This window comes from Deinococcus soli (ex Cha et al. 2016), from assembly GCF_001007995.1.
In the GTDB taxonomy this organism is placed as follows: Bacteria; Deinococcota; Deinococci; order Deinococcales; family Deinococcaceae; genus Deinococcus; species Deinococcus soli.
In genome coordinates, this window is sequence record NZ_CP011389.1 from 57,672 (window position 1) to 113,660 (window position 55,989).

At 70.8% G+C, this 55,989-nt stretch carries 54 protein-coding genes and 1 riboswitch (2 of these 55 running past the window's edge); of the genes, 27 read left to right on the forward strand and 27 right to left on the reverse strand.

Annotated features, from left to right (window positions below; translation table 11 throughout):
* The 3 genes in view from mreC to deoC are tightly spaced (at most 36 nt apart) and all read right to left on the reverse strand, a layout consistent with a single transcriptional unit that may run on beyond the window.
* Window positions 1–535 carry the 5' portion of a rod shape-determining protein MreC gene (gene mreC, locus SY84_RS00275; RefSeq protein WP_052750981.1) on the reverse strand. It extends 248 nt beyond the left edge of the window, so only the first 535 of its 783 coding nucleotides appear in the window; the start codon lies at window positions 533–535; its stop codon lies off the left edge, out of view.
* Window positions 532–1,113: a Maf family nucleotide pyrophosphatase gene (locus SY84_RS00280; protein WP_046844802.1), complete on the reverse strand. Its 582-nt coding sequence runs from the start codon at window positions 1,111–1,113 to the stop codon at window positions 532–534. The genes mreC and SY84_RS00280 overlap by 4 nt, the downstream gene beginning before the upstream one ends.
* 36 nt (window positions 1,114–1,149) lie before the next feature.
* Window positions 1,150–1,827: a deoxyribose-phosphate aldolase gene (gene deoC, locus SY84_RS00285; RefSeq protein WP_046842314.1), complete on the reverse strand. Its 678-nt coding sequence runs from the start codon at window positions 1,825–1,827 to the stop codon at window positions 1,150–1,152.
* Window positions 1,828–2,051: 224 nt separating this feature from the next.
* Here deoC and SY84_RS00290 point away from each other — a divergent pair, with 224 nt between their 5' ends.
* From SY84_RS00290 to SY84_RS00330, 9 genes are read left to right on the forward strand one after another with little or no spacing between them, the layout of a single operon-like run.
* Window positions 2,052–2,537, forward strand: a complete 486-nt coding sequence (locus SY84_RS00290; protein WP_046842315.1) for a PaaI family thioesterase — start codon at window positions 2,052–2,054, stop codon at window positions 2,535–2,537.
* Window positions 2,538–2,541: 4 nt separating this feature from the next.
* On the forward strand, window positions 2,542–3,036 hold the full coding sequence (locus SY84_RS00295; RefSeq protein ID WP_211117120.1) for an AAA family ATPase: 495 nt from the start codon (window positions 2,542–2,544) through the stop codon (window positions 3,034–3,036).
* Between the two features lie 39 nt (window positions 3,037–3,075).
* On the forward strand, window positions 3,076–3,495 hold the full coding sequence (mce, locus tag SY84_RS00300) for a methylmalonyl-CoA epimerase (protein WP_046842317.1): 420 nt from the start codon (window positions 3,076–3,078) through the stop codon (window positions 3,493–3,495).
* Window positions 3,492–3,869, forward strand: a complete 378-nt coding sequence (locus tag SY84_RS00305; protein ID WP_052750982.1) for a VanZ family protein — start codon at window positions 3,492–3,494, stop codon at window positions 3,867–3,869. The genes mce and SY84_RS00305 overlap by 4 nt, the downstream gene beginning before the upstream one ends.
* Window positions 3,870–3,923: 54 nt before the next feature.
* Window positions 3,924–4,868 carry an AAA family ATPase gene (locus SY84_RS00310; protein WP_046842318.1) on the forward strand — a complete coding sequence of 315 codons (945 nt, stop codon included), beginning with the start codon at window positions 3,924–3,926 and terminating at the stop codon, window positions 4,866–4,868.
* Window positions 4,868–7,762 (forward strand): transglutaminaseTgpA domain-containing protein, encoded by a 2,895-nt coding sequence (locus SY84_RS00315; RefSeq protein WP_046842319.1) that lies wholly within the window; start codon window positions 4,868–4,870, stop codon window positions 7,760–7,762. Before SY84_RS00310 ends, SY84_RS00315 begins: the two co-directional genes overlap by 1 nt.
* A 19-nt stretch (window positions 7,763–7,781) precedes the next feature.
* Window positions 7,782–8,276, forward strand: coding sequence for a hypothetical protein (locus SY84_RS00320; RefSeq protein ID WP_046842320.1), 495 nt, complete (start codon window positions 7,782–7,784; stop codon window positions 8,274–8,276).
* Between the two features lie 4 nt (window positions 8,277–8,280).
* Window positions 8,281–8,694: a hypothetical protein gene (locus tag SY84_RS00325; protein ID WP_046842321.1), complete on the forward strand. Its 414-nt coding sequence runs from the start codon at window positions 8,281–8,283 to the stop codon at window positions 8,692–8,694.
* 7 nt (window positions 8,695–8,701) lie between these two features.
* Complete coding sequence (locus tag SY84_RS00330) at window positions 8,702–9,001, forward strand: hypothetical protein (RefSeq protein ID WP_046842322.1); 300 nt, start codon at window positions 8,702–8,704, stop codon at window positions 8,999–9,001.
* Between the two features lie 193 nt (window positions 9,002–9,194).
* On the opposite strand, the gene SY84_RS00335 is transcribed toward SY84_RS00330, so the two are convergent.
* Window positions 9,195–9,809 carry a pyroglutamyl-peptidase I gene (locus SY84_RS00335; protein ID WP_046842323.1) on the reverse strand — a complete coding sequence of 205 codons (615 nt, stop codon included), beginning with the start codon at window positions 9,807–9,809 and terminating at the stop codon, window positions 9,195–9,197.
* A 42-nt stretch (window positions 9,810–9,851) separates the two neighbouring features.
* Between SY84_RS00335 and SY84_RS00340 the strand changes: the two genes are divergently transcribed.
* The 3 genes from SY84_RS00340 to pdxH all read left to right on the forward strand — a co-directional run bounded on the left by SY84_RS00340 (window position 9,852) and on the right by pdxH (window position 11,863).
* On the forward strand, window positions 9,852–10,310 hold the full coding sequence (locus tag SY84_RS00340) for a hypothetical protein (RefSeq protein ID WP_046842324.1): 459 nt from the start codon (window positions 9,852–9,854) through the stop codon (window positions 10,308–10,310).
* A gap of 63 nt (window positions 10,311–10,373) precedes the next feature.
* The gene (locus SY84_RS00345; RefSeq protein ID WP_046842325.1) at window positions 10,374–11,222 is read left to right on the forward strand and encodes a DNA-formamidopyrimidine glycosylase; all 849 of its coding nucleotides are present in this window, start codon (window positions 10,374–10,376) and stop codon (window positions 11,220–11,222) included.
* A complete protein-coding gene (pdxH, locus tag SY84_RS00350; RefSeq protein ID WP_046842326.1) occupies window positions 11,219–11,863 on the forward strand; it encodes a pyridoxamine 5'-phosphate oxidase in 645 nt (214 codons plus the stop codon). The genes SY84_RS00345 and pdxH overlap by 4 nt, the downstream gene beginning before the upstream one ends.
* 37 nt (window positions 11,864–11,900) lie before the next feature.
* Here pdxH and SY84_RS00355 read toward each other — a convergent pair whose 3' ends face one another.
* Window positions 11,901–13,388 (reverse strand): ATP cone domain-containing protein, encoded by a 1,488-nt coding sequence (locus tag SY84_RS00355; protein WP_046842327.1) that lies wholly within the window; start codon window positions 13,386–13,388, stop codon window positions 11,901–11,903.
* A 128-nt stretch (window positions 13,389–13,516) separates the two neighbouring features.
* Window positions 13,517–14,128: a TetR/AcrR family transcriptional regulator gene (locus tag SY84_RS00360; RefSeq protein ID WP_046842328.1), complete on the reverse strand. Its 612-nt coding sequence runs from the start codon at window positions 14,126–14,128 to the stop codon at window positions 13,517–13,519.
* A gap of 161 nt (window positions 14,129–14,289) precedes the next feature.
* On the opposite strand from SY84_RS00360, the gene ppgK reads away from it, so the two are divergent.
* Genes ppgK through SY84_RS00375 form a run of 3 tightly spaced genes read left to right on the forward strand, consistent with a single transcriptional unit; the run spans window position 14,290 to window position 16,665 of the window.
* Window positions 14,290–15,099, forward strand: coding sequence for a polyphosphate--glucose phosphotransferase (ppgK, locus tag SY84_RS00365; protein ID WP_046842329.1), 810 nt, complete (start codon window positions 14,290–14,292; stop codon window positions 15,097–15,099).
* 44 nt (window positions 15,100–15,143) lie between these two features.
* Window positions 15,144–15,878: a sporulation protein gene (locus tag SY84_RS00370; protein ID WP_046842330.1), complete on the forward strand. Its 735-nt coding sequence runs from the start codon at window positions 15,144–15,146 to the stop codon at window positions 15,876–15,878.
* A gap of 55 nt (window positions 15,879–15,933) precedes the next feature.
* A complete protein-coding gene (locus SY84_RS00375) occupies window positions 15,934–16,665 on the forward strand; it encodes a hypothetical protein (RefSeq protein WP_046842331.1) in 732 nt (243 codons plus the stop codon).
* Here the strand turns inward: SY84_RS00375 and SY84_RS00380 are convergent, their stop codons facing one another.
* From SY84_RS00380 to SY84_RS00390, 3 genes are all read right to left on the reverse strand, one after another.
* Window positions 16,666–17,337: a hypothetical protein gene (locus SY84_RS00380; RefSeq protein ID WP_046842332.1), complete on the reverse strand. Its 672-nt coding sequence runs from the start codon at window positions 17,335–17,337 to the stop codon at window positions 16,666–16,668.
* A 40-nt stretch (window positions 17,338–17,377) separates the two neighbouring features.
* Window positions 17,378–18,679, reverse strand: coding sequence for an RsmB/NOP family class I SAM-dependent RNA methyltransferase (locus SY84_RS00385; protein ID WP_081424463.1), 1,302 nt, complete (start codon window positions 18,677–18,679; stop codon window positions 17,378–17,380).
* Window positions 18,680–18,769: 90 nt separating this feature from the next.
* Entirely contained in the window at window positions 18,770–20,011 is a 1,242-nt protein-coding gene (locus SY84_RS00390; protein ID WP_046842333.1) for an MFS transporter, read from the reverse strand.
* 576 nt (window positions 20,012–20,587) lie between these two features.
* On the opposite strand from SY84_RS00390, the gene SY84_RS00395 reads away from it, so the two are divergent.
* The 4 genes from SY84_RS00395 to SY84_RS00410 all read left to right on the forward strand — a co-directional run bounded on the left by SY84_RS00395 (window position 20,588) and on the right by SY84_RS00410 (window position 25,547).
* On the forward strand, window positions 20,588–21,769 hold the full coding sequence (locus tag SY84_RS00395; protein ID WP_046842334.1) for a maltose ABC transporter substrate-binding protein: 1,182 nt from the start codon (window positions 20,588–20,590) through the stop codon (window positions 21,767–21,769).
* Window positions 21,770–22,048: 279 nt separating this feature from the next.
* Window positions 22,049–23,446 carry an ABC transporter permease subunit gene (locus tag SY84_RS00400; RefSeq protein WP_046842335.1) on the forward strand — a complete coding sequence of 466 codons (1,398 nt, stop codon included), beginning with the start codon at window positions 22,049–22,051 and terminating at the stop codon, window positions 23,444–23,446.
* Window positions 23,443–24,813 (forward strand): sugar ABC transporter permease, encoded by a 1,371-nt coding sequence (locus tag SY84_RS00405; protein ID WP_046842336.1) that lies wholly within the window; start codon window positions 23,443–23,445, stop codon window positions 24,811–24,813. Before SY84_RS00400 ends, SY84_RS00405 begins: the two co-directional genes overlap by 4 nt.
* Window positions 24,814–24,854: 41 nt before the next feature.
* Window positions 24,855–25,547, forward strand: coding sequence for a DUF2259 domain-containing protein (locus tag SY84_RS00410; protein WP_046842337.1), 693 nt, complete (start codon window positions 24,855–24,857; stop codon window positions 25,545–25,547).
* Between the two features lie 61 nt (window positions 25,548–25,608).
* On the opposite strand, the gene SY84_RS00415 is transcribed toward SY84_RS00410, so the two are convergent.
* The 5 genes from SY84_RS00415 to SY84_RS00435 all read right to left on the reverse strand — a co-directional run bounded on the left by SY84_RS00415 (window position 25,609) and on the right by SY84_RS00435 (window position 32,033).
* Complete coding sequence (locus tag SY84_RS00415; RefSeq protein WP_046842338.1) at window positions 25,609–27,267, reverse strand: VOC family protein; 1,659 nt, start codon at window positions 27,265–27,267, stop codon at window positions 25,609–25,611.
* Between the two features lie 100 nt (window positions 27,268–27,367).
* Entirely contained in the window at window positions 27,368–28,903 is a 1,536-nt protein-coding gene (locus tag SY84_RS00420; RefSeq protein ID WP_245621362.1) for a hypothetical protein, read from the reverse strand.
* Complete coding sequence (locus tag SY84_RS00425; protein ID WP_046844806.1) at window positions 28,900–29,598, reverse strand: VWA domain-containing protein; 699 nt, start codon at window positions 29,596–29,598, stop codon at window positions 28,900–28,902. Before SY84_RS00425 ends, SY84_RS00420 begins: the two co-directional genes overlap by 4 nt.
* Before the next feature lie 35 nt (window positions 29,599–29,633).
* Entirely contained in the window at window positions 29,634–31,760 is a 2,127-nt protein-coding gene (locus tag SY84_RS00430; protein ID WP_245621363.1) for a transglycosylase domain-containing protein, read from the reverse strand.
* Complete coding sequence (locus SY84_RS00435; protein ID WP_046842340.1) at window positions 31,761–32,033, reverse strand: hypothetical protein; 273 nt, start codon at window positions 32,031–32,033, stop codon at window positions 31,761–31,763.
* A 249-nt stretch (window positions 32,034–32,282) separates the two neighbouring features.
* Between SY84_RS00435 and SY84_RS00440 the strand changes: the two genes are divergently transcribed.
* Window positions 32,283–33,488 carry a cysteine desulfurase-like protein gene (locus SY84_RS00440; protein ID WP_046842341.1) on the forward strand — a complete coding sequence of 402 codons (1,206 nt, stop codon included), beginning with the start codon at window positions 32,283–32,285 and terminating at the stop codon, window positions 33,486–33,488.
* A 58-nt stretch (window positions 33,489–33,546) separates the two neighbouring features.
* Here the strand turns inward: SY84_RS00440 and pyrF are convergent, their stop codons facing one another.
* The gene (pyrF, locus tag SY84_RS00445; RefSeq protein WP_046842342.1) at window positions 33,547–34,347 is read right to left on the reverse strand and encodes an orotidine-5'-phosphate decarboxylase; all 801 of its coding nucleotides are present in this window, start codon (window positions 34,345–34,347) and stop codon (window positions 33,547–33,549) included.
* Between the two features lie 204 nt (window positions 34,348–34,551).
* Here pyrF and secG point away from each other — a divergent pair, with 204 nt between their 5' ends.
* Window positions 34,552–34,776, forward strand: coding sequence for a preprotein translocase subunit SecG (secG, locus tag SY84_RS00450; RefSeq protein WP_046842343.1), 225 nt, complete (start codon window positions 34,552–34,554; stop codon window positions 34,774–34,776).
* A 131-nt stretch (window positions 34,777–34,907) separates the two neighbouring features.
* Here secG and wecB read toward each other — a convergent pair whose 3' ends face one another.
* From wecB to miaA, 5 genes are all read right to left on the reverse strand, one after another.
* The gene (gene wecB / locus SY84_RS00455) at window positions 34,908–36,038 is read right to left on the reverse strand and encodes a non-hydrolyzing UDP-N-acetylglucosamine 2-epimerase (RefSeq protein WP_046842344.1); all 1,131 of its coding nucleotides are present in this window, start codon (window positions 36,036–36,038) and stop codon (window positions 34,908–34,910) included.
* Window positions 36,035–37,180: an MraY family glycosyltransferase gene (locus SY84_RS00460; RefSeq protein WP_046842345.1), complete on the reverse strand. Its 1,146-nt coding sequence runs from the start codon at window positions 37,178–37,180 to the stop codon at window positions 36,035–36,037. The genes wecB and SY84_RS00460 overlap by 4 nt, the downstream gene beginning before the upstream one ends.
* A 123-nt stretch (window positions 37,181–37,303) precedes the next feature.
* Window positions 37,304–39,055, reverse strand: a complete 1,752-nt coding sequence (locus SY84_RS15690; protein ID WP_157882831.1) for a hypothetical protein — start codon at window positions 39,053–39,055, stop codon at window positions 37,304–37,306.
* A 149-nt stretch (window positions 39,056–39,204) separates the two neighbouring features.
* A complete protein-coding gene (gene glgC / locus SY84_RS00470) occupies window positions 39,205–40,446 on the reverse strand; it encodes a glucose-1-phosphate adenylyltransferase (protein ID WP_046842346.1) in 1,242 nt (413 codons plus the stop codon).
* Window positions 40,447–40,578: 132 nt separating this feature from the next.
* Window positions 40,579–41,487, reverse strand: a complete 909-nt coding sequence (gene miaA, locus SY84_RS00475) for a tRNA (adenosine(37)-N6)-dimethylallyltransferase MiaA (RefSeq protein ID WP_046842347.1) — start codon at window positions 41,485–41,487, stop codon at window positions 40,579–40,581.
* 70 nt (window positions 41,488–41,557) lie between these two features.
* Between miaA and SY84_RS00480 the strand changes: the two genes are divergently transcribed.
* Window positions 41,558–41,947, forward strand: a complete 390-nt coding sequence (locus tag SY84_RS00480) for an Hsp20/alpha crystallin family protein (RefSeq protein WP_046842348.1) — start codon at window positions 41,558–41,560, stop codon at window positions 41,945–41,947.
* Between the two features lie 59 nt (window positions 41,948–42,006).
* On the opposite strand, the gene SY84_RS00485 is transcribed toward SY84_RS00480, so the two are convergent.
* The gene (locus SY84_RS00485) at window positions 42,007–42,813 is read right to left on the reverse strand and encodes a TerC family protein (protein WP_046844808.1); all 807 of its coding nucleotides are present in this window, start codon (window positions 42,811–42,813) and stop codon (window positions 42,007–42,009) included.
* A gap of 126 nt (window positions 42,814–42,939) precedes the next feature.
* Here SY84_RS00485 and SY84_RS00490 point away from each other — a divergent pair, with 126 nt between their 5' ends.
* The 3 genes from SY84_RS00490 to SY84_RS00500 all read left to right on the forward strand — a co-directional run bounded on the left by SY84_RS00490 (window position 42,940) and on the right by SY84_RS00500 (window position 46,798).
* On the forward strand, window positions 42,940–44,229 hold the full coding sequence (locus tag SY84_RS00490; RefSeq protein WP_046842349.1) for an AI-2E family transporter: 1,290 nt from the start codon (window positions 42,940–42,942) through the stop codon (window positions 44,227–44,229).
* Between the two features lie 137 nt (window positions 44,230–44,366).
* On the forward strand, window positions 44,367–46,148 hold the full coding sequence (typA, locus tag SY84_RS00495; protein WP_046842350.1) for a translational GTPase TypA: 1,782 nt from the start codon (window positions 44,367–44,369) through the stop codon (window positions 46,146–46,148).
* A gap of 131 nt (window positions 46,149–46,279) precedes the next feature.
* The gene (locus tag SY84_RS00500; protein WP_157882832.1) at window positions 46,280–46,798 is read left to right on the forward strand and encodes a hypothetical protein; all 519 of its coding nucleotides are present in this window, start codon (window positions 46,280–46,282) and stop codon (window positions 46,796–46,798) included.
* 2 nt (window positions 46,799–46,800) lie between these two features.
* On the opposite strand, the gene SY84_RS00505 is transcribed toward SY84_RS00500, so the two are convergent.
* A complete protein-coding gene (locus SY84_RS00505) occupies window positions 46,801–47,562 on the reverse strand; it encodes a class I SAM-dependent methyltransferase (RefSeq protein ID WP_046842352.1) in 762 nt (253 codons plus the stop codon).
* 167 nt (window positions 47,563–47,729) lie between these two features.
* Between SY84_RS00505 and SY84_RS00510 the strand changes: the two genes are divergently transcribed.
* On the forward strand, window positions 47,730–48,242 hold the full coding sequence (locus SY84_RS00510; RefSeq protein WP_046842353.1) for a hypothetical protein: 513 nt from the start codon (window positions 47,730–47,732) through the stop codon (window positions 48,240–48,242).
* Window positions 48,243–48,273: 31 nt separating this feature from the next.
* Here the strand turns inward: SY84_RS00510 and SY84_RS00515 are convergent, their stop codons facing one another.
* From SY84_RS00515 to SY84_RS00525, 3 genes are all read right to left on the reverse strand, one after another.
* Window positions 48,274–50,307 carry a beta-N-acetylhexosaminidase gene (locus SY84_RS00515; protein ID WP_046842354.1) on the reverse strand — a complete coding sequence of 678 codons (2,034 nt, stop codon included), beginning with the start codon at window positions 50,305–50,307 and terminating at the stop codon, window positions 48,274–48,276.
* Between the two features lie 70 nt (window positions 50,308–50,377).
* A complete protein-coding gene (locus SY84_RS00520) occupies window positions 50,378–51,616 on the reverse strand; it encodes an ABC transporter substrate-binding protein (RefSeq protein ID WP_046842355.1) in 1,239 nt (412 codons plus the stop codon).
* A gap of 139 nt (window positions 51,617–51,755) precedes the next feature.
* Window positions 51,756–52,442, reverse strand: coding sequence for an N-acetylmannosamine-6-phosphate 2-epimerase (locus tag SY84_RS00525; protein ID WP_046842356.1), 687 nt, complete (start codon window positions 52,440–52,442; stop codon window positions 51,756–51,758).
* 264 nt (window positions 52,443–52,706) lie between these two features.
* Between SY84_RS00525 and nagZ the strand changes: the two genes are divergently transcribed.
* Window positions 52,707–54,185: a beta-N-acetylhexosaminidase gene (gene nagZ / locus SY84_RS00530; protein ID WP_328512060.1), complete on the forward strand. Its 1,479-nt coding sequence runs from the start codon at window positions 52,707–52,709 to the stop codon at window positions 54,183–54,185.
* Window positions 54,186–54,349: 164 nt separating this feature from the next.
* On the opposite strand, the gene SY84_RS00535 is transcribed toward nagZ, so the two are convergent.
* Window positions 54,350–55,120: a glycoside hydrolase family 16 protein gene (locus tag SY84_RS00535; protein ID WP_046842357.1), complete on the reverse strand. Its 771-nt coding sequence runs from the start codon at window positions 55,118–55,120 to the stop codon at window positions 54,350–54,352.
* A 12-nt stretch (window positions 55,121–55,132) separates the two neighbouring features.
* Window positions 55,133–55,207, reverse strand: a riboswitch (cyclic di-GMP riboswitch).
* Between the two features lie 219 nt (window positions 55,208–55,426).
* Window positions 55,427–55,989, reverse strand: the 3' portion of a protein-coding gene (locus SY84_RS00540; protein WP_157882833.1) for a glycoside hydrolase family 26 protein. The gene runs 412 nt beyond the window's last position; 563 of the gene's 975 nt are visible here — the last part of the coding sequence; the start codon falls outside the window, past its right edge; its stop codon occupies window positions 55,427–55,429.

The window sequence follows — 55,989 nt, forward strand, 5'->3', positions numbered from 1 at the left end:
CACCCCGGTTGCCCTGGAGCGTCACACCCACGGCACTCTCCGGGTCCACGAGCGCCAGCACCGTGGACTGCCCCGGCGCGACACTCACCACCTGACCCACCAGCCCCGCCGGGACCGTCACGGGCATGTGCACCCGCACGCCGTCCCGCGCGCCACGGTTCAGGTCCAGCCGCGCCTGAAGCGGACTGGGGTCCACGCCGATTACCTGCGCGATCGCCAGCGCGTTCGGCGCCTGCGTGGTCGTGATGACCAGCACCTGCTTCAGTCGCCCCACCTCACGCGACAGCAACTCGTTGCGCTGCTTCAGGAGGTCGTTCTCCTTCTGCAGCGCCTTCACCTGCGCCGACTGGTCCCGGTCCTGCATGAGCGTCACGTACGCGCGGCGCACGTTGTCCGCCGCCGTGACCGACAGGCGCGTCACGGGCGCCACGCCCGCCCGCAGCGCCGCCGGGGCCGCCACCTGAAACCGCGTCAGGACCATACTGAGAAACAACAGGCCCGCGAACACCGCCAGGATCAACCGCCAGCCCTTCACTCGGCCCCGGCCCCCAGCGTGCCCCACACGGGCACCCCCGCCCCGCGCAGCAGGCGCGTCACGACACTCAGCGGGAAGCCCACCACGTTCGAGTACTCACCCTCCAGCCGCTCCACGAGCGCCATCCCCAGCCCCTGGATGCCGTACCCGCCCGCCTTGTCCAGCCCCTCGCCGGACGCGGCGTAGTACGCGATCTCTTGGGGCAGCAGGGTGCGGAAGGTGACCGCTGTGCGCGCCACCTCCACCACCTCTGCGTCACCCGACAGCACCGCGACGCCCGTATACACCTCGTGCGTGCGGCCCGACAGGCGGCGCAGGAACACCTCGTTCTCCTGCGCGGACTCCGGCTTGCCCAGCAACTCCGCGCCCGCCGCGACCACGGTATCTGCCGCGATCACCACAGCGCCTTCCGCCATGCGCGCCACCGCGCGGCCCTTCAGCAGCGCCAGTTCCGCCGCCAGCCGCGCCGGGTCCGCCTCACGGCTGTCCTCCGGCTCACCACTGACCTGCACGGTGAACGGCACGCCCAGCCCGGTCAGCAGTTCCCGCCGACGCGGACTGCCCGACGCGAGCACCACCGGCACGCCCGGCGTGCCAGTTTCAACGGGGGTCACTCAGTACCCCTCGCCCATCCGCTCGCCCGCCACCAGCGCCACGCCGCCTGACGTACCCAGGCGCGTCGCCCCGGCCTCGATCATGGCCCGCGCGTCATCCGGCGTGCGCACGCCACCCGCCGCCTTGATCTGCACGCGCTCCTGCGCGCCCAGACCCGCGATCACCTCCGCCATCAGACGCACGTCGTCCAGCGTCGCGCCGCCCGTGCCGAAGCCCGTGCTCGTCTTCACGAAGTCCGCCCCGGCCCGCACCACCGCCGCCGTCGCCTCCCGCTTCTGCTCATCACTCAGGAAACACGTCTCGATGATCACCTTCAGCGCGGCGTCCGGAATCGCACGGCGCACCGCGCGCACATCCGCCTCCACCGCGTCCCAGTCATTCGCCAGCGCCGCGCCGATGTGAATCACCATATCCACCTCGTCCGCACCCGCCTCCACACTCAGACGCGCCTCCACGGCCTTCTGCTCGCTACTGACCGCACCCAGCGGGAACCCACACACGGTCGCCACCTTCACGTCCGAACCCGCCAGCTCCGCTTTCGCCAGCCCAATGAACACCGGGTTCAGGCACACCGCAAAGAACGAGTTTTCACGCGCCTCGGCGCACAATTTCACGATGTCCGCGCGGGTGGCGGTGGGCTTCAGGAGGGTATGGTCAATGAACGAAGACAGCTTCACGCCCCCCAGAATACCCCCCCCAGCCTAAGAAAGATTGACCCGAAAGGAGGAGAGGAAACAGACGTGAGGCGGTCCTGCTCAGCGGTCTTTCCCGCAGAGTGACGGGGCCGTACCGGGGCGGTGCTTGGGTGAACCGCGTGGTGAGGCGGGGGCGCTGTGGGGTCTTCTCCGCTTATACTTGAACTCAGTTCAATTTCTGAGTTCTCTCTCTGGAGGTTTCACCCATGACCCAAGCTGCCACCCTGCCCGCTTTCGCCGCCCAGGCCGTGAAGAAGGCCCTGCACGACATTCCCATGAACGCCACGGTCGGCGTGCAGATCACGGACGTGGGGGTGGGCTGGGCGACCGGGGAAGCGCCGGATACCGCGCCGTTCCGCAACCACCTTGGCACCATTCATGCGGGCGTGCAGTTCCTGCTGGCCGAGGCCGTGAGTGGCGCGGCGTTCGCGGGGGCGTTCGCGGCGCAGCTGGTGGGTGCGGTGCCGCTGATCGAGAAGCTGGAAACGCACTACGTGAACCGCGCCGTGGGTGACCTGACCGCGCGGGCCGAGGCGGCGGACGCGGCGCAGGTCGCGGCGGCCCACGCAGAGTTCGCGCAGGACGGCCGCGCGCGACTGGTGATCAACGTGACCGTGCAGGACGGCGAGGGCAAGGACGTGATGCGCGCCGTGGCTCACTGGTACCTCCGCGCCCGCCCGCAGGCGAAGTAACGGCGTGGCGGCGGTGCTCCTGACGGGGATGTCCGGTGCGGGCAAGAGCGCCACGCTGCTGGAACTTGCCCGGCGGGGCATCCGCGTGATGGACACGGACGCCGACGAGTGGAACGAGTGGGTGCAGGCGCCGGACGGCCCGGACTGGGTGTGGCGGCTGGATCGCCTGCATGCGCTGCTGGACGAGGTGGGGCCCGAGCCGCTGGTGCTGGCGGGCTGCCGGAGTAACCAGGGGGCGCTGTACCCGTGCCTCCGTGCGGCGGTGCTGCTGACGGCACCGCTGCCGGTCCTGTTGATGCGGGTGCAGAACCGTGAGAACCCGTACGGCAGCACGGCGGAGGACCGGGCGCGGATCGCGGAGCACGTGGCGTGGGTCGAGCCGCTGCTGCGCCGGTCCGCGACCCTGGTGCTGGATACGGCGCAGCTGTCGGTGGCGCAGGTTGCCGATCAGGTCGAGGCGCTCCTGAATGGGGCCGGTGCCGGGGCACCGCTGGGCTGACGTTGCCGCGGGACCGGTCCGGTGCTCTACCCTGCACGCATGACTGTGTTGCTGCTGGATCACGTGGCGATCGCGACTCCTGATCTGGAGGCGGGTTCGGCGCCGTACGTGGCGCTGGGCCTGCACCCGGAGGGGCCGGACGAGGAAGTGGAGGGTCAGGGCGTGCGTGTCCGGGCGTTTCAGGTGGGGGAGACCCTGATCGAACTGCTGATGCCCACGCGGGAGGACAGTCCGGTCGCGGGGTTCCTGGCGCGGCGCGGGGCGGGGCTGCATCACACGGCGTACCGCGTGGCGGACCTGGATGCCGAGATGGCGCGCCTGCGGGCGGAGGGCGCGCGGTTCCTGAGTGACACGCCCGCGCCGGGCCGGGCGGGATCGCGCGTGGCGTTCCTGCACCCGAAGTGGGGCGAGGGGACCCTGATCGAACTGGTGGAGCACCCGCAGGGCGGGCACGCTTGAGCGTCCGCCGCGCGAGGCCGCTGTGGTGGGTGCCGTCCCTGGTGATCATGGGGATGATCTGGTGGCTGAGCAGCGCGCCGCAGACGCCAGGGCCGTCCCTGGAGCACCCGAAGGACTGGATCGCGCATTTCCTGGCGTACCTGTCGCTGGCCTTCTGTCTGGGCCGCGCGACGGGGCAGCGGGGGCTGGCGCTGGTGATCGCGGCGTGGTTCGGCGCGCTGGACGAGGTGCACCAGTCGTTCGTGCCGCCGCGTGAGGCGGGCGTGCAGGACTGGCTGTTCGACGTGGCGGGCGCGTGGGTGGGCGTGCGGCTCGCGGTGCGCAGGCCCACCACCCCGGCACCCGAGGCCCAGGGCGTGGTTCATCCGGTCTGAACCTCGCATGGCGCGTCGCAGTTCTGTCAGACGGGCTCGGGTAGGCTCGCGGGCATGACCGCACCGACCCTCCCGCCCGCGCAGGCCAGCCACGTGGCGGCGCTGCACGCGGCCCTCACACAACTGGACGGGGTGATCCTCGGGAAGGGCCCGCAGATCCGGCTGGCCGCCGCGTGCCTGCTCGCGCGCGGGCACCTGCTCATCGAGGACCAGCCGGGCGTGGGCAAGACCACGCTGGCGCAGGCCCTGGCGCGCACCTGTGGCCTGCACTTCCGGCGCGTGCAGTTCACGGCGGACCTGCTGCCCGCTGACCTGACGGGCGTGAGCGTCTGGGACGCGCCGAGCAGCGCGTTCCGTTTCGTGGAGGGGCCGGTGTTCAGCGAACTGCTCCTCGCGGACGAGATCAACCGCGCCACGCCCCGCACGCAGGGCGCCCTGCTGGAGGCTATGGAGGAGCGGCAGGTCTCGGAGGGCGGCGTGACCCGCGCGCTGCCGGAGCCGTTCTTCGTGATCGCCACGCAGAACCCGGCGGCGTTCGTGGGGACCAGCCCCCTGCCCGAAGCGCAGCTGGACCGCTTCCTGATGACTGTCACGCTGGGCTACCCGGACGTGCGCGCCGAACGGCAACTGTTGGAAACCGGGGGCCGCAGTCTGTCCGTCCGCGAACTGCCGGCCGTGCTGAATGCGGGCATGCTGATCGCCATGCAGGCTGAGGTGGACGCCGTGCATGTCGCCGGGCCGCTGCTGGACTACCTGCAACTGCTGGCCCGCGCGACCCGTGAGCACCCGGGCCTGACGACCGGCCTGAGCCCGCGCGGGCTGCTGGCGCTGCTGGCGGGCGCGCGCGCCTGGGCGTACCTGCACGGGCGCGGCATGGTCCTGCCGGAGGACGTGCAGGCGGTGTTCGCGCCGCTGGCCACGCACCGCCTGAGCGCCCGCGCGGGCGTGAGCGTCCCCGACGTGATCGAGCGCCTGCTGCGCGAGACGCCCATTCCCTGATGACCCGCCCGGACCGACCGCCAGCCGGGACGGTGACGCTACGCGCGTGGCCGACAGGCTTCGGCGCAGCGTTCCTCGGGCTGATCGTCCTGACGCTGATCGGCTGCGTGAACTACGCCCTGAGCCTCGGGTACGGCCTGACGTTCCTGCTGGGCGGCGTGTGGGTGCTCGCGGCGGGACAGGCGCTGCGCGCGGCGCGGGACCTGACGGTCCGTGTGCAGGCGCGCGGGCCGGTCCGGGCGGGCACGCCGCTGCCCGTGCAGGTGCAGGCGCGCGGCGGACGGGGCGGCGTGCTGCGCGTCGCCCTGGGCGTGGTGAGCGGCAGCGTGACGCTGGAGGACGCGGCAGGCACCCTCGACGCAGGCACCCTCGACCTGACCGTTCCCACCGCCGCGCGCGGCCCGCTGGAGGTCCGCGTGACGCTGCGCGCTCTGGACCGCCTGGGCCTGTGGCAGGTGCGCCTGCCCGACCCGGACCCCGTGACGGTCCTGATCCACCCCCGCGCGGAGGAGGGCGCGCCGCCCCCACCCACCCGGAGCGTGCCGGGCAGCGGTGAGGGCGCGGGCCGCGCGCCCGGCGACGAGGAATTCGCGGGCCTGCGCCCCTACCAGACCGGGGACTCGCCCCGGCAGGTGTCATGGCGGCACGTCGCCCGCACCGGGCAGCTCCTGACCCGCGAGACGGACGCCGCGCAGGGCAGCGCCCGGCGCCTGGACTGGCAGGACACCCCCGGCGACCCGGAGGTCCGCGCCGCGCGCCTGACCGCCTGGGTGGACGCCCTGCACGCCCACGCCGACAGCTACGCCCTCCACCTCCCGGGCGAGGTGATCGGGCCGGGCAGCGGCGAGCCGCAGCGGCAGGCGGCCCTGAACGCCCTGGCCCTGCACGACCCCCCCACCCTGGCCAGCCTCGCGCCCCCCGCCCGCCCGGCCCGGAACCATCCAGGCACCCGCCCGGCGCCGCTGCCGGGCGAGGCCCTCACGTGGACGCTGCTGGCCCTGGCGGTCACCCTGGCCCCCGGGGTGCTGCGCCAGCCGTGGTGGCTGAGCCTGCTGATCGCCGCGCTGCTGGGCCACTCGCTGCTGCGAGCCCGCCGCGACGCGATCCGGCCCCTGCCGACGTGGCTGCTGGCGCTGCTGGCCGTGGCGGGCGGCGCAGCCCTGAACGCCACGTACGGCACGCTGCTGGGCCGCGACGCGGGCACCGCGTTCCTGGCGATGCTGGCCGCCCTGAAAACCGCCGAGAGTCACGCCCGGCGCGATCAGGCGGTCCTGACGCTGCTGGGTCTGTTCGTCACGAGCACCGCCTTCTTCTTCAGCCAGGGCCCCCTGACCGCGCTGTACGCCGTCCTGAGCGCTGCGCTGCTCCTGACGGCTGCCACCACGCGCCTGGGCACCCCGCCGCCCCTGACCCGCGCCAGCCTGACCGGACGGCTGGGCCGCACCGTGCGCGTCCTGACCCTGAGCGCCCCGCTGACGCTGGTGCTGTTCGTGCTCGTGCCCCGCCCGGACGGCCCGCTGTGGCAGCTGCCCGTGCAGGGCCAGAACCTGACCGGCCTGGGCTCGGAGGTCAGCGCCGGGTCCTTCACGAACCTCGCGCAGAACCCGGCGGTGGCGTTCCGCGCGGACTTCCGCGGTGCGGTCCCCCCGCCAGCCGAGCGGTACTGGCGCGGCCCGGTCCTGGAAGCCTTCGACGGGCTGAAATGGCAGCAGGTCCGCGGCAACGTCCCCACCCCCAGCGTCGAGGCGACCGGCGCGCCCCTCACGTACGACCTCACGCTGGAACCCAGCGGCACGCCCTGGCTGCTGGCCCTGGAAACCGTGGTGCGCGTCCCGCAGGGGGCGTTCATCACGAGCGGGGTGCAGGCGTTCACGCCCCGCCCGGTCGCCACGCGCCGCCGCGTGACCCTGGTCAGCCAGCCTGCGCGGGTGGGCCGCCAGGAGAACGGGGACCGCCTGCGCTTCGACACGCTCCTCCCGCAGGGGCAGAACCCCCGCACGCTGGCCCTGGCGCAGCAGTGGGCGGGCCTGCCCCCGGCGCGGCGCGTGCAGGCCGCACTAGACCACCTGCGTTCAGGCGGCTTCACGTACACCCTGAACCCCCCGCTGCTGCCCGAGGAGAACCGCACCGACGCGTTCCTGTTCGGCAGCCGTCAGGGCTTCTGCGAGCACTACGCCAGCGCCTTCGCGGTCCTGATGCGCGCCGCCGGCCTGAGCGCCCGCGTGATCACCGGGTACCTGGGCGGCGAACTGAACCCGGACGGGAACTACCTGATCGTCCGCCAGCAGGACGCGCACGCCTGGACCGAGGTGTGGCTGCCCGGCCAGGGCTGGGTGCGGGTGGACCCGACCGCCGTGATCGCCCCGGCGCGCGTGAACGCCGACCTGCGCACCGCCCTGACGCAACCCGCAGCCAGCGCCGCGCTGCCCAGGACCGGCCTGGACCGCCTGCGCCTGCGGCTGGACGCGTGGCAGAACCGCTGGAACGCGGTGGTCGTCGAGTACGACGGCGAGCAGCAGACGGCCCTGCTGACCCGGCTGGGCGTGACCGGCGGCGCGCAGGCCCTCTGGTGGCTGCTGCTGCCCGCCCTGGCCGTCACGCTGCTGCCCGCGTACGCCTGGACGCGCCGCGGCGCCCGGCCCGCCGACCCCGCGCAGCGCCTGTGGCACGACCTGACCCGCACGGTGGGCGCCCCGCAGCACCCCGGCGAGACGCCCGGCACGTACGCGCAGCGGCAGGCGGGCATCCATCCTCACCTCTCGGACGCGCTGCGGGGCGCCGCGCACGCCTACCAGCAGGCCCGCTACGCGCCGGGCCCGCCGGACGCCGCGCTGCGCGACCTGCGCGCCGCCGTGCGGCAGGTGCGGAGCCTGCGTCACCGTGCCCGACGCTGACGTCGCGTAGCATGGAGGCGTGAACGTGCTGAAAGCTGTCCTGTCCGCCATCGCTGGCCTCGCCGCCGCCCTGATCGCCTACAGCGCCTTCTTTGTCCGCGGCGACCTGGGCGGCGTCATGGGCTATCTGCGGGCCCGCGGCGCCCTGCGCCGACTGCGCGAGGACGGCACGCCCGAACAGATCAGCGCCGCGCAGGCCCAGCTGCACGCGCTGGGGCAGCAGGTGGGCGACCCGGCCTTCGCGGGTCAGCTGATCCCGCTGGCCCTGCTGATCGGCACGCTCGTGGCCGGACTGGTCTGGTGGGCCTTCACGCGCCGCCAGCAGGGCGCGCCCCGCCTGGATATTCAGGAACGCATGGTCTACCGACTGGCGCATAGGCTGGGCGGCCATTTCACGCTGGACGACCTGAGCGCCCGCAGCCCCCTGACCGAGGAGCAGGCCCGCGCCGCCACCGCCCGCCTGCTGGACCTGGGCCGCCTGACCCGCGACGGCGACACGTTCCGGCTGAGCTGACGAGATGGATACCGACACCAGCCTGAGCGCGCTGCTGCGCCGCGTGAACCACGACCCCGCGCAGGGCCTCCAGGCGGCCCTGGACGCCGTGTCCGGCCAGCCGCACCCACGCGTCGCCGCCATCGCCGCGCACCTGAGCGCCACCAAGCGCGACCTCTGGACCCGCATCGCCCACGCGACCGGCACGCCCACTCCACCCGACGATGCGGGCCTGCACACCCTCCTGACCTGGGAGGAGGAGGCCTGCGCCGCCCTGAACGCCGCGCAGCTGGACGTGACCGTCCCCCCGACCGACCCGGCCAGCGCCGGGGGCGAACCCCCCATGACCGTCGCCGCGCTGCTGCGCCTGAACGCCGCCCTGACCACGGGCCGCGCCGCGCAGATCCGCCGCCTCGCGACGCAGCCCCGGATCGCCTGAGCCCCCCATGCCCCGGGAACGGCCCTTCCTGACCGACCCTGCCCCTGAGGGCACGCGCGGCAGCGGCCTGGTCCCCGACGCACTGTTCGACCTGGCCGTGAACCGCGCCGCCGCCGCCCTGCGCGGCCTGCGCCCCGCCCGGCCCGAATCTGCGCTGGCCGCGTGGCACGCCCGCACCCGCTTCGCCCGCCGCGTGCCACTGGACGCCGTTCAGGCCGCCCTTTACGGGCAACCGCAGGGCGGCGAGTGGCACTGGGCGGGCGGCCCCGCCGGGAAATGGCAGCCGGGCCGCGCCCCGTTCCCCTGAAGCGCCCTCCGATACGAGATTAAAAGGACTCACCTCCCGCGTGATCGCGTTCCGTTGTCCCCTCTCCCCCTGTGGGACTCGGAGAGCTGCGGAGCAGAGAGGGAGGGAGGCGCGAAGCGACGGAAGGGTGAGGGGGCCACCAAGTGACGCTGTCTGGTTGGGAATCAATTGAGTCCCCTCTGATCAGTGCGCGCTACTGGATGGCGGCGCGGGCGGCCACCTCGACGGCGCGCGTGAGTTCATCCTGCGGGAGGTACGGCACGGCCCTCGATTCGGCCAGGGCCACCTCTGCGTTCGCGGGCAGGTGCAGGAACCCGCACGGCACGTCCTCGCGGCCCGCCGCGTGCAGGGCGTGCAGCGCGTGGAACATCACCGTGTTGCACACGAACGTCCCCGCCGTGTCGCTGATGCCGCCCGGAATGCTCGCGTCCCGCCACGCGCGCAGCGTGGCCCGCAGCGGCAGGGTGCTCAGGTACGCCGCCGGGGCGTCCGGGAGTACCGGCACGTCGTGGTACTGACGTCCGGCGTTGTCCGGGATGCGGTAGTCCATGACGTTCACCGCGACCCGCTCCAGCGTCACCTGCGGCCGCCCACTCGCCAGCCCGGTCAGCAGCACCGCGTCCGGTGTCAGCCAGTCCAGCAGGGCGTCCAGCCGCTCACGGGCTGCGGCGGGCTCTACGGGAAGCAGCGCGCCCTCGATTACATAGCCGCCCAGCGTGCGGCCGTGCAGCGCCTGCGCCGAGACGGAGCTGGGATTCACGGGATGCGTGTGGAAGGGCTCGAAGCCGGTCAGCAGCAGGGTGGGCATCCCCGGCAGCGTACCGCGCCGCCCACCCTGTACGCTGCGGGTATGCGCCGCCTTGTCCTGACCGCCCTGCTGGCCCTCACCCCGACCGCCCTGGCCGCCACGCAGTACGCCGTGCTGAAGGCCGTTACCGTGCAGGGCAGCGTCGCCACCCTGACCCTGGACTACGTGGACGTGTACAGCGACACCGACGCGGACGCCCGCCGGGTCGTCGCGCTGGGCGACTACCCGAACGCCCAGGCGTACTTCGACGCGAACCCCAGCGGGATGTATCTGCGCAACGTCAACCCAAAGCTGCGCACCCTGAAGACCGACGCGAAGACCACCTTCGACCTGTCCTGCCTGAACCGCCCGGGCGGCGTGATGACCGTCCCGCTCGTGACCTTCGTGTCCGCCTGGAAGGGGTACCACCCGCAGGGTTGCTGGCCCTTCAGCGAGAAGGTCGTCGCGCTGAACCTGAGCGGCAACCGCGTGCTGAAGGTCGAGCAGGTGTACTTCCCCTGACGCCGGGTCACCTGAAACGAACGCCGCAGTCTGCATGGCGGGCGGCGCCTATGCTGCTGCGGTATGCCTGAACTGCCGGAAGTGGAGACCACCCGCCGCAAGATCGAGCCGCTGCTCCTGGACCGCACGATTCTGGAGGTGCAGCACGACGCGCCCCACAAATACCGCGATACCCACCTCGCTGCCGGGAGGCGCGTGACCGGCCTGTCCCGGCGCGGGAAGTACCTGATGCTGCACCTCGCCGCCGCCGAGGCCGCCCACGACCAGGGCGCGGACTCGCCGCATGATCTGGAATTCATCGTGCACCTGGGCATGACCGGCGGGTTCCGGCTGGAGGGCGGCAAGCACACCCGCGTGACCCTGCGCACCGACGCGGGCGACCTGTACTTCGATGACCCGCGCCGCTTCGGCAAGATGGCGGTCGTGCGGCCCGGCGAGTACGCGGGCATGCCCACCCTGGCCGCCATGGGCCCCGAACCCCTCTCGGCCGACTTCCGGGAGGAGGACTTCGCCGAACTGGCCGCGCAGGCGGGCGCTGTGAAACCCTGGCTGCTGTCCCAGAAGCCCGTCAGCGGCGTGGGGAACATCTACGCCGACGAGAGCCTCTGGATGGCCGGACTGCACCCCACCCAGACCCGCCTGACCCGCGAGGAAGCCGGGCGGCTGTACCACGCGGTCCGGGACGTGATGGGCCGCGCCGTCGAGGCCGGCGGCAGCAGCCTCGGCAGGGGGGAAGGCAACTACCGCCAGCACGACGGCCTGTCGGGCCTGTTCCAGCACGCGCACAACGTGTACGGCAAGGGCGGCGAACCCTGCCCCCGCTGCGGCACCCCCATCGAGAAGAGCGTCGTCGCGCAGCGTGGCACCCACCACTGCCCGCAGTGCCAGCCGCTGCGCCGGGAGACCGTATGACCGACCTGACCGGACTGCGCCTGTCCTACACCCGCGCCGAACTGCGCCGCGCCGACCTGAACCCCGACCCGCTGGCGCAGTTCCAGGGCTGGTTGCAGGAGGCCATCGGGGCGGACCTGCGTGAACCGTACGCGTTGAGCCTCGCCACCGCCGACGCGGGCGGGCGGCCCAGCGTGCGGACCGTGCTGCTGCGCGGCGCGACCCCAGCAGGCCTGACGTTCTACACGAACTACGACTCTCACAAGGGCCGCGACCTGAGCGCCAACCCGCAGGCGGAACTGCTGTTCCACTGGCCGGAACTGGAACGGCAGGTGCGCGCATTCGGCCCGGTGACCCGCGTGCCGGACGCCGAGAGTGACGCGTACTTCCATGCCCGCCCGCGCGAGTCGCAGCTGGCCGCGCACGCCAGCGACCCGCAGAGTGCTCCCACCCCTGGCCGGGAGGCGCTGGAGGCGACCTTCGCGGCCCTGCATGACCGTTTCCCGGAGGGGAGTGAGGTGCCCCGCCCGGCCTGCTGGGGGGGCTTCCGCGTGGCGGTGCAGGAGTGGGAGTTCTGGCAGGGCCGCGCCAATCGCATGCATGACCGCTTCACGTACACCCGCAGCGGGGAGGAGTGGCAGATCCAGCGTCTGATGCCGTGACCAGTCCGGCCCCGGTGTGCATATGGGACCAGACTGGTCAGCTGCCGCCGAAGGTCAGGTCCGCGTGGTCCTCGCCCAGCAGCGCTCGGCGCTCCTCGCCGGTCAGGGCGGTCAGCACGCGCCGCAGCACCATGTCCACCGCCTGCTCGGCGCTCTCGTCCAGCGTCAGGCCGTCCAGCATCGGCACCTCGTACTGGTGGGCCAGCGCCTCGAGTTCGTCCTGCATGGCGCGGATCTCGCGGAAGTAGCCCATGTAGCGGTGCAGGGGGCGGCTGGCGGCGGTCTCCGTGTCGCGGCTCTCGAAGTGGCGGCGGTGTTCGTCTGCGTCGGGCAGCGTCACCAGCAGCGGCACCACGATCGCGCCCGCGTACGAGTCCGCGCGGATGTACCCGGGGACCAAGTGCACGCCCTCCAGCACCAGACTGCTGCCCTCCTGCACGCTGCGCTGCACGACGGCGCTCAGGCCCACGCTGACCTGCTGCACCTGATCCCGGAAGCCCGCGATCAGCGAGGGCCGGTCCGGGTGCTCGGGGCGGGGCGCGCCGGGCGGCAGCAGCGCCTCCCAGGCGTTGAAGGTGCTGGCGTGGAGCGTGGGCAGCAGCGCGGGGGAGACCATGGCGCGCATGACCTCGCGGATGGAATCGGTGCTGACGACCCGCGCGATGCCCAGGCGGTAGGCGATCTCGGCGGCCAGGAAGCTCTTGCCGGTGCCGCTCACGCCGCCCAGCAGCACGATCACTGGGCGCGGCGGACGGCGGATCACGCGCAGCAGGCGGTAGCGGGCACTCACGTCCGGGCCGACCTCGTCGCGCAGCAGCGCCTCGACCTTCTGGCGGATCTCGTGGCGGGGGATGACCCGGTCGTCACGGCCCCGCAGGTCCCGCTGGGTCACGCGGGCCACCTTGCGCGCCACGTCCGGCGTGACGCCCGCCGCGAGCATGCTCTGCACCAGGATGCCCTTGCTGAACGGGCTGGGCACACTGCTGCCCTCGCCCAGCACGCCCAGCTTCCCGCGGTTGTGCCGCAGGTAGCGGTAGGTCAGGCGCAGGTGCTCGCCGTAGCGTTCGGCCAGCGCGGCCTCGGTGCGGTTGTCGATCTCCTCGGCGCTCAGGCTGGTCACGCCCTGCTGGCGCAGCCGCACGTCCACGACGCTGGCGGTCGCGTAGGCGTCCTTGCCGGACAGACCCGCGTCCTCCAGCGTGCGGGCCAGTACACCCCGGCTGAAGGGCAGGTCGCCCTTCTTGGCCGTCACGAAGATGTCCTGGAAGGCGGGCGTCTGCGCCTGCGCCGCCTGCGCGATCTCGTCCCCGGCCACGTCGCGGGCCACCTCGACCATCAGGGCCTTGAGTTCCGCCGGGCTGACCACGGTGCGCCGCGCCAGCCGCAGCTGCTGCTCCACGCGGCGGGACACGGCGGACGCCACCGGCGCGCTGGCCCCGGCGTTCACCAGGGATTCGACCAGCAGGCCGCGACTGAACGGGAAGGTGGTGCGGGCCGACCCCACCCGCAGTTCCGGGTGCGTCATGCCCGCACCGGCCGCAGGGGTGAGCGAGTCATCAGCGCAGTGTAGACCCTCGCGGCAAAGCCCGCGTGACACAGTGCGCGTTCACGTGATACCGGGCCGGCCACAGGCAGGGGTGCGGGCGCCCGGGGTCAGCGCACGTCGCGTTTCACGGCGCCTTCCAGGAGCAGGTTCAGCGCCAGGCGCATCTCCTCCTGCAGGGGCCGCTCGGTGCCGTACGCACTCCAGCGCAGCGCGACCATCAGGTACGTGTCCGCGATCAGGTTGCTGATGCGCTGCAGCGACAGGTCGGTGCGCATCATGCCCGCCTGATGCATGGGCCGCAGGATCAGCTCGATGACCTTGCTCAGCGGCAGCGCCTGGTACGCGGTGCGGGCCCGCTCGGGGTTGGGATTCATGACCTCGTACGCCAGGGGCGGGAACAGGTCGCGTTCGCGGGTGTTCTCGTCCGCGAGGCGGTCCCAGACCTCGTACAGCACCGTCAGGGGTGCGGCGCCGTCGTGCAGGCGGGCCTCGGCGTGGTCACGCAGGCGGTTCATGACCTCGCTGCCGTAGTCGAGCAGCACCGCTTCCTTGTAGGGGTAGTAGTTGAAGAACGTGCCGCGCGAGACGTTGCTGGCCTTGGCGATGTCGGTCGCGGTGGTCGTCTGGAACCCGCCACGTTTGAACAGGTCAATGGCGACATTGTAGATGCGGGCGCGGCGGCGCTCCTTCTGGCGTTCGCGCAGCGAGGTTGAATCCATGATTCCCCAGGGTATACCGCTTTCAGTACAAAATTGCACCCCGTCCAACGGGGTTGTCTGCCTCTGGCCATGGGCTGCCAACCAGCACCGCGCGTACCCCACTGACGCCCTCGTCTGACACCCCCCTGACCAGCTTCCGTGCGTGCGGTACGCTGAGGCGCATGAGTGTGATCCTGGGTATCGACATCGGCGGGAGCGGCATCAAGGGCGCCCCCGTGGACACCCGCACCGGCAAGCTCACCGCCGAGCGGCACCGCATCCCCACCCCCGAAGGTGCCGCGCCGGAGGACGTGAAACGCGTCGTGCAGCAGCTCGTCGAGCACTTCGGGCTGCCCGGCCCGGTCGGCGTGACCTTCCCCGGCATCGTGCAGCGCGGCCACACCCTCTCGGCCGCGAACGTCCACCCGGACTGGGTCGGCCTGAATGCCGACGCGCTGTTCACCGACGCCACCGGGCACGAGGTTCACCTGATCAACGACGCCGACGCCGCCGGACTCGCCGAGGCCCGCTTCGGCGCCGGGCAGGGCGAGACGGGCAGCGTCCTCGTGCTGACCTTCGGCACCGGGATCGGCAGCGCCCTGGTGCATGACGGCGTGCTGGTGCCCAACACCGAACTGGGCCACCTGTGGCTGCGCGACAAGCACGCCGAGACCTGGGCGTCCGACCGCGCCCGCGAACGCGACGACCTGAACTGGAAACAGTGGAGCAAGCGCGCCAGCACGTACCTGCAGCACCTGGAACTGCTGTTCAGCCCGGAACTGTTCATCATCGGCGGGGGCGTCAGCAAGAAGGCCGACAAGTGGCGCGAGCACCTGAAGGCCGAACGCACCCGCGTCGTGCCCGCACAGTTGCTGAACGAGGCCGGGATCATCGGGGCCGCCATGATGGCCGCCGGGAGCGATCCGGCCCTGACGGCCGCACCAGCTGCCCTCAGCCCCGCGCGCAGGGCCCCCCGCAAGACCAGCGGCTGACCGGGCCCGGGAACCCGCGCGTGGCTGGTCCCGTACAGGCCTCCATGGGATTCCTCAAGAAGATGATGGCCGCCATCGGCGTCGGCGGCGCGCGCGTCGACGCCCAAGTCCACAACCCCGCCGTGCGCATCGGGGACAGCGTCACCGGCGTGCTGGTCGTGCAGGGTGGGAGCCTCGACCAGCGTATCGAACGCGTGAACCTCGGCCTCGCCACCCGGTACAAGAGTGACGACAGTTACGTCTCGCACCAGCTCAGCAAATTCCAGGTGATCCCCACCTTCGAGCTGCGCGCCGGGGAACGGCGAGAATTCCCCTTCAGCATTCCCGTCGAGCCCGGCACGCCCCTGTCGCTGCCCGGCACGCAGCTGTGGCTCGCGACCGACATGGACATCGCGGGCGCTGTCGATCCCGGCGACCAGGACCACCTCCAGATCCTCCCCAGCCGCGAGATGGAGGTGCTGTTCCAGGGCGCGCAGCGCCTAGGCTTCCAGCTCAGCGGCAGTGAGATCGAGTACCACCACGGCCGCATCGTGCAGGAGATCAGCTTCCGCCCCCCGCACGGCCAGTACCGCATCGCCGAGATCGAGATGATGCTGTTCCCGCAGGCGGGCGGCCTGGACGTCATCCTGGAGGTGGACCGCCGCGCCACGGGCGTCGCCAGCCTGTTCGCCAGCGAGTTCGAACAGCGCGGCCGCTGGCACCTGAGTGCCGCCACGCTGGGCGCCGGGCCGGACGCCGTTGCCCGCGAACTCGAAACCCGCATCCGCGCGCTGCTGTAACGCCCTGGGCCGCAGGTGAGCTCCGCGCACCCCATTCGGTCCGCTAGCGTGAGGCATGTCCCGCTGGACGTTCCGGTATCCACGCAACGCGGTGTCCCCCGGCCCCTGGTGGGCACGCGCCCGGATGGCCCTGCATCTGCTGCGCCCGCAGTGGTCCCGGCGGGTGGGCGACCTGCCCGCCCCCCTGCGGGCCGTCCACTGGCCGCCGGGCGTGACCCCGCTGGGCGTCTGGCGGGTCGCGGGCGGCGCGCGGCACGTCCGGCTGCGGGTGCCCACCACGCCCGAGGCGGCCTTCCGCAGCCTGGAGGCCGTGCGGGACGCCCTGCGTGCGGCTGGCCTGTCCAGCGTGGCGGGTGGTGCGGTCGGATTCGACGTGCGGGACGACCTGTTCGACCTCGGCACCGCGTGGCTGGGGACGGGTACGCCGCTCGGGGGCGTCCTCGACCTGCCCCTCCTGCACCCTGGCGGACCCGCCGACCAGCCCGGGCCGGGCCTGTCCCTGAACGGCAGGCCGGGGCGGACTTCCGGCGGCGCACCCCACCTGTTCCTCCCGGCCGACAGCGCCCTGGGGGCTATCCTCGACCGCTGGCAGGCCGGGGCCGCGGCGCAGGGCTGGGAGGTGCGCCCCCCACTGCATGGGGACGGTCAGGTTCTGCTGACCTTCACGCAGGTGCAATCCACCGTGACCCTGACCGGGGTGCGCCTGCCCGGCGGCGCGTGGGGCTTCACGCTGGAACGCGACACCTGGGCGCACCTGCACCGGCTGTCCAGCGCCCACACGCCATGATCAGAAGTCCCCGTCGGCGGGGAAGAGGGTCGTCGTCAGCATGGAGTAGCCCAGGGCGGTCGCGGCGTCGCCCCGGGTGCCCAGCGTCTGCATGACGGCGCGGCCCAGCGTCTCGTAGCGGTCCACCAGCCGCTTCCACTCGGCGGCGGAGTAGGTCGAATAGGTCTCGTCGGGTTTCGGGCGGTAGGCGCGCAGAGATACCACGTACGCCACGTGAGCCTTGCGGGCCTGCGCGATCAGGGCCGCGTAGCGCTGGCCGGACTGCGCGCCCAGGGTGGTGCGGGCCAGTGCGGCGAGGCCCGCGAGCTGCTCCTCCAGATACGGGAACGAGCGTGGAATGGCGTGTGAGTACAGGGTCCCGCCGCCCGCGCGGATGTACGCGAACTGGCCTTCCAGCGCGCGCAGCTGCTGCAGCTGCTTCCGGAGGCCGTCGATGCGGGCGCTGAGCTTCGGGTTGCCGCTCAGACTGCGGCGCAGCGCGGTGGCGCGGCAATCGGCCCAGTTCCCAGCGGCGTTGTCCTCGTCGGCCTCGGACCAGATGTCGATGGTCAGGGCAGCGTAGCTGCCGCTGTCCACGGCATTCGCCAGGGCGCAGTTCGCGGGGGGCTGCGCCGAGGCGAACGCGGGCAGGGTGAGCAGCGCGGTGACGGTCAGGGCAGGGACGAGGCGCATGCGTCCAGCCTACCCTGACCGTCAGGTCAGTTACCGCAGATCAGGCCAGCCGTGTCAGGCGCGCGATGAAGAACCCGTCCACCCCGTCCACCGGCACGGTCAGCACGCCCGGCCCGGCAGGTACGTGCGGGACCTCCAGGTCCGGCACGGCCTGCGGCGTGAAGTCCGGGTGGGTGTCTAGGAACGCCTGCACGACCTCCGCCCCTTCCTGCGGCGTGACCGAGCACACCGAGTACACCAGGGTCCCGCCGGGCTGCACGAGCGCGGCGGCGTTCGGTAGCATCCGCGCCTGAAGCCCGGCCATCTCCTGCACGGCGTCCGGCGTGAGGCGCAGCTTGATCTCCGGGTGGCTGCGCAGCGTGCCGCTGCCGGTGCAGGGCGCGTCCAGCAGCACGACCGGCGCGGGTTCGGTGGGCAGGGGCTGGGTCAGGTCATGCGTGATGAACTGCCCCGTCAGGCCCAGGCGCTTCAGGTTCGCGCGGGCGAGGTCGTGCTTGCGGGCCACGACGTCCACGCTGGTGACCAGAGCGCCGCGCGTGGCGAGCATCGCGGCCTTCACGCCCGCCCCGCCCGCCAGGTCCAGCACCCGCACGCCCTGCACGTCACCCAGCGCGTCCACGCAGGCGAGGCTGGCCGGGTTGATGGGCTGCGCCTGCCCCTGCTGGAACGCCGAGGTCTGCCGCAGCGGGCGGTCCAGCGCGACGCGGTCCACGCCCTGCACAGTGCCTTCGAGGACGCTGCCCTCGTCCTCCAGGGCGCGGACGCCCGCGTCGCTGAGGCTCAGCCACAGCGGCTGCGGCTCGAGCAGATCGGCCAGCACCGCGTCTGCCTGCGCGCCGTACGCGCGGCGGTACACGTCCGCCAGCCACGCAGGCATCTCGTCCGGGACGGTCTCGTCGGGGCTCATGCTCTCCAGGCGGCGCAGCACGGCGTTCACCAGTCCGGGGGGCGCCAGCCGCGCGCCGCGCGCGAGGTTCACGTACTCGCTGACGACCGCGTGCGGCGGGGTGCCCAGGAACAGCCGCTCGAACGCCCCGGCCAGCAGGACCGCGCGGGTCTTGGGGTGCGTGTCCCCGGTCAGACGGGCGTCGAGCGCGCGGGTCAGGCTGGGCGCGTGCCGCAGCGCGCCGTACACGACGTGCGTGGCCAGCCCCGCGTCACGGGCCGGCAGGCGGGCCTCCTGCAGCGCGGCGTCCAGGGCGGGCGCGGCGAACGCATGGGCGTCCATGACGCGCAGCAGCACCCGCACGGCGACCTCGCGGGCCGGGTTGAACGGACCGGGCCGGTCGGCCTCGGATCTGGGGCGGTCGCGGGCGGTGCGGGGGCGGCGTGCGTCGGTCATCCGGGCAGTGTACGCGCGGCCCGGCAGGACGTCCAAGGCACGCGGCCCCCACCCCAGGTCTGGCAGGGAGGGGGCCGCAGGGTGGGCCGGTCAGGCAGCGGCGGGCTGCACCCTCGGGCGAATCAGCAGCACGATGGCCAGCAGGGCCAGCAGGACGCTCCCGCTCAGGACGTACGGCGCGGCGTGGCTGACCGTCTGGTACAGCCCGGTGCTGATCAGCGGCCCCGCCATGCGCCCCAGGGCCAGGGCGCTGCTGTTCAGCCCCGCGACGGTGCCCTGCAGGTCCTCGCCAGCCGAGAGGCTCAGGCCCGCGCTGAGGCTGGGGCTCAGGATGGCGCTGCCCACGCCGACGACCGCCAGGGCCAGCGTGATCGGCCAGAACGACTGCCCGGCGGGCACGAGCAGCATGCCCGCACCCATGATCAGCAGGCCTGCCGACACGAGCGGGGTGGTGGGGAGTTTTTTCGCCAGGGGCCGGATTGCGCCGCCCTGTACGAGCGCCGCCACGAAGCCGAACAGGGTCAGCATGATGCCCACGGTGCGCGCCGCACCCTCGGGGGTCAGGCGCAGGGTGTCCTGCACGTAGAAGCCGATGGTCTGCTCCATGCCCACACTGGCCAGGGTGGACAGGGCGCTGACGGCCAGCAGCAGCAGCACGGTGGGCTGCGAGAGCAGCGCGCGGCGGCTGCCCTTCGCGGCCATCTTGGCGCCGCTCACGCGGGTTTCGGGCAGGGTGCGCCACGCGACGAGCGCGGTGACCAAGCCCAGCGCGGCGCTGAAGAAGACCGGCGCGGTCAGGCTGAGGCCGCTCAGGGCCGCGCCGATGGCCGGGCCGAACACGACGCCCAGGCCGAACGCCGCGCCGATCAGGCCCAGGCTGGCGGTGCGGTCCTTGGCGCTGCTCAGGTCGGCCATCATGGCCTGCGCGGTGGGCAGCGTGGCGCTGGAGAGCACCCCACCGATCACGCGCGAGGCGACGAGCAGGACGAACAGCAGGGTGCCGCTCAGCGCGCCATTCAGGCCCGCCTGGGCCAGCACGCCGAAGAGCCCGAAGCTGATCGAGAAGCCCACGAGGCCCATCAGGAGGATGGGTTTGCGGCCCAGGCGTTCGCTGCGGTTCCCCCAGATGGGCGAGAAGACGAACTGCATCAGGGAGTAGGCAGTGGAGAACCAGCCGGTCTGCGTCTCGGTCAGGCCGAGCTGGCGGCCCAGCGGGGCGATGATCGGGAACAGGACGCTCAGGCCCAGCATGGCGATGAAGATGGTCAGAAACAGGATCAGTTTTGTTCGCCCGGTGTTGACCCGGGCGGGGGAGGGGGCGGCGGACGACATGGGGCGAAGTATACGCCCGCACCCTGACCGACCGGTCAGGACAGAACGGCAATCCGGTCCGTCGGCGCCCAGACGGTGCGGCCCTACCGGCTGTCTCCCGGGGATGCCGGTTCCGTCGCGCTGTGAATTGGGATCAGGCCCTGCACGAATGCGTGGAGCGCGGCACATGGGGCTGCTGGCTCTCAGGTGCTGTCGTGGAACGTGCGGCTGTCTAACCGGCTTCCACGGGTTCCACGCACCTGGGGGATACCCAAAGCGCGGATGAGACCGTTAGGATTCTGTGAACCGCTTCCAGTTTCACTTTTGTTCGCACTGGTACCAGAATGCCGTCCCGGGTCATCCGCCCCGGGCGCCAACTGATTTCTTCCTGACTGGGACGGTGAAATTGTCGGTGTCACCCCATTGTCAGGACACCGGTTGAGGCTTATACTGTCGTTCGAGCAACCAGAAGAATCACCCGTCGCGGACGCTCAGCCGTGTCGACTCCGGGCGCCTCCCTGCCGTGGAAGGCCGATGGAATCAAAGTTGATCCCTCGAAATGGAAGCGATTCACAGTCGCGCCATGTAAGGAGACCTATGAAGAAAGCTCTGACCATCCTGTCTCTCGCGCTGCTCGGCCAGGCCAGCGCCGCCACCATCACCGTCTGGACTCACTTCGGTGACAGTGAACTGGCGTGGCTGCGTGCACAGGCCGCCGACTTCAAGGCCAAGACCGGCAACACGGTCAACATCGTCAGCGTGCCCTTCGGCGAGATGACCGACAAGTTCATCCAGAGCGCCCCCAAGGGCCAGGGCCCCGACCTGCTGACCACGCAGCCCCACGACCGCCTCGGTCAGCTGGCCGCCGCCGGCGTGATCGAGCCCATGGACAAGTACGTCACCAGCCGCACCGACCTGGACAAGACCGCCCTGAACGCCATGACCTACCAGGGCAAGCTCTTCGGCGTCCCCATGTTCGCCGAAGCGGTCGCCGTCGTGTACAACAAGGCCCTGGTGCCCACTGCCCCCACCACCTGGAGCGCCTTCCTGGCCGCCGCCCAGAAGAACACCGGCAGCGGCAAGTTCGGCTACCTCGCTGACCTGAGCAACGCCTACATGCAGTACGGCATCATCAGCGCCTACGGCGGCTACGTCTTCAAGAACAACGGCGGCACCCTGAACGTCAAGGACGTGGGTCTCGCCAACGCCGGCGCCGACAAGGCCAGCGCGTTCCTGAACGACCTGCGCTACAAGTACAACCTCGTGCCCGAAGGCGTCAACGGCGACGCCGCCAAGAGTGCTTTCGTGCAGGGCCGCCTCGGGATGTTCCTCACCGGTCCCTGGGACATGGGCGACATCAAGAAGGCCAACATCAACTACGGCATCATCCCCTTCCCGACCCCTCCCGGCGCCACCGGCAAGTGGAGCCCCTTCGTGGGCGTGCAGGGCACCATGCTGAACTCCTACAGCAAGAACAAGGTGGCCGCCGCGCAGTTCGCCAAGCAGATCAGCTCCTCCGACGCCCAGGTCGCGTTCAACAAGGCCGGCGGCCGCATCCCCGCCAGCCTCAGCGCCCGCACCAAGCTCAAGGCCGACCCGGTCGTGCAGGGCTTCGGCAAGACCATCAGCATGGGCACCCCCATGCCCAACGTGCCCCAGATGGGCGCCGTGTGGGGCCCCTGGAGCAACGCCATCGCGCAGAGCGTCCAGAAGTCCGGCCAGAACTACGGCCAGATCCTCGACAAGGCCGTCCAGGAAATCAACAGCAACATCAAGTAACCCGCCTGGAGGTGGGGCGAGCATGACCACAACCTCGCTCCACCCGGGCCACTCAGGACGCGGAGGGACGGTGCGCCGGACAAGGCGTATCGTCCCCCCGCGTTCTGACTGTCATGGCGTTCCCAGCCGCCGGGCCGCCGCTGGAACCGCGCCCCGCCAGATGTCTTGATGAGCACCCTCGCTGCCCCCGAGGCAGCGGCGTTACCTTACTGCAATCTGATTTCAATCCGGACGTGCCCGGCGCGCCTGCCCCCACGTCCGCCTGGAGGCCCCCACGAGATGACCACCCTGTCCCCACCCCGCTCCCGCACCGCCGTGCCCCCCCAGGGCTCACGCGGCATCCTGCTGGCCCTGCTGATCCTGGCCGCCCTGATGGGCGCGTCCGTGCTCATCGGGTGGCTGCTGTCCACCCTGGCTGCCCAGGTCGTGCCCGGTGCCCCCGCCTACCTGCTGCTGGTCTTCACGGTGGTGTCGCTGCTGGTGCTCGCACCATTGACCCACCGCGCGTTCCCGTGGATCACGAACTGGTTCTACCTGCTGCCCGCGCTGGTGTTCATCCTGGCATTCACGGTACTGCCGGTCGTGCTGACCGTGAACTACGCCTTCACGAACTACAGCGGGCAGAACAGCGGCAATCCCGACAGCGCCGCCCGTCAGGCCGCCACTCTGAGCGCTGACCGCCGCTCAGTTACGGTGCCTGGCCTCGAGGGCAGCGCGCAGGCATACCTGAACTGCGCCGCCCCCAGCTGCGCCGGGGCAACCCTGGTGCTGTACGACGAGGACGCCAGCGTCCCGTACCGCGTGAAGGTCACCTCCGCGCAGGACAAGACCTTCACGCTGGCCGTCCCCGCTCCCGAGGCTCTACAGGTCGCGCAGGTCACCCGCGTGAACCGGATCAGTTATGTGGGCCTCGCCAATTTCCAGGAGATCTTCGGGAAGGCCAGCCGCGCCCTGTGGCCGGTGTTCCTCTGGACGGTCATCTTCGCGTTCAGCACCATCATCCTGAATTCGGTCGCGGGCCTGATCCTGGGCATCCTGCTGTACAACAAGCGCCTCAAGGGCCGCAACGTGTACCGCACGCTGCTGTTCCTGCCCTGGGCGATCCCCACCGTGATCAGCGTGCAGATGTGGGTCGCGCTGTTTGACCAGCAGTTCGGCATCGTGAACAAGAGCCTGGGTCTGCTGGGCATCGTCGCGATTCCCTGGCTGAACGACCCGCTGTGGGCCAAGATCAGCATCCTGGTGGTGAACCTGTGGCTGGGCTTCCCGTACATGATGACCGCCACCATCAGCGCCCTGAGCACCATCAACGACGACCTCTATGAGGCCGCCGAGATTGACGGCGCCAGCCGCTGGCAGCAGATCACCGGCATCACCCTGCCGCTGCTGCGCAACTCGTTCACGCCGATCCTGCTGTCGGGCTTCGCGTTCAACTTCAACAACTTCGGGATCATCTACCTGCTCACGGCCGGCGGCCCCGCCCAGGAAGGCCGCGAGAGCACCGCGCAGAGCACCGACATCCTGCTCTCGTGGGGATACAACACCGCGTTCGTGTCGGCTGGCGGACAGAACTTCGCGCTGGCCAGCGCCATCGCGCTGATCATCTTCTTCCTGACCCTGGCGATCAGCATCGTGAACTTCAAGGCCGCCGGCGTGTTCGAGGAGGCCCGCAAATGACCACCGCACCCAACAACCTCCCACCCGGCGGCTACGTCCACCGCGAGCCCTCTGCCCTACGTCAGGCGCTGCCCTGGATCATCGGGGTGGTCATCCTGGCCCTGCTCGGCTGGCTCGGGTACGCGCTGGTCGACAACCTGAAAGACAACCAGAAGAGCTTCTCGATTTTCTTCGTGGAACGCGGCTGGGTGCGCTTCCTGCTGTTCCTGCTGGCCGCCAGCGGCGTGCTGGCCCTGACCAGCCTGCTGGGGCAGCGGATCGGCATGGCCCGCACGGGCCGCCGCATCAGCTACGCGGCGGTGCTGGGTGACCAGCTGACCCACCTGTTCCTGATCCTGGTCGTCCTGATCGCCATCTACCCGCTGTTCTACGTGCTGATCGCCGCGTTCGACCCGCGCAACAGCCTGTTCGCCTTCCCGGACTTCGGGAACCCGAACATCTTCTACAAGACCGGCCTGCTGCCCGACCTGAAGCAGCTGAACCTGGAGAACTTCGCCAAGCTGTTCGAGGGCGTCACCATCCCCGCGTGGCAGCTTCTGCTCGCCGTGATCGGCGGGGCCGCGCTGGCCGCCACGCTGATCTCCCTGATCGTCAGCAAGGTCGGGCGCGACACCGACGCCCTGGCGAATGTGCGCGCCTGGGGCCTGCGCGTGCTGGTCGCCGCGCTGGCCGTACTCGTGATCTTCATGGGCCCAGCGCAGTTCACAGGCGGCAGCAACGAGAGCAAGTTCCTGCTCTCCGTGCGCAACACCCTGCTGGTGTCCGGCCTGACCGGCGTGCTGGCCATCCTGCTGTCCACGACGGCCGGATACGCCATGGCCCGCCTGCGCTTCCCGGGCCGCTTCCAGATGCTGCTGTTCTTCATCTTCATCCAGATGTTCCCGGTGTTTCTGGCGCTCGTCGCGGTGTTCAAACTCCTGACCGACCTGGGCCTGGGCAACACCTTCGCCGGGCTGATCCTGGCGTACTCCGGCGGCGCGATCGCCTTCAACACCTGGATCTTCAAGGGCTACGTGGAAAGCCTCCCCGAGTCGCTGGAGGAGGCGGCAATGGTGGACGGCGCGACCCGCTGGCAGACCTTCACGCGCGTCGTGCTGCCCCTGTCGCGCGGGATGCTGGTGTTCATCTTCCTGAACCAGTTCATCGGCACGTACGCCGAGTTCATCCTGGCCAGCATCCTGATGACCGGCGTGGAACACTGGACGGTCGGCGTGATGCTGCGCTCGTTCACCAGCGGCCAGTTCAGCACCAAGTGGGGCGTGTTCGCGGCCGCTGCCACGCTGGGCGCCCTGCCGATCGTGGCGCTGTTCTACGGCTTCCAGAACTTCTTCGTCGGCGGCGCGGTCGCCGGGGGCGTCAAGGAATAACCCCCTTCACGCCGCAGGCGCGGGAGGAGTACGGTGCACGTATGCGCCGACTCCTCCCGCTTCTGCTGACGTTCAGCCTGACCAGTCTGGCCGGAGCGAACGAACGCCTGCCCGTCACGCAGGTGCGTTTCAGCACCGACGGCACCCAGGTCATGACCGTCGTCAGCGGCGAGCGGGACGGCAGTGGCTTCGGACACGCGCAGGTGACCGTGCTGGACACCCGCAGTGGCCGCACCATTCATCAGGCCAACCGCACCGCCGACGCCGGACCGGTTGACGTTCTGAACGCCCTGCTGGCCGCGCCCGCCACGCGCGCCGCGGTCGCTCCGTTCACCACGCGCCCCCTCTCGACACCGCGCTACCAGCGGGCCTACCCGGCGCTCTACCCCCGCTGGCCGGACGGCGTGCGTGCCGGGCAGGTCGAGGTCACCCCCGTGCGCCTCTGGACCCGCACCGTGCCCGTCCGCCTGGAGGTGCTGCGCCTCCCGGCCCGGTGCCCGTACCCGGAGATGCTGCCCCCGGGTGAGGTCCCTGCCGGAATCCGTCTGACCGTGAATGGCCTGGAGGTCTGGCGTGACCGCACCCTGCCCACCGAACGTGCCTGCGCCACCCGCTACACGCTGGAGCGGGTGGACATCCAGGGCAACCGCGCCCTGATCACCCTGCGCGCCCTGACCCCCGGCTTCGAGGGTCCGGACGCCGTGCCGGTGTTCGTCGCCGCGCTCCTGCGGTGAAGGTGAATGGGAGAGGGCGGATGGAGCTGGCGCGGCCTCCATCTACCCTCTCCCTTGTCGTTCAGTCCAGCGCGCCCGCCACCTGCTGCATCAGGGCCCGCGCGGCGTTCAGTTCGTCGGCGTTGATGGTGTGGCCCAGGCCGGGGATGACGCGGGCGTCCACGCTGGCGCCCCGGGCGCGGAGGTGCGCGGCCGTCTCCTCGAAGCGGGCCAGGGGAATGTGCCCGTCGCGCGGATCGACGCCCATGAACACGGGCGTGCCGGGGAAGGTGCTGCCCTGATCCAGGGTGATCAGGCCGCCGCTGAAGGCCACCACCGCGCCGGGTTTACGTTCGGTGCGGCTGGCGTACTCCAGCGCGAGGCATGCGCCCTGGCTGAAGCCGCCCAGCACGACCCGCTCGGCGGGAATGCCGCGCGCGGCTAGTTCGCCCATCACGGCTTCCACGGTGCCCAGCGCGCGGTCCAGGTGCGGCTGGTTCTGCTCGACCGGCGCCAGGAACGACAGGGGATACCACGTGTTCCCCTCGGCCTGCGGGGCGAGGTACGTGAACGCACTCAGGTTGAAGTCGCGTTCCAGCGAGAGGATGTCGCGCGCCGTGCCGCCCCGCCCGTGCAGCAGGACCATCGCCACGCGGGCGTCGTCCAGGGGGCGGCCCGCGGTGAAGACCTGCACGCCCGTGCCCCCGTCCTCGGGGGTCGCCTCGGGTGCGGCGGCGCCGAGGTCGCGCTGGCCGATGGTCACGCCGTACTCGCGGCTGATGATGCGCGGCACGTGCGCCTCGATCTGCGCCCGCTGACCCTCGAACCACGCGGGGAGTTTGAGGTGCCTGCCCAGTTCCGCCACGGGTTCGTCGTTGGGGAAGCCGGGCGCGTCGGTGGCGATCTCGAACAGCACGCCGTTCGGTTCACGGAAGTAGATCGAGTGGAAGTACTGCCGGTCCTGCACGGGCGTGGGGCGGTACCCGGCGCCGGTCAGGCTGGTCATGTACGCCTCCTGCTCGGCGTCGTCGCGGGTGCGCAGCGCCACGTGGTGGATGCTGCCCGCCCCGAAGTGCCCGCGCGGCTGGCCGGGGCGTTCCACGGCGTCCACGAACAGGCCCACGCCGTCCCCACTGCCCCGGAAACGGGTCCGGGTGCCCTCGACGTCGGGTTCGCTGCCGACTTCCGTGAAGCCCAGCTGACCGACCAGCAACTGCCGCACGGCGTCGGTGTCGCGCACCCAGGCGGTCACCGAGTGGAACCCCCGCAGTTCATGCGCGGCGTCCACTGGGGAGGCGGGCCAGGGCTGCACGGCCTGTCCTTCCTCGAACACCAGTTCCACCCAGGTGCCGTCCGGGTCCTCGAAGGTCAGGACCGGCTGCCCGAAGCGGGTGCCCCCGGTGACGGTCAGGGCGTGCGCGGCCAGCCGCCCCTGCCAGTAGCCCAGCGAGTCGGCGGGGGCGCTGTACGCGGTGGCGACGACCTCGCCGTTGCCGCGTTCGCCGCGCTTGGCGCCGGGCCAGGGGAAGTGGGTCATGACCGTGCCGGGCTGCCCGGTCTGGTCGCCGTAGTAGAAGTGGTACGTGCCGGGGTCGTCGAAGTTCACGGTGACCTTCACCAGCCGCTGGCCCAGCACCTGGGTGTAGAAGTCAAGGTTGCGCTGCGGGTCGCTGGCCATGACGGTGACGTGGTGCAGACCCTGGACGGGGCTGGTGCCGGGAGCGGGAGAGAAGGTAGTCATGCCTCTATATTACTTAACATTGAACTATTAATTGAGGCTTTGATCACAATAGAGGAGAGGTAGGAGTCGCCCCCAACCTCTCCCTGCTGTGTGCTGCCGTTCAGCCCAGCAGGCCCCGCCACCCGGCCCGGCGCTGAGGGAAGCGCGCCGCCTGCACCTGCGCCGCGAACTCCTCCAGCGTCTCGTGCAGCGCCCGCGCCTCGCGCACCAGCGCCCCCGTCACGGCCTGCACCTGACCGTCCCGCTCGGACTCCCAGTGGCTCAGCACCCGCTCGTTCAGCCGCGCGTGATCCGGACTCGTCACGTCCCGCGGCGGGGCCAGCCGGTCGCGCGCCGCCTCCAGGTACGTGACCAGATCGGTCGCGCGGGCCACCTCGTGCCACGTGCCGCCCGCCTTCAGCGCCGAGACGCGCGCCGTCAGCCGCTCGCGCTCCAGCACCCCACGAGCCCGCTCGCGGCCCTGGATGAGCGCGGCACCCGCCGCCATGCCCACCAGCGCCAGCGTGAACACCAGCAGCGACCAGTGCTCCGGCGCGGTCGGCCCGTCGGGCGCGGCGCTCAGGTCCGTCAGCTGACCCTGCTGCGCAGCGTTCGCGGCGATCTCCTGCGTGGTGCGCAGGATGCCGTCCCAGTTCAGGAACCCCTCCACCCCCAGGTACAGCAGCGTCACCGCCACGATGCCCCAAACGTAATGCGCGGGACGGCTCATGCCCGGCGTGCTGGCGGCCAGTTTCGCGCGGTACGACAGTTCATCCACCAGCCACAGCAGCAGCACGCTGAACATCACGCCCGCCGTCAGCGCAATCAGCGTCAGGTACAGCCGCGATTCCGGGTTGAACAGCAGATTGATGCTCACGCCGCTGATCAGGCCCACGAAGAACTTGCTGAACACCGCGAACGCGTTGAACACCCGCTTGCTGCCGCTCTTCTGCTCGGGGGGGCGCACCGCATGACCCTCGGCGGCCAGTTGCGCCAGCGCCTGCTGCGTGTAGAAATCCTCGGCCGTGACGGTGTCGGGCCGCACGCCCGCCTGCGCCAGCGCCTCGAACCGCGCCGCGCGGGCCTGCTCGATCGCCTCGGTCGCCTGCTCGTAGGCACGCTCCACACCGCTGCTCGCCGCGTTCATGAAGTTCAGGTGCTCCTGCTGCCGCGCCCAGGACGTCCGCACGCCCACGCCCGTCTCGGCCAGCACGCGGTTCAGGGTCGTGCGGGCCAGCTCGAAGTTCACGCGGTACTGCTCCACGTTCAGGCGCAGCAGCCTTGAGCGCGACGTCAGCGCCGCCCGCGCCGCCTCGTCCCGCACGAGTTGCAATTCACCGCTCAGGTCATCCAGCAGCTCCCCAAAGTGCGCCGGGGTTAGCACCGCCATGAACGCCTCGGCGGCCAGCGGGTCAGGGACGGGCAGCGCCGCCTCGTAGCGCGCCGGATCGAACGGCTCTTCGGCGGGAGGGGCGGCCTCCATCTCATCCTGCGGTTCCTCCGGGAAGGGCGGGACTATCACCTGCTGAGTATCTCCACGCCGCGCGCCGTCCTCGAACTCGAGGTTCACGGTGCTCAGGTCCGGTCCGCTGAGCGTCACGCGCGACAGGGGGCGAACCTCGGTGTCCCCCGGGCTGTCCGGTGTGAGGTCACTCATCGGCGGGCCGCCTTTACCTGCGCCGCAAAGGTCGGGTACACGTTCGACAGGTCGTACGCGCCCGCCAGCAGCACCCGCTTATCCGAGGAACTGCCGCCCAGCGCCTTCACGAAACTGTCCCGGATGGACACGCCGCCCGCGCCCGCCTCGGGGCTCAGGCCCGCCACGAACAGCAGCCGGGTGTCCTTCGCGCCCAGGAAGCCCTTCACCGCCGCGCCCAGAGAAGTGCGCTTCGGGTCGTCCAGCAGGGCGCCGTCCGTGAACAGCACCGTCACGTCCCCCACGCCCTTCGTCTGCGCGCCCCGGTTCACGGCCTGCTGCACGCCCGCCGTGATCGCGCTGCCCCGCCCGGTGCAGGGCTTCGTGAGGGCCGCCGTGTAGCGCAGGATGTCCGCCTTGCCCAGCCGCGCGCCGTTCTTCGACTGGAACCTGAAGTCCGCGACGGTCTGCACGCCGTCGCAGATGCGCAGCAGCGTGACCGTGTCCCCGGAGCGCAGCTGGTTCAGCAGGACACTCTGCGAGAGCAGCCGCGCCTGATCCGCGTACCTGAACGCCGGGTTCTTGCTGCTGCCGGTCATGTCCACGGCGACCGTCAGGTGCAGCGGCGGCGTGGACAGCCCCAGCAGGGTCGAGGCGCTCATGGGTGCGGGCAGCAAGGTGGACAGGAAGGCGGGAACGATCATTGGGAAGGGCATGGTCACCTCGGGAGTCTGGAAGGAGAAAGAGGGGGTCAGGGTGCGGGCGGCGCGGGGTTGCGGGGGTTCAGGCCCGGCAGGGGCACTGCCACCCCACCCACGGTCGTGATGCCCGGCGGCACCGGGACGCTCGTGCGTTCGTGCGGCAGGTCGCGCAGCAGCCCGACCTCACGGCAGGCCGCCTGATCGCGGTAGAGGTTCACGGGCACACTCTGCCGCCCGTCCGGGTCGCCGATCCAGACGGCCATCGCGTACTGCGGCGTCACGGCGGCGCACCACGTGTCGTTCACGTCGTCGGTCGTGCCCGACTTCGCGCCCAGCGGCATGGCCCTGCCGGACAGGCGCTGCCACGCGGTGGGCCGCAGGAACTTCACGTGCCCCGCATTCGACGACACCGCGCCGGTCAGCAGGTCGAACGTCTCGTAGGCGACCACCTCGTCCCACAGCGGCGCGCAGTCCGGGCGCGGCAGGGACAGGGGCCGCCCGGCGCGGTCATACACCTCGGCCAGCAGGTGCGGCTCGCAGCGCGTCCCACCATTCGCGAACGACGCGTACGCAGCGGCGACGTCCAACGGCGCGGCGCGGTACGTGCCCAGCGACACGCTCGACGTGTTCCCGGCGTCCGCGCGGTACCCCAGCGCGTCCAGCGTGCGCCGCAGCGCCTTCTCGCGAGGCGTGCCGACCTGCACCGCCACGGTGTTCAGGCTGCGGGCGTTCGCCTCGCGCACCGTCACCGCGCGGTTCAGGAACCCTCCCGAATTGTTCCGGATCGCCTGACCCGCGTACCCCGTCGCCTCGTCCCGGAAGGCACTCAGCTGCGTCACGCCGTCCCCGAACGCCAGCGCGTACAGCAGAGGTTTGACCGTACTCGCCACCGGCCGCAGCGCCGACGCCGCCCACTGCCGCCCCGGATCGCTGCTCAGACTGCCGCCCGTGCTGCTCGCCAGCGCCACGATCCCCCCGCCGCGCACATCCACGACCGCCGCACCCTCGGCGACGCCCGCCGCGCGGGGGCCGGTCATGCCCTCACCCTGAACCCGCTGCGTCAGGGCCGCCTGCGCCTGCGCGTCGATGGTCAGCACCACGCGCCCCACCCGCTTCGGGTCCACGCCCGCCCGCCGCAGCTCGCGCCGCACGAGCTCCTGCATGGCCCACACCGGCTCCGGCTCCTGCGCGTAATCGGGATTGCGGGCCGCCGACACCACCCGCAGGTCCGCGCCCGACCCCGCGTACTCCACCCGCCACAACCTCGGCTGCACGGGCGTGGCGACCGCCTGCGCGTACGCCCCGTCCGACACCAGCCCGTGCGACCGCAGGATATTCAGCGTCACCAGCTGCTGCGAGCGCATCCAGCGGAAGCGCGCCGTGGCCGTCTCCGGCGGCGTGTCCTCCTGCACCAGATACCGCCCCGGCGCGGGCAGCAACCCCACCAGGAACGCACTCTGCGCCAGCGACAGGTCCGCCGGTTCCACCCCGAACACCGCCCGGGACGCGTCGTACACGCCCTTGCGCTGCCCGATCCCGATCCACGGGAGGCTGTTCACGCTCATCGCCAGCACCTCGCGCCGCCCGTACCGCCACGTCACCAGCGGGGCCAGCACGAACTCCGTCGCCTTGCGCGTCACCGTCAGCAGCGGCCCACGCCGGTCCGTGTCGTAATCGAAATGCCCCGCCAGCACGCTGTTCTTCAGGAGCTGCATCGTGATCGTGCTGCCACCCGCGCCACTGAGCACCGCGCGCGGCAGGCGCCCCAGGTCAACCCCAGAATGCGAGAAAAAGCGCACGTCCTCCTTCGCCACGTACGCCAGCAGGAACGCCTCACTGACGCCCGTCAGCGGCACGCTCAGCGACTCCCGGCACGGCACCGCGTTCACCGCGTTCCCCTCGCGGCAGTGGTCGATCACGCCAAGCGGCGCACCCCGCCGGTCCTGCACCTCGATGGGCAGCAGTTCCGAGCGCAGATTCCACACCCGACCCAGCGCCCCGGTACTCACCGCGCCCGCCACGCCCAGCCCCAGCAGACCCAGCGTCAGCACACCCACGCCCGCCGCCGCCGCCCGCAGCGCCCGCCGCAGCGTCCACGGCTCGGGCCGCCGCACGAACGGCGAACGCGGCCAGCGGTTCCACCAGCCCAGCACGGACTTTTTAAACTGCCGTGTCACTCAGCGCACCACGTCCAGCACGCCCGCCGCGGCCGACCGGAACTGCCAGTCCCGCGCCACGGCGTTCCACAGGCCCGACAGCCCCACGACCAGCACCAGCAGCGCGCCCAGCCCTGCCAGCGCTGTCACCGCACCCGCCCACGACGAACGTGGTCCACGCGGACGGGCCGGACGCGGCGCCTTCTCCTTCGGCACGCGCGGCGCACGCGGAGCGGACACCGGCGCGGACAGCAGACCCGACGAGTACGGCCGGGGCTTCCGCACGAAACTCACGCGCCCTCCGGCGGAACAGACGGAAACCGCAACATGACAGCAGGATAGGCGAGACCCATGAGGCGTGCATCCCACCAAAGAACGATCAAACGGGCGTGAAAGACGGCGGGAGGAACAGCCGGATGTGGTCAATCCCAGGACTCAGGAGGGTCAGGGACGCTCAGGAGGGCGTGTCGGCGGCGAGCGAACCGACCGGCGGTTGTCCAGCCACCCGGAACTGCGCGCGCCGCTTGCGCCTACACTCGGCGCATGACCACTGCTGCCGTCCTGACGCAGGCTGACCTGCGTGCCCAGTTTCCGCAACTCCAGTCGGGCCGCGCGTACCTCGACAACGCCGCCGGGGGCCTGATTCCGGTCCGCGCGATCCAGGCGGTGACGGAGCACCTGACGCGGTACGGGGCGACGAACGCCATGCCGGGGCACCGTCCGGGTGCGGAGATCCTCGCCCTGAAGCACCGGGCGCGGGAGGCGACGGCGCTGTTCATGAACGCGAGGCCGGAGGATGTGGCGCTGGCGCAGAGTGCCACGGCGTTAACCTTCCGGCTCGCGGCGGCGTTCGCCCGCCTGTGGGGCGAGGGGGACGAAGTGATCTTCAGCGGGCTGGAACACGAGAGTAACGCCAGCCCCTGGCGGGAACTGGAGCGTCAGGGCGTGACCGTGAAGGTCTGGCACGCGCGGCAGCCGGACATGACGTTGCACCCGGATGATCTAGCGGCGCTGCTGTCGCCCCGCACGCGGCTGGTGGCGGTCACGGCGGCCAGCAACGCGTTGGGCGTCACGCCGGACATTCCGGCGATCACGGCGCAGGTGCGCGCGGCGGGCGCGTGGAGCATCGTGGACGCCGTGCACGCCGCGCCGCACGCCTTCCCGGACGTGCAGGCGTGGGGCGCGGATGTCGTGACGTTCAGCCCGTACAAGGTCTGGGCGCCGCACCTGGGCGCCATGTGGCTGCGCCCGGAGCTGCGCGCCACGCTGCCCTGGCCGAAACTGGAGTTCGTGCCGCAGGGTGACATCACCGGCATCGAGCACGGCACGCCGCAGTTCGAGCTGCTGGCGGGGTGGCTGGGCACCCTGGACTACCTCCGGGAACTGGGTGGGCACGCCGAGCTGGCCCGCGCCGCGCTGGAGGCCGCCTCCCAGCGCATTCACGAACTGGAAGCGCCGGTCATGGCGCGGCTGGTCGAGGGGCTCCTCGCGCATGACCTCGTGACGGTGTACGGCCCGCAGGGCACGCAGGGTCGCGTGGGGACCGTCGCGTTCCGCGTGGCGGGGGAGAGCCCCGAGCAGACCGCGCTGCGCCTCACGGCCGCCGGGGTGGACGTGGCTGCCGGTCATTTCTACGCCGTGCAGCCCCTGAGGGACCTGGGCCTGTATCCGCAGGGTGTCGTGCGGGCCAGCATCGCGCACTACACGACGCTGGACGACATCGAACGGATGCTCGCGGCTCTGGGTTAATGGTTGAAAGTTGATGGTTGATGAAGATTTCCCTCTGTCAACCATCAACCTTCGACTTTCAACTCAAAACGCTGTTGAGTTCGTTGCGGAAGTCCCGCGCGGCGTCCACGCTGGCCCGGATGTCCAGCCCGCTGGCGTACTGCACGCCCCGGCTGGCGCTGGCGAGCGCGCCGGTCCCGCCGGGGTCGAAGGCCGGAGCGAGCTGCGCGGCGGTCGCGCCCTGCGCGCCAAGGCCTGGCAGCAGCAGCAGGGCGCGAGGCATGCGGGCGCGGAATGCGGCCAGATCGCCGGGGTGCGTGGCACCCACGACCGCGCCGACGGTGGCGTACTCCGCATCTTCCTGTGCGTTCAGGCGGGTGATCTCGTCCGCGACGCGTTCGCTGATGCCGCCGCCCTGCAGGTCCGCCTGCCCCGGGTTGCTGGTCTTCACGAGGACGAACACCGCGCCGCCGTTCGCGCGGGCGGTCTCCACGAACGGCGTGAGGGTCTCGAAGCCCAGGAACGGGTTCACGGTCAGGGCCGCGCCCGCGTGCCGACCGGTCAGCCAGCCCTGCGCGTACGCCTGCGCCGTGCTGCCGATGTCCCCACGTTTGGCGTCCAGCAGCACCGGGAGGCCCAGCGTGCGGGCCGCCGCGCACACCTCCTCCAGGACGCGCAGCCCGTCCAGCCCCAGCGCCTCGTAGAACGCCAGCTGCGGCTTCACGCACGCGGCGTACGGCGCGGTCGCCTCCAGCACGTCCAGGGTGTGCTCACGCAGGTGCGCGGCGTCCCGGTAGGCGGCCAGGCGGGGGTCCAGGCCCACGCACAGGCGGGTCTGGAGGGCTCGGGTGCGGTCGGTTACGGCCTGCGCGAAGGTCATCGCGCCCGAGGGTAACACGCGAGCGCCCGGCGCGGCCTGCGGCGGTCCATGACCGGGCGGTGGACGCCCACTGCGGTGGCTGGGGGTGCCCAGCGGGGTGCCTCTGCGCTAGAATGCCCCGTGAACGGCCCGGCGCTGCCCGGCCCCCCGCTTCCCCATTCCTGATCACCGACCGGCCGCCGCGCCGCGTTTCCTGAGGTTCCCATGATTCTGACTCTGTTCATCGTGCTGTTCGCCCTCGTCTGCGTGGGTCTGATCTTCTTCGTGCTGCTCCAGGTGCCCAAACAGGCGGGCCTGTCGGCGAGCATGGCCTCCGGCGGCTCGCTGCTCGGCGGGCGCGGCGTGGAGGGCGGCCTGGTGCGGATCACCAGCGTCCTCGGCGGCTTCTTCATGCTGCTGGCCCTGCTGATCAACCTCGTCTCGCGCTGAGGCGCAGTGGGCGGCGGAAGTGAACGGCGGGATCGTTCACCTCCGCCGCCCACTGTTTATCGACAGACGAATGGGGCCGCGCTGCCACAGTGCGCGGCCCCCATCCTCTTGCCGGTGGCGCTGCGGGCAGGTCAGGTCCAGTCGGCCGGGCGCTCCGCGAGGCCGAAGTGCCACGCGATGGCCTGCGCGATCCGCTGCGCGGCCTGACCGTCCCCGTAGGGGTTGCGGGCGGCGCGCATCGCGGCGAGGGTGGGTTCACTGCCCAGCAGGTCCAGCAGGGTGGCTTCCAGCTGCGCCGGGTCGTTCCCCGCGAGCCGCAGGACGCCCGCCTCGACCCCCTCGGGCCGCTCGGTGACGTTGCGCAGCACCGCGACGGGCACGCCCAGCGCCGCGCCTTCCTCCTGAAGGCCGCCGCTGTCGGTGGCCAGGAGGCGCGACGCGGCCATCAGGGGCGCCATGTCGCTGTAATCCAGCGGATCGGTCAGTTCGAAGTTCGCCACGCCCTCCAGTGCCGGGCGCACCGCCTCCTGCACGGCGGGCGACAGGTGCACCGGGTAGATGAAGTGGTGGTCCGGGTGGGCCTGCGCCACGCGGGCGAGGGCCTGGGCCATCTCGCGCATCATGGGCTGGTTCTCGCGGCGGTGCATGGTGACCGTCACGAGCGGCTGCCCGGCGTCCACGCGGGCCTGCCACGCGGCGCGCAGCGGCACGCGGCCCGCCACCTCGCGCACGGCGTCCACGGCGGTCTGCCCGGTCACGACGATGCCGTCAGGGGCCTTGCCCTCGCGCAGCAGGTTCGCCTTGCTGCCGGCTGTGGGGGCGAAGTCCAGGGTGCTCAGCACGCCGGTCAGGCGGCGGTTCGCTTCCTCGGGGAAGGGTTCACGCAGGCTGCCGCTGCGCAGGCCCGCCTCGACGTGCCCGACCGGGATGCCCTCGTAGAAGGCACTCAGGGCCACGCAGAAACTCGTGCTGGTGTCGCCGTGCACGAGGACCATGTCCGCGCCCATCTCGCGCAGGGTCTGCCCGGCCTGCGGCACGATCCGCGCCGTCAGGTCCGCGAGGGTCTGACGGTCCGTCATGACGTTCAGGTCCCGGTCCGGGGTCAGGCCGAACACGTTCAGCGCCCCGTCGAGCATCTGCCGCTGCTGCCCCGTCGAGAGGATCAGCGCTTTCAGGCCGCTCTGCGCCTCCACGGCGCGGTAGACGGGAGCCATCTTGGTGGCCTCGGGACGCGTCCCGAAGGCGAGGACAATCTTTTTCATTCGTCGTCTCCCTGCCCATGCTGGGCGAGTTCAAGGTTGCGGGCGCGCACGCGGCGGTACGCGACGAAGATCAGGCACAACATGGCCGTCACGATCGTGCCGACAATCGCCTGGAAGCGCAGGCCCTGAAGGCTCATGCCGACCGTGCCGCACGCCAGCGCCACCAGCCACAGGATCACGGCGGTGCGCCGCGCGCTGCTGGTCCGCGCCAGCACCCGGTGATGGATGTGGGTCTTGTCCGGGTGCCGCAGCGGGTTGCGGATACCGCGTGCCAGCCGCCCGATCACGACCTGGGTGGTGTCCAGCAGCGGCAGCGCCAGCACGATCAGCGGCACGATCAGGCTGGCGCCCGCACTGAACTTCAGCGTGCCCAGCAGGCTCACGGCGGCCAGCGTGTACCCGAAGAGGGTGCTGCCCGCGTCGCCCATGATGATGCGGCTGGGGTTGAAGTTATGCCGCAGGTACCCCAGCGCCGCGCCGGACAGGCCCGCGAGCAGAACGACGGCCGCGGCGCGGTCCGGGAACTGCGCGGCAGTGGCGAGCAACACGAAACTCGCCACGAACGCCACGCCGCCCACCACACCGTCCACGCCGTCCAGGAGGTTCACGGCGTTCGTCAGGGCCACCACCCACAGGATCGTGACGACCGTGCTCAGCGGCTGGTTGATCACGTCCGGCAGCGCCGGAATGAAGGGAATGCTGTTCAGGTCGATGCGCAGGTCGTTGACCAGCAGCAGGATCGCCGCGAGCGTCTGGACCAGCAGCCGCGTGACGGGCGACAGGCCGTACTGGTCGTCGATGAAGCCGACCAGCACCAGCATGGACGCGCCCAGCAGGATCGCCAGCACCTGGATGTTCACGATGTCCACCGCGATGGGCCGCAGCGCCCACGCCAGGATGATGCTCACGATGAACCCGGCGTAGATGGCCAGCCCCCCGGCATTGGGCAGGGGTTCCTTGTTCAGGCGGCGTTCGTTGGGCTGGTCGGCCCACCCGACCTGAATGGCGAAGTCCCGCAGGCGCGGAATGAAGAACCAGGTGAACACCCCGGCGCTGACGAAGGTGATCAGAACGCTCAGGAATCCCCGCCCGGTCAGGTCGGCGATCCCCAGCTGTGCAGCAAGTGCGCGGAGTGACTCCATAAACGGCCCAAGTGTAACGGCTGCCACGCCCGGAAGGTTTAGGTGCCCTGAGCACCCTCTCATCCAGGGATGCCCAGCCCCTGCCTCCACTTCGGGATGGTGGAGGTGGTCCGGGCCGGTCGGTCAGGGCGTCACGGTGAACGTGAGCACGCTGCTCAGCCCGTTCAGCGGTCCCGCGCCGACCAGCAGCGTGCGGCTGTCCGCCCCCCACGCCAGGAACGCAGGCGCGCCGTCGAGCGGGACGCTGCGGGTCAATTCCCGCCCGCTGGCCGGGTCGTGCAGCACCACCACCCACCCGGACGGCGTGGGCGTCGCGGCGGCCAGCAGCGTGCTGTCGGGACTGAAGCGGATGGGCGCGCCGCCGGGCAGGGTCGCCAGCGGCTGCCGCTGCCCCGGCGCGTACAGGTCGGTGCGGCCGTCGGCCCGCAGGTACGCGAAGGTGCCCCTGCCGCTGATCTGCACGTCGCGGTAAGCGGCGCCCGGCGTGACCGGCAGCGCGAAGGTCTTGCGGTTGGCGAGCAGCATGACGCGCGCCTCGCCCCGCGCGGGAAACAGGTACGCGCGCGTGGCGTCCGGCGACACCGTCACTCGGGCCAGCCCCGGCAGGGCCACCGTGAACGTCACCCGGCCGGTCTTCTGCGCGGTGACGCTCAGCCCCTGCGCGTTCCAGCTGGCGACGTGGTTGCCCCAGTGGTTCACGCTCAGGGCGGTCGCGCCCCGCTGCCCGGCCAGTGGCACGAGCGTCCCGCCGCGCAGTTCCGCCGCGCCGCTGCCAGTCAGGGCGAACGTGAAGCGCCCCACGCCCTGCACGTCCAGCGCGGGCGCGGCGCGCGGTCCGGCCCGCAGCGTGTCGTCGCGGCCCACGGTCGCCACCGAACCGTCCGCGAGGACCGCCCCGGCCCGCACCGCGCCGGGCAGGCGCAGCAGGGTCCGCGCGGTCGGCTGATCGGGCGTCCCGGCGCTCAGGGCCGCGCCACCGCCGCCGCTACTGAGACTCAGCACCTGTTCACGCGGTGAGAGGCTGGCGGGCGTGGCCCCCAGGCCGCTCAGGTTCGCGCGGCGTTCCCGGTGCCCGGTCTGCACGTCCCGCACCTGCGTCTCGCCGTCACGCAGGATGAGCACCGTGTTGTTGCGCAGCGGCAGGCCGCTGTACGCCCCGGCCGTCTCGGGGTCGCTGGCGCGCAGCACGGTCGTCGCGGGCAGTCCGTCCCGCAGCGCGACCAGCGTCCGTCCCAGCGGCACGGTCACGCTGCGCCCGTCGGCGCTGAACACCGCGCGGCCCGGCGCGCAGGTGTCGTCGCAGCTCATGCCGCTCAGGACCCGCAGCGTGCGCGTGTCGAGCAGTTGCGCGCGGCTGCCCCGCACGACCAGCGCGCGACTGCCGTCCGCCGCGACCGTCAGCGCCGCCACGGGCGCCGGGTCGAGCACCTCCCGCGACAGGTCCGCCGGGTTCACCCGTTCTAGACCTGCCCCGGACCCCACGAGCAGCTCACCGCCCGACCGGAACCCCGCGCCACTCAGGCCGGTAAAGGTCAGGGTGCCGGTCACGCGCCGCTGCGCCACGTCCACGAGAACCACGCGGTCCCCGACGAGCGCGGCGGCCAGCGTGGCGTCCGGCGTGACGCTCACGGCGCGGCAGGGCCCGCCTAGCCACGTACTGGCGGGGCTGCTCGGGTCGGCGGCCCCCAGATGCAGCAGCCGCTCGCCCAGGCACAGGTGCACGCCCTCGGCGGCGTCCCAGCGGGCCTCGGTCAGGGCGGGAGGGCCGGGCAGCAGCGGGGCGTCGCGGAGGCTCAGGGTGACGGCCCCGGCGGAACCGAGCAGGGCGCCCAGGGCAGCCACGCGGGCAAGACGGACAGGCGGGCGAGGGGACACGCGGCGGAGTGTAGCGTGCCCACCCTGACAGCCGTCTGTCCCGGTGCGCTCTCACCGGGCGGGACCGTCTAGCAGGTAAGACGGTGAGGCAGGTGAAACAGGGGCACCGGCGGCATAGCCCGGTGCCCCTGCATACCCGTGCCTTCAGGTCAGAACGTGAAGCCCTTCGGGACGACGACCACGCCGTTGTCCGTGACGCTGAAGCCCCGGGCGCGGTCCTCCTCGGGGTCCAGGCCGATCTTCGTGCCGGGCGGGATGATCACGTTCTTGTCCACGATGCAGTTGCGGATGTGTGCGTGGCGGCCGACCTCCACGTCGTCGAACAGCACGCAGCTCTCGACCAGCGAGTACGAGTGGGTGCGCACGCCGCGCCCCAGCAGGCTGTCGCGGACGGTGCCGCCGCTGATGATCGCGCCCCCCGCCATGATCGTGTTGAACGCCTGCCCCTTGCGGCCGTCACTCTCGTGCACGAACTTCGCGGGTGGGGAGAACTCGCTGCTGGTCCGCAGCGGCCACTGCGGGTTGTAGATGTCGAACTCCGGGTTCACACTCACGAGGTCCATGCTGGCGTCGAAGTACGCGTCGAGCGTCCCCACGTCCCGCCAGTACGTGTTCGGACCGCCCTGCCCGGGGATGGGGTTGCGGTGGAAGTCGTATGCCATGACGTTGTACCCGTCGCTCAGGGCGCGGGGAATGACGTCCCCGCCGAAGTCGAACCCGGCCTCGCCGCCACCCATGTTCGTCTCGAGCAGTTCCTCCAGCGCGCGGCGCGAGAAGATGTAGTTCCCCATGCTGGTCAGGCTCACGCCCTCCTGCCCGGGGATGCTGGGCGGGTTTTTGGGTTTTTCCAGGAAGTCCGTAACGCGCCAGTTCTGGTCGACGTGCATCACGCCGAACTGGTGCGCCTGCGCCTGCGGCATCGGGTACGCGGCGATGGTGACGTCCGCGCGGGTCTCGATGTGTTTTTGCAGCATGTGCTCGACGTTCATCTTGTAGATGTGGTCGCCGCTGAAGATCGCGACGTAGTCGGCCTCGTAGTTGTCGATCAGGTGCATGTTCTGGTACACCGCGTCGGCGGTCCCGCGGTACCACACGGGCCCGAGTTCCTCGATGCGGTACATCTGCGCGGGGACCAGCGTGATGAAGTAGTCGCTGAGGAACGTCCCGAACCGCCAGCCGCGCTGGATGTGCTCGGTGAGGCTCTGCGCCTTGTACTGCGTGAGCACGTAGATGGAGAACACGCCGCTGTTGATGAAGTTGTTGATCGCGAAGTCGATGATGCGGTACTTGCTGCCGAACGGCACCGCCGGTTTGCTGCGCTTCTGCGTCAGCGGGGCCAGGCGGCTGCCCTGCCCGCCCGCGAGGATCATTCCCAGAACGCGTGGTTTCATGTGTGCTCCCTCCAGTGATGGCGGTGGACGTGGGCGGACGCTGCGGGTGACTGTCACAATACCGGACCGGCCCGGTCGCGCTCGCCGGGGTGGGCTGCACAGCCCGCCAGCATGACCTGCGGAGGCGTTACCCTAGCGGCTCAGGACGTCCCGCAGGGCCGCGTGGACTTCACCGGCACTTAATACAGGGGCGCGCAGCTGCGTCCGCATGAACGTCAGCTGCCGCTTGGCATACTGACGCGTGGCGAGCGTCACCTGCGCCGCCGCGTCCTCCACGCTCAGGGACCCGCGAGCCACTGCCAGCGCCTCACGGTACCCGAGCGCCTGCCACACCGTGGGGCGCGGTCGCGCCTCCGGTTCCACCTGCCCGGCGAGCCACGCGGCCTCGTCCGCCCAGCCACGCGCGAACATCTCAGTCACCCGCGCGTGCATGCGGGCCTCCAGATCCGGCGCGGGCCGCGTGAACGCCAGCGGCGCGTAGCGGAACGCGGGCTCACTGCGCCCGAACGACCCCGGGAACCGCCCGGTCCGGCGGTGGACCTCCACGGCCCGGACCACCCGGCGCGGGTTACGTTCCATGCGCGCCGCCTCGGCCGGGTCCGTCGCGGCGATGTCGGCCAGCAGTGCGTCCAAGCCCCGCGCCTCCAGGTCCGCCTCGACCTGCGCGCGCACGTGCGGGTCGCTGGGGGGGGTCAGCGGCAGCCCCTGCATCAGGCCCTGCAGGTAGAAGCCGGTGCCGCCCACCACCAGCGGCGTCCGCCCACGCGCCAGGACGTCCCCGATGGCCGCCTCGGCGAGCGCCACGAAGCGCGCCACGTCGAACGCCCCGGTCACCTCCGCCACGTCGATCAGGTGGTGCGGCACACGCGAGAGGTCCGCTGCACTTGGCTTCGCCGTGCCGATATCCAGGCCCCGGTATACCGTGAACGCGTCCGCGCTGATGACCTCCGCGCCGTACGCCAGGGCCGCCTCCAGCGCCAGGGCCGACTTCCCGGCGGCGGTCGGGGCGGTCAGGATCGGAACGGTCTGCGGGCCTTGCACGCGCCCGATGATAGCCGCCCGGGCGGGAATGCACAGTGTTGCCGCGCCGAGCGGTGCTAGCCTGGGCCGCATGAACGAACCCGTGCTGGCGCGCCTGCACCACCTCATGACGCTGCGCGAGGAGGTCGAGGCCCTCGCGGGCGTCGGCCCGTGGACCCCCGCTGCCGACTGGTGCGACGGCGACACCCACCTGGAACTGCACCTGGACGTTCCCGGCGCCCTCCCCGACAGCCTCGAACTGCTCGAGGAGGGTGACACCGTGACCGTCGCCGGACAGCGCCCCGAACTGACCCGCCTGCTGCACGCCGAGCGGCCCAGTGGCACCTTCCGCCGCACCTTCACCTTCCCCGAGCCGGTCGTGCCCCAGTCCGGTCAGGCCACCCTGAGCGGCGGCGTGCTGACCGTGAAATTTGAGAAACGCCACCCGACCATCAACGTGACGGCCCACAGCGACGACTGACCGAAGTGGCGCCCGGTGAAGCGCTCTGGCTCGCTGGCGCGTGGCGCTCCGGTGGAGGTTCAGCGGTCCTGCGGTGGCTCGCCGGTGGCCGCCTCGTCCTTGCGGGCCAGCAGCGCCTCCTGCACGGCGCGCTCCACAGCCTGCGAGCGGACGGTGCGGGCCGCGCGGACCGTAAACAGCATGACCACCCCGGCGAACAGCATCGTGAAGTACAGGTACGCGCTCGGCACACCTACCTCGAAGGCCTCCGCGACCAGATTCGTGCCGACCAGCAGCAGGAACGCCGCCGCGAGCAGCTTGAGCGGGGGGTGGGTGTCCAGGTAGCGGCTGATCGGGCCGCTGGCAGCCACCATGATGATCATGGCGATCACGACCGCCGTGATCATGACGGGGACGTCGCCGCTCACGCCGATGGCGGTGATCACGCTGTCCAGGCTGAACACGATGTCGATCAGCGGAATCTGCAGGATCACACTCAGGAACGACACCTGCCCCACCTGCGCCTCGCCGCTGCCCAGCGGGTCGGCCGACATGCGCGACAGTTCCCGGACGCTCTTGACCATCAGGAACAGCCCCCCGCCGATCAGGATCAGGTCACGGACACTGAAGTCCTGCCCCAGCAAACTGAACAGCGGCGCCTGCAGGCGCGTGAGCCACGCGATACCCGCCAGCAGCGCCACGCGCGTCACGACCGCCAGCCCCAGGCCCAGCGTGCGGGCCAGCGCCTGCTGCGACCTCGGCAGCCTCGAGGCGAGCAGCGTGATGAACACGATGTTGTCGATGCCCAGCACGAGTTCCAGCAGCGTGAGGCTCAGGACCGCCACCCAGCCCTGCGGGGTAGTCAGGACATGCAGGAACTCGCTCATGCCCAGCACGCTACGCAGTGCGCACCGCCACCGCGCGGAGGGTAAAGGGACGCTCAAGTGCCCCGCCTGGCCTGCCTCCTACACTGCAATTCTCATGCCACGCTCAGCCTCCCGACGGGGTCGCCCGTGACCACCCCTGATCCGCGCCCACCCGCCAGTGTCTTTGTCCTGAACCTGCTGCCGGTCGCCACCGCCGTCATCCTGATCCTGCTGGGCCTGTCCTTCTTCAGCAAGGTCGCCCCCAGCCTGCTGGCCATCACGCTGGCGATCATCGTCGCCACCGCCCTGAACCCCGTCGCGCGGCGCCTGGAACGCTGGATGCCCCGCGCGGCCGCCGGGTCCCTGACCGTGCTGCTGGTCGTCGCCGTGATCGGCGTGGCGCTGTTCCTGGCCGTGCCGCCCATCGCCGCTCAGCTGGGCAGCATCGGCGGGAGCAGCTTCAACCTCAGCCGCATCGAGCCGCAGCTGAATGCGTGGCTGCGCGCCCACCCTCAGCTGGACGCCATGCTCCCCCCTGACATCTTCGACCGTGCCCAGGCGCAGCTGAGCAAGGTGGGCAGCCGCGCGGCCGAGCAACTGCCCAGCCTCCTGAGCCTCGTGCTGGGCGGCGTGTTCACCGGCCTGATCACGCTCGTCATGGTCGTGTACGTCCTGGGGAACCCCGTGCCACTCGTGAACGGCGTCCTGGGCGCCGTGCCGCCCAAGCACCGGCTGGCCGCCACGTACGCCCTGGCACAGATCCTCAAGCAGACCGGCGCCTGGGGCCGCGCCACGCTCCTCGTGATGCTCGTCACCGGCTCCTGCACCGCGCTGGGCTTCTACCTGCTGGGCGTGCAGAACTGGCTGGTGTTCGGCCTGCTCGCCGCGCTGGGCGAACTGGTCCCCACCATCGGCCCGATCTTCGCGACCATCCCACCGGTCCTGTTCACGCTGGCCGACGATCCCCAGAAGGCCGTGTGGGTTGCCGTGTTCGTCCTGGTGTTCCAGCAGGTCAGCGGCTTCGCCCTCAGCCCCCTGCTCGTCGGGGGCGCGGGCAACCTGCACCCCCTGAGCGTCATCGTGGGCGTCGTGCTGTTCGGCGGCGTGTTCGGCCTGGTCGGCGCGTTCCTGACCGTCCCGTTCCTGATCGTCATCAAGGCCGTCTACCAGCACTTCTACCTGCGCGAAGCCCCGGACATCCCCGACGCGGTCGCTATGGCTCTCATCAGCGGCGTCGTGGAAGACCAGCTCGAACGCGAGGATGAGGCCAGAGAGGCTGTGCGCAGGGCCCGCGCCGAGGTGCAGGAAGCCGAACTCGAACGGCAGCTGGAAGACGGCGAACTGGACCTCGAGGCTGCGCTGGCCGCCGACGTCACCCCCGACGGGGCCAGTCCCCAGGACCCGCCCGGCGGTCCATCCGCCCCGCGCGCCCCCTGATCTGCTAGAATCTGCGTTTGGGTGTCCCGCCCACGCGACGTGCGGCGGGCTTTTTCATGCCTACGAGAGCAGAAGGCCGCCGGCGCGCGCAAAGGCGCAGAGGGCCAACCGCTCCGACAACAAGGGAGCTGAACTACATGGAATACCGCAACATCGCCATCATCGCCCACGTCGACCACGGCAAGACCACGCTCGTCGACGGCCTGCTCAAGCAGACCCTGAAACTCGGCCACGGTGAGGAAATTGCCGAGCGCGCCATGGACAGTAACGACCTCGAACGCGAGCGCGGCATCACCATTCTCGCGAAAAACACCGCCGTCGAGTACAACGGCGTGAAGATCAACATCGTCGACACCCCCGGCCACGCCGACTTCGGCGGGGAGGTCGAGCGCGTCCTCGGCATGGTCGACGGCTGCCTGGTGCTCGTGGACGCCGCCGAAGGCCCCATGCCCCAGACCCGCTTCGTGCTGCGCAAGGCCATCGAACTGGGCCTCAAGCCCATCGTGGTCATCAACAAGATCGACCGCAACGACGCCCGCCCCGAGGAGGTCGTGAACCTCACCTTCGACCTGATGGCCGAACTCGGCGCGAACGACGACCAGCTGGACTTCCCGATCCTGTACGCCATCGCCCGCGAAGGCAAGGCCTACAAGGACCTGAACGCCCCCACCGAGGACATGCACGAACTGTTCGACATGGTGCTCGAGCACATCCCGGCCCCCAAGGTCGACCTGGACGCCCCCTTCCAGATGCTCGTCACGAACCTTGACTACAACGAGTACCTGGGCCGCATCGTGCTGGGCCGCGTCAACCGCGGGGTCGTCAAGAAGGGTGAATTCGTCCAGCTGATGCACAAAGACGGCACCATGACCAAGACCCGCGTCGTGCAGCCCTTCACCCACATGGGCCTGCGCCGCATCGAGATCGACCAGGTGGGCGCCGGTGACATCGTCGCCCTGGCCGGCATCGAGGACGCGCAGATCGGCGAGACCGTCGCCGACCTCGCCGACCCCGAGGCGCTGCCCATCATCACCGTGGACGAACCCACCGTGAGCATGATCTTCCAGCCGAACACCAGCCCGTTTGCCGGCAAGGAAGGCAAGTACGTCACCAGCCGTCACATCAACGACCGCCTCAAGCGCGAAGTGATGACCAACGTGTCCCTGAAGGTCGAGGAAATCCGCCCCGACGAATTCAAGGTCAGCGGCCGCGGCGAACTGCACCTCTCGATCCTCCTGGAAACCATGCGCCGCGAAGGCTACGAAGTGCAGGTCGGCGCGCCCCAGGTCATCATCCGCGAGATCGACGGCGAGAAGCACGAACCCATCGAACACCTCGTGATCGACGTGCCCGAACAGCACTCCAGCACCGTCATCGGCGTCCTCGGCGCCCGCAAGGGCCAGATGGTCAACATGGAACCCCAGGGCACCCGCACCCGCGTGGAATTCAAGATTCCCAGCCGCGCCCTGTTCGGCTTCCGCACCCAGTTCCTGAGCATGACGCAGGGCGAAGGCATCATGAGTCACATCTTCGACGGGTACGCCCCGTGGGCCGGTGAACTCAAGACCCGCCAGAACGGCTCGCTGGTCAGCATGGAAGACGGCGTCGCGTTCGCGTACTCCATCTGGAAACTCCAGGACCGCGGCAGCTTCTTCATCGACGCCGGTCAGGACGTGTACGTCGGCATGATCGTCGGCGAGAACGCCCGCGAGCAGGACATGAACGTGAACGTCTGCAAGAACAAGAAGCTCACGAACGTCCGCTCCAGCGGCGCCGACGAGGCCCTGACCCTGATCCCCCCCAAGCGCATGAGCCTGGAAGACGCCCTGGAGTACATCAGCGAGGACGAACTCGTCGAACTGACCCCCCAGAGCATCCGCCTGCGCAAGAAAGTCCTGAACCCCAGCTTCCGCAAGTAAACTCCGCAATGCGCCGCGCCCCCTCCCTTCCCGGAGGGGGTGTTGCCTTTGGCCTTGGCCCGGCCCTCACCGCCCTCACGCCCTGCCCGCCCTACACTCGGGCAATCCAGCGTGACCAGGAGGTGCCCCCCGTGAACGCCACCACCGTCCCCCGCTCCCGCCCGTTGCCCCTGGCTGCCCTGACGCTCGCCGCCCTGACCCTTGCCACCCTGCTGAGTGCCTGCTCGCCGGGCCGCGACGACCGCTCCGCCGACACCACCCAGGCGGCCGCCGACACCGCCCTGCGCGACGCCATGACCGCCAGCGCCCGCGCCGTCCAGGGCACCGACCTGAAGGCCGACGCCCGCTGGTTCACCTGCCCGGGCGGCATCGGATCACGCTACAGCGGCGGCGGCGTCATGACCTCACCCCCGGGCGACCGCACAGATCAGCTGGCCGCCATCCGGGACGCCGTCCTGGCCGCCGGATTCCAGGACGCGACGCAGGTCGACGGGTACGTCACCGCCCAGCGGAACGACGTGGACGTCAGCATCCGCTTCCGCCTGCCTGACGGGTCGTGGACGTTCAGCGTCCTCACCCGCTGCTACACCTACGGCGGGAAGGACCGCGCGCGCGTGAAATCCAGCGACCGCCACGTCATCCTGCCCTGAGGTCAGCCCCGGTCTGCGTGCGTGAGGACTGCCTGGAAGGTCATGCAGCGGTGCCATTCGGCCTGCGGGTGCCACTGACTGGTGTCCGGATCGAACTGGCCTCCCGGTTCGGCTGCCGCCAGATGCAGGCCGGTTCCGGTCAGCAGCAGGCTCAGATCCTGCGGGGAGTAGCAGCGCAGCGACTGCGTGTGCTCGACCCCGTCCTGGCCGGTGTACGTGTCCGTCATGCGGCAGCCGGGCGCGTCGAAGCCGTACACCTGCGTGCAGGTCTCGGTGCGGCGGGTGAAGCCCGCATGCCGGGCCCAGTACCACGGCGTGTACACGTCCAGCACCGCGTGCCCGCCCGGTGCGAGCCACCCGGCGACCCGGCGCAGCAGCTGCCGCTGCTCATCGTCCGTACCGATACCGAACCCGTCCCAGTACACGATCAGGTCGAACGGGCCGGTCAGATCGGCAGTGTAGAAGCTCTCCTGCACGACCTCCAGCGGGACGCCGCGCTGCCGGGCCAGCTGCTGGGCGTGCCCGGCGGCCGAGGCGCGCAGCTCCAGCGCGGTGACGGTCAACCCGGCCTGCGCCGCCGTCACCGCGAACTGACCCCCGCCCGCCCCGAGTTCCAGCAGCGTGGACGCCTGCGGGAACTGCGCGCGCAGCCCCCGCACCTGCCCGGCATGACTGGGATGCGGCTCGGCGGAGTAACACCCGGTCAGGGCCTCCTGAACGTCGTAAAAGGGCGCGGCCCACGAAGAGGACGGTGAATGCGGCATGGTTGACCTCCCAGGTCAGACGGGACGGATGTGGATTCGGGCCGTATGGGGCGGGTTCAACGCAGGCGCATCAGGGCAGGCTCCATGGGATCGGGTCAGGCTACCCTGGCCGCTGCCCCGCGCACATGCGCCATCCGGCAGAGGGTCCCCGGAGTAGGCTGCGGGGGATGCGAGCGCTGTCCCTGCTGGGCGGCGCGTCCGCACAGGTGGCTCCGCTGGTCACGGCCCGGCAGCAGACCCTGGCTCTGACCCAGCAGCATGATCGGCAGTTTCCCGGTCACCGCTGTACCAGTGGCGGTCAGGCAGACTGGCATACCGAGATCGTGGTGTTCCCGACCGGTCGCGCCGACCGCGTATACACCTTCTCGTACGGTGTGGCGTCCGCGTACCAGCTCGCCGGACACCGCACGCGCCTCGTGTGGTGTGCCGAGGCTGTGGGGGCCCCCGAAGGGTGGACACCCACCACGCCACTGGCACGCGCGCTGGCCTTTCCGCTGCGCACCACCGCTGGAGCGGTACCCGCTAAGCGGGGCGGTCTGGACGTGATCCCCAGCGTGGCGGGGCAGGTGTTCTTCACCCGCCTGGACGGGGCGGGACGCCGGGTGTGCCAGCGGGCCACCCCGTCAGATGAGACCCGGCCTACGGCCTTGCAGTTCGGCACCCGCGACCACTGCCCGTAGGGCCGGCGGTCGCGGGCGTCACTGGTAAGCGTCAGTCGCCCAGGACCGTCAGGCCCAGCAGGGCGGGGTTGGCGTTGCCGCCCGCGCTGACCAGCGTCACTGAGCGGATGACCTGGTCGGGCCTGGGATTCACCCATTCGAGGACGGGGACGGCGACGTTCAGGCCCTCGCCGGTCACGCCGTTCCAGCCGGGGGCGGGGATCATGCTGGTGGGTGCGGTGTCCGTCCAGGCGCGGATGTGCCGCCCATACTCCAGCGGCTGCGTGATCTTTGACCCGCCTTCGTATTCGATCTCATACTGACCGACCTTCTCGCGGTTGGTGGCGGCGGGCCAGCCGGTGGCGTGCAGGAACGCCAGGGCGCGGGCCCTGCGGTTCAGGTCTGCCGTGGCGCGCTCGGGCAGGGTCTTGACGCTGGCGCGGCTGCCGCGCAGCATCACGGCGCCCCGGACGTCGAACAGGTACGCGCCCAGCCGCTGCACGCCGCCCCTGAGGTTGCGCAGGTCGATGTCCCGGCCCTTGCCGATCCAGCCGCTGCCGTCCTCGTCGGCCAGGGCGCGCGTGACGACGGGGGAGAGGTCCACCGTGGCGCCGCTCTCGGCGCGGTAGGGGGTGGGCTGGTAGAGGTCGCGGTAGCGCAGTTCCGCGTCCCTCACGGGCGGCGCGGCCGGGTTCCAGAAGGCGCCCGCCGCGCGGACGAACGGCGTGCCCTGGTCGGCGTTTCCGTCCCAGATGCTGGGGTTCCCGAAGTACCCGGTCCAGCGGGTCTGGATCATGCCCTGCGCGCCCAGCCCGGCGGCGGCCTGCGCGTGCCCCTCGGCGTTGCCCGGATCGGACCAGCTGGCCCCGAAGGTGGGGAAGCCCAGTTTCTGGATGGTGCCCAGCATGGAGAAGCTGTTCCCCGGCGCGTAGTTCCAGTACGCCACCTGCAGGTCCTTCGGCAGGCGGGCGGGCAGCGTGCCGATCACGGCGTCCGCGAAGGCGGTGTCGTGCCAGATCATGCTGTCCACGCCCAGTCCCTTGAGGTACCCGTGGAGTTTCACCACGTCGTTCACGAACAGCGTCTCGAACCCCACCGCCTTGCCGTTCTCGCGGGCGGGGAAGCGGTCGCGGTTGCGGACCTCGTCGTGCCCCAGGTGAACGACCTTCGGCCCGAAGACCTCCACGGCCTCCTTCAGGATGGGGAGGATCACGCGGTCGTAGGTGGCGGGGTTCAGCGTGTCGTACGCCCAGGGGTTCTGGCTGTCCGGGTCCTGCCGCAGGTCGAGGTTCTTGCCGCCGTAGAACATCCAGCCCGCGTGAGACAGCGTCTCGATCAGGGGGATGACCTCCAGGCCGTAGCTGCGGGCCAGTTCCGCCACGCGCCGCGCCTCGGCCTTGCTGGCCCCGCCGGGATGCGCGAAGCCCCCCGCTTTCGCCGTGTCCCACTGCACGTAGTTGCTCATGACGAGCACCGCGTTGTACTTCAGGGCGGCCAGCATGGGGATCAGGGCGTCGTTCACCCCCTTGCTGTACTGGTCGAGGTAGATCATCGCCACGCGCTGGCGCAGGGCGGGCGCGTCGGTGATGCGGGCGTAACGCAGCCCGGCGGGCGTCAGGAGCTGCCGCAGGGTCTGCGCGCCCAGGTACGCGCCGCGCGCGTCCGCGCCCACCACGAATGCGCCCCCGTCGTCCACCCAGAGCGCGTAGGCTTCCGGTCCACTGGGCGTCAGGCCCGCCGCCTTGGTGCGGGCGGCCAGATCGGCGTCCGCCAGCGTGCCGATCACGATGCCCTTTGCCCCGGCTGCGGCGTCGCCCAGAGTCAGGCCCAGTCGGGTTTTCCACTCGGCGCGCAGGTCCCGCGCGGCCCAGCCCAGCTCCGGCGCCGTCCCCACCACGCGCACGCCCAGCCCGCTCAGGGGCAGCGTGCCGTTCGGGAAGGTTGCCGCCTTCGGCTGTGGTACGAGCGCCGCGAACGGCGTCTGCACACGCGCCTCTGCTGCCGGGGTGAGGGTCACGGGCGTCGCCGCCGCGTGCAGGCTCAGGCTGATCAACAGGGCCCCCAGGCCCGATACGTGCTGTTTCATGCGTCCTCCGAAAGGGGAGGGAGGCGGGCGCCACCTGACCGCGCGCCGCCTCCCGCTCCCTGCACCCTGCTTACAGGCTGGCGTTCCAGGCCTTCACGATGTCGTCCAGCGCCTGCTTGGCGCTCTTCTGCCCGGCCATCGCCGCCTCGATGTTGTCCTTGAAGACCTTGTTCAGTTTGCTGGCGTCCGGGTACACCAGCGTCAGGTCCTTGGCGCGCTTGAGTTCCGTGGACGCCACGAGGCGGCCCTGGCTGACGGCGTCCGCGCCGCCCTGCTTGAAGAACTTGTCGGTGCTGGCCTTCACGGTGCTGGGGAAGGTCGTCTTCGTGACCTTGCTGAACTGCAGCTGGTTCACGTCATTCGTGAGGAACAGCGCGAGCTTCTGCGCCAGCGCCTTGTCCCGCACGCCCTTGGGCACCATGAAACCCATCAGGCCGGTGTGGATGACGTTTCCGGCAATGTTGATCGGGTACGGCGCCACGCGCGTCTGATCGAAGATGGCCTTGTTGTCGTTCTGCACGCGCAGGATGAACTGCGGGCCCGTGATCAGCATGCCCAGCTTCCCGGCCGAGTACAGCTCGGTGGCGGCCGTGAAGCCGCGGCGCATGGTGTCCTCGGGGATGTAGCCCTTCTTGTACAGGTCCACGTACGTCTGGAGCACCTTGACGTGTTCGGCGCTGTTGAACACGGCCTTGCTGCCGCTCTTGTCCAGGATGGGCAGGCCCGCCTCCTGGAACACGTACAGCATGCTGATCCCGTTGATGTTCGGCATGAAGCCGTACATGCCGGTCTTGTCCTTGATCTGCTTCGCCGCGGCGATCAGCGTCTGGATGGTGCGGGGCGGGTTGGCAGGATCCAGGCCCGCCTTGCGGAAGATCTCGGTGTTGTACGCCACGACCTTCGGCGCCCAGTACCACGGCACGCCCATGACCTTCCCGTCGTACGTGAAGGTGTTCAGCGGGCTGGCGAAGTACAGCTTCTTCTGCGCGGCGCTCAGGTCCAGGGCCTCCAGCGCGCCCTGCTGCACGAGCTTCACGGTCATGTCGCTGCTGAGGTTCACGGCGGCGGGCGGGCGACCGGCGGCCACGGACGCCAGCAGTTTCTGCTCCATGGCGGTGGCGGGCACGTCCACCCACTTCAGTTCCACGGTGGGATTTTCCTTCTCGAACTGCGCGACCAGACGGTTCATCTCGTCGTTGAACAGCGGCGCGAGGCTGATCGTCCAGAATTCCAGCTGGGTCTTCTGCGCGGAGGCGGCCCCGCCGAGCATCGCGGCGGTAATCAGGGTGGTGAGGGCGCGGTATTTCATGCTTGAACTCCTGGGGTGCGGCGCGCCGGGCGGCGCTGGGTGGACTCCGGCGTGGGAACTTGAGAAGGATGTGCGCCGAATGTAGCGGTTTTCCGCCCGGCCCGTCTGAGAACCTGAGCGTGCCCCTCTCACCGGGCCGTCAGCTTGACCGGTCACCCGACGCCCCGAGCGCCTGCGCGAACCAGCGCGTCACATGATCCGGGCGGGTGATCGCGCTGCCCACCACCACCGCGTGCGCGCCGGTCGCCAGTGCCCGCGCGGCCAGTTCCGGCGTGTTCAGGCGGCCCTCCGCGATGAACGGCAGCCCCGCCCCGACCAGGGCGCGCATCAGCTCGAAGTCTGGCCCCGCCTGCTGCGGGCTGTGCGGCGTGTACCCGCTCATGGTGGTGCCCACGATGTCGGCACCCGCCGCGTAGGCCGCGTGGGCCTCTGCCAGGGTGCTGATGTCCGCCATGGCCCGCGCCCCGCAGGCGTGCGCCTCGGCGATCAGGTCCGCCACCGCGTAGGGGCGGGGCAGGTCCGTCCCGTCGAACGCCACGATGTCCGCCCCGGCCTGGGCCACCGCGCGCACCTCTCCCGGTGTGGCCGTGATGTACACCGGCGAGCCCGGCTGCGCCTGCTTCGTCAACCCGAGGAGCGGCACGTCCGTCAGGGCCCGCACCGCCCGGATGTCCTCCGGGCTGCGTAGCCGCAGGCCCCGGGCGCCGCCCAGCAGCGCCGCGCGGCTCATGGCCGCGATGATCCCCGTGTCCCGCATGGGGCTGCCGTCGTCCGCCTGCACACTCACGATCAGGGCGCCCCGCAGGCGCCAAAGCACGTCATTCACGTCCCGCAGCCTAGAGCATCGGCCAGGATCGCGTCACAGCAGAATTCAGAGGTATTGAGTGTGTCGCAACACCTCTGAATCGAACGGACTCAAAGAGTTGCGCCGCAGAGCGAGCACCTGAAATAGAGAGCGGTTGGAAGTGGAGTTGAAGGGCGTGGTGTTGGCCCTTCAATAGAACTGGAAACCGCATTCAGGACCGCTGGGCGAACTGGTGCGCGCCACCTCCGTGCGCGTCCGGGGAGGCGCTGGCGTAGGCTGGGCGGCGTGAGCCCAACCCTGCACAGCCCCCTGTCCAGCGGCGCGCTGGTGATGGTGGACATCCCCGGCCCCACCCTGGACGACGACACCGCCGCGTACCTGCGCCGTCACGGCGTCCGCAGCGTGTGCCTGTTTCGCAAGAACGTGGAGTCCGAGACGCAGCTCTCGGGCCTGTGTGCAGACCTGCGTGCCGTGATGGGCGAGCACGCGCTGATCGCCCTAGACCACGAGGGCGGCGCGATCCTGCGCCCGCTGTTCTGGCCGTTCGCCCCGGGCGCCATGAGCCTGGGCGCCGCGGGCGACGAGGCGCTGACGACGGACGTGAGTGCCGCCCTGGCGCGGCAGCTGCGCAGCGTGGGCATCAACTGGAATTTCGCGCCGGTGCTGGACGTGAACGTGAACCCCGCGAACCCGGTGATCGGCGAGCGGGCCTTCGGCGCCGAGGTGGAGCTGGTGACCCGCATGGGCCGCGCGGCGCTGGTTGGGCACGACCGCGCGGGCGTGGCGGCCTGCGTGAAGCACTTCCCCGGGCACGGGGACACCAGCCTGGACAGCCACCTCGCCCTGCCCCGCGTGGATAAACCCAGGGAAGACCTGGAGGCCGGGGAGTTCGCGCCGTTCCGCGACCTGCTGCCCGTCACGCCCGCCGTGATGACCGCGCACATCATCTACCCGGCGCTGGACCCCGCGCGGCCCGCCACACTGTCCCGCGCGGTGCTGACCGGGCTGCTGCGCGAGGAGTGGGCCTATGACGGAGTCATCGTGACGGACTCCATGGGCATGAAGGCCATCGACGACCACTACGGGCGGGGCGAGGCCGGGGTAATGGCGCTCCAGGCGGGCGCGGATCTGGTCATGGCCCTGGGGCGCCGCGAGGCGCAGGAGGCGACCCTGGACGCCATTCAGGCCGCGCTCGACAGTGGCGCTCTGGACGCCGCGCAGATGAGGGCCAGCGTGCACCGCCTGGAGATCCTGGCCGCCCGCTACCCCGCGCAGGCCGACGACACCCTGGACCCCCAGGCGGACGCGGCGCTGCTGGAAAGCGCCTGGGCGCGCGGCCTGAGCGCGTACCGACAGCCGGTCGCCCCGGCGCCGGGCTCACGCGTCCTGCTGGTCGCGCAGGCGAAAGTCCCCCGCGAGAACGTCAGCGAGGCCAGCGTGGACGCGCGGACCCTCGCTGATGACCTGCGCGGCGTGTACGACGTGCACCTGCACGCCTTCGAGGACCCGGCCCACCTGGACTGGAACGCCCTGCGCGCCCACGGCCTCCCGGTGATCCTGGCCACCACCTCCCGCCACCGGCACGCCGCGCTGCGCGGGGTCCGCCCGGACCTGCACCTCGCGCTGTACAACCCTTACGCCGCGCTGGACGTGGACGCCCCCGCGCTGGTGACCTACGGGTTCCAGCCGGAAGCCCGTCGGGCCGCGCTGCGCTGGCTGAGCGGGGACCTATCCGCGACCGGCACGCTGCCCTTCCCGGCCTGACCGGAAGGGACTGGAGGGCAAGGGCGCGGCCTTCGGGTGGCCACAGGTCAACCGGTTTCGCAGGGGCACGGAAGAGGCGTCGGCCCCACCCGAGTCGGTGTGAGGCCGCGCGGGGGCAGCAGTCCGGTCCGTTCGTGCACTGTTGTCCCGTCAGGGCTGGCGGGTCAGAACGCCTCGTACTGGATGGAATCCACCAGCATGTACACGGTGCCGGTCGTGGCGGCGCCACCCCACGCGGCGCTGTTCGTGGGCCACACGTTCAGCATGATGTGCGCGGCCTGCTGCGGGACGTTCTGGGTGGTCTCCCAGACCTTCGCGCCGTTCAGGAAGTACGTGACGCGGTCCGGGCGCCACTCGTAGGTCAGGGTCTGGAAGCTCTGACCGAAGGTGACGCCGGTGGGCAGCACGCCGTAGCTCTTGCTGTTCACGGTGTTCCACACGGCGGCGTTCAGGGTCTTGGGGCGGTTGCCCTCGATTTCCAGGTCGATCTCTGTGGCGCTGCCGTCCACGTAGCTGAACGCTCCGCTGATGTTGCCGCTGAGGACCTTGCCGCTCTTGGTGGGGCTGGCGCTGGTGCTGGCCGCGCGGAAGCGGTAGGTGTACCGCCCGAAACCGAAGGTCTGGGTGCTCTGGACCTCGGCGGCGCGGGCGCACAGGCCGGTCGCGCAGGACTGAACGTTCAGGGTCAGCAGCAGGTGGCCGCCTTTCACGCTGGCCAGCGCCGGGTCGAACCCTCCGGTCAGGCCGGGCGCCTGCCAGAACCCTGGCCAGCTGGAGCGGATCCAGCGGGTGCTGTCCAGCGTGTCGAAGGTCTCGGTCCAGGTGGTGGCGGCTGGACGCAGCGTGGCGCCGCTGGCCTGGGGGGTGGACAGATCGTTGCACGCGGTGAGCCACAGGCCCAGCAGGGCGGCGGCGGCGGTTCGTTGGATGGTCATGTGGCGTCTCCCTCTGGTGGCCCGGCTGACCCTGGGGGTTCCGTGGCTTTGCGTCCCCGCCTCGCGACGGGTTTGCCCTGAGCATCGGGATGCTCGACTGCGCTGTGAGTTTCTCCTGAAGTATCCTTCAAACTTCTTACATGAATGCCGCTCGTGGCTGGACAGGACGGCTTTCCACCCATCCGGGGGTGCGCACGCCCGGCTGTTCCGAGGGGTGCGGTGCTCCCACGCTGCGGCGCACTTTCAGCGGTGTGCGCCCGCTTTGACGGGTCTGCCAGACCCGCTCAGCCGACATTGGTCCGGAGTTCAGCGGCGCGAGCGGACGCAGCGGCGGAAGGCGTCCAGCGCCGCCTGGCTGGTCGTGATGCGCCAGTCGACACGGCCGTCTTGCAGGTGGAACCAGAACGCCCGGCGGATCTGCCCGAAACCCGGCAGGGCCGCGCACATGTCCCGGATCCACGCGGCCTTGCTGCCGCCCTGCTCCACGCTGGCCAGTTCACCCAGCTGCACGGGTTTATTCCCCGCCACGAGTTTCAGTTCCCGGTACGACGCGGCGAAGGTGGCGCGGAAACTCAGCCAGCGGTTCCAGGGATTGGTGGTACCCCAGTTGTACCCGTCCAGGCCGACCTCGTGCACCCATTCGCCCCCCGGGTACAGCGCCCGGTACGAGCTGGGCATGTCGGGGTACAGGATGTTCGGCGTCCACACCCACCGAACGGGGGCCTTCTCGGTGCGGAACACGTTCACGATCCGCCGCCAGGCCCGCACGAAGTCGGTGGGGGTGTTGCTGCGGGTCAGCTGGTACGCGCCCCAGTTGCCGTTCATCTCCGGCGCGAAGGTCACGCGGACCGTCACGCCGCCGCGCCGGA

Coding starts and splice junctions, on each gene's coding strand:
- SY84_RS00290 (WP_046842315.1), top strand. CDS start 2,052: ATGACCCAAGCTGCCACCCTGCCCGCTTTCGCCGCCCAGGCCGTGAAG.
- mce (WP_046842317.1), top strand. CDS start 3,076: ATGACTGTGTTGCTGCTGGATCACGTGGCGATCGCGACTCCTGATCTG.
- SY84_RS00310 (WP_046842318.1), top strand. CDS start 3,924: ATGACCGCACCGACCCTCCCGCCCGCGCAGGCCAGCCACGTGGCGGCG.
- SY84_RS00315 (WP_046842319.1), top strand. CDS start 4,868: ATGACCCGCCCGGACCGACCGCCAGCCGGGACGGTGACGCTACGCGCG.
- SY84_RS00325 (WP_046842321.1), top strand. CDS start 8,281: ATGGATACCGACACCAGCCTGAGCGCGCTGCTGCGCCGCGTGAACCAC.
- SY84_RS00330 (WP_046842322.1), top strand. CDS start 8,702: ATGCCCCGGGAACGGCCCTTCCTGACCGACCCTGCCCCTGAGGGCACG.
- SY84_RS00335 (WP_046842323.1), bottom strand. CDS start 9,809: ATGCCCACCCTGCTGCTGACCGGCTTCGAGCCCTTCCACACGCATCCC.
- SY84_RS00340 (WP_046842324.1), top strand. CDS start 9,852: ATGCGCCGCCTTGTCCTGACCGCCCTGCTGGCCCTCACCCCGACCGCC.
- SY84_RS00345 (WP_046842325.1), top strand. CDS start 10,374: ATGCCTGAACTGCCGGAAGTGGAGACCACCCGCCGCAAGATCGAGCCG.
- pdxH (WP_046842326.1), top strand. CDS start 11,219: ATGACCGACCTGACCGGACTGCGCCTGTCCTACACCCGCGCCGAACTG.
- SY84_RS00355 (WP_046842327.1), bottom strand. CDS start 13,388: ATGACGCACCCGGAACTGCGGGTGGGGTCGGCCCGCACCACCTTCCCG.
- SY84_RS00360 (WP_046842328.1), bottom strand. CDS start 14,128: ATGGATTCAACCTCGCTGCGCGAACGCCAGAAGGAGCGCCGCCGCGCC.
- ppgK (WP_046842329.1), top strand. CDS start 14,290: ATGAGTGTGATCCTGGGTATCGACATCGGCGGGAGCGGCATCAAGGGC.
- SY84_RS00370 (WP_046842330.1), top strand. CDS start 15,144: ATGGGATTCCTCAAGAAGATGATGGCCGCCATCGGCGTCGGCGGCGCG.
- SY84_RS00375 (WP_046842331.1), top strand. CDS start 15,934: ATGTCCCGCTGGACGTTCCGGTATCCACGCAACGCGGTGTCCCCCGGC.
- SY84_RS00380 (WP_046842332.1), bottom strand. CDS start 17,337: ATGCGCCTCGTCCCTGCCCTGACCGTCACCGCGCTGCTCACCCTGCCC.
- SY84_RS00385 (WP_081424463.1), bottom strand. CDS start 18,679: ATGACCGACGCACGCCGCCCCCGCACCGCCCGCGACCGCCCCAGATCC.
- SY84_RS00390 (WP_046842333.1), bottom strand. CDS start 20,011: ATGTCGTCCGCCGCCCCCTCCCCCGCCCGGGTCAACACCGGGCGAACA.
- SY84_RS00395 (WP_046842334.1), top strand. CDS start 20,588: ATGAAGAAAGCTCTGACCATCCTGTCTCTCGCGCTGCTCGGCCAGGCC.
- SY84_RS00400 (WP_046842335.1), top strand. CDS start 22,049: ATGACCACCCTGTCCCCACCCCGCTCCCGCACCGCCGTGCCCCCCCAG.
- SY84_RS00405 (WP_046842336.1), top strand. CDS start 23,443: ATGACCACCGCACCCAACAACCTCCCACCCGGCGGCTACGTCCACCGC.
- SY84_RS00410 (WP_046842337.1), top strand. CDS start 24,855: ATGCGCCGACTCCTCCCGCTTCTGCTGACGTTCAGCCTGACCAGTCTG.
- SY84_RS00415 (WP_046842338.1), bottom strand. CDS start 27,267: ATGACTACCTTCTCTCCCGCTCCCGGCACCAGCCCCGTCCAGGGTCTG.
- SY84_RS00420 (WP_245621362.1), bottom strand. CDS start 28,903: ATGAGTGACCTCACACCGGACAGCCCGGGGGACACCGAGGTTCGCCCC.
- SY84_RS00425 (WP_046844806.1), bottom strand. CDS start 29,598: ATGCCCTTCCCAATGATCGTTCCCGCCTTCCTGTCCACCTTGCTGCCC.
- SY84_RS00440 (WP_046842341.1), top strand. CDS start 32,283: ATGACCACTGCTGCCGTCCTGACGCAGGCTGACCTGCGTGCCCAGTTT.
- pyrF (WP_046842342.1), bottom strand. CDS start 34,347: ATGACCTTCGCGCAGGCCGTAACCGACCGCACCCGAGCCCTCCAGACC.
- secG (WP_046842343.1), top strand. CDS start 34,552: ATGATTCTGACTCTGTTCATCGTGCTGTTCGCCCTCGTCTGCGTGGGT.
- wecB (WP_046842344.1), bottom strand. CDS start 36,038: ATGAAAAAGATTGTCCTCGCCTTCGGGACGCGTCCCGAGGCCACCAAG.
- SY84_RS00460 (WP_046842345.1), bottom strand. CDS start 37,180: ATGGAGTCACTCCGCGCACTTGCTGCACAGCTGGGGATCGCCGACCTG.
- glgC (WP_046842346.1), bottom strand. CDS start 40,446: ATGAAACCACGCGTTCTGGGAATGATCCTCGCGGGCGGGCAGGGCAGC.
- SY84_RS00480 (WP_046842348.1), top strand. CDS start 41,558: ATGAACGAACCCGTGCTGGCGCGCCTGCACCACCTCATGACGCTGCGC.
- SY84_RS00485 (WP_046844808.1), bottom strand. CDS start 42,813: ATGAGCGAGTTCCTGCATGTCCTGACTACCCCGCAGGGCTGGGTGGCG.
- typA (WP_046842350.1), top strand. CDS start 44,367: ATGGAATACCGCAACATCGCCATCATCGCCCACGTCGACCACGGCAAG.
- SY84_RS00505 (WP_046842352.1), bottom strand. CDS start 47,562: ATGCCGCATTCACCGTCCTCTTCGTGGGCCGCGCCCTTTTACGACGTT.
- SY84_RS00510 (WP_046842353.1), top strand. CDS start 47,730: ATGCGAGCGCTGTCCCTGCTGGGCGGCGCGTCCGCACAGGTGGCTCCG.
- SY84_RS00515 (WP_046842354.1), bottom strand. CDS start 50,307: ATGAAACAGCACGTATCGGGCCTGGGGGCCCTGTTGATCAGCCTGAGC.
- SY84_RS00520 (WP_046842355.1), bottom strand. CDS start 51,616: ATGAAATACCGCGCCCTCACCACCCTGATTACCGCCGCGATGCTCGGC.
- SY84_RS00535 (WP_046842357.1), bottom strand. CDS start 55,120: ATGACCATCCAACGAACCGCCGCCGCCGCCCTGCTGGGCCTGTGGCTC.